Origin of the sequence: Paenibacillus sp. LjRoot153, from assembly GCF_964253085.1 — a bacterium.
Classification (GTDB): domain Bacteria; phylum Bacillota; class Bacilli; order Paenibacillales; family NBRC-103111; genus Paenibacillus_E.
The window spans coordinates 7,742,501-7,800,171 of record NZ_CAXUQH020000001.1 but is presented as its reverse complement, the minus strand read 5'-3'; the positions used below and the strand labels follow the sequence as shown (position 1 = coordinate 7,800,171).

Genomic DNA, 57,671 nt, shown 5'->3' with positions numbered 1-57,671 from the left:
AAGCTCTACAGCGGAAGCTGGAGCGACTGGATTTCGTGGGCAGATAACCCGATTGCGACGGGTGAGGAAGAATAGTCAGCGTAGCCTTGTGCAACGCGGCTTTGAGGGCAGTGACAGGTTATGAGTAAGTGACCTGTCACTGCCATTTTTGCGTTTTTGCAAGACCAGATCACCCACAGTGGGCCGCCCGGCTCACGACCTATCCACAACTCACTAGGCCATCTTCCTATTCGTCAATCTGCATGATTTTTCAGATAGAATGAACGGAATTATCGCTGAAGGAGTGATTCTATATGATTTTTCATACAGATTTTTCAGTAATATGTTCTTAAGGGAAATTCTATATGATAATTCATATAGAAATAAACGAATGGGCATAGTCACACCAAATCCGGACTTTGAATAGAGCCAATGTATTCATAGCAAGTTATCCTCCCCGATGCTCCGCTCCCCACAGCTCGAAATTTCCCCTTTTCCACCAACTTGCGACAGTATTTAATGACGGTCATCGTATGTAACTCCAATTCCTTTGCCGCGTCTATTGGGGCGGAGGGTCCGATTATGGCAAATGGCTACTCGCATCAAGTCACGTTCGGTTTTTGAAAACAATCTTTCGACCGTTCTCTTGGTTCCGCCTCCAGCCAATAGATAAGGAGACAGGATGTTCCGCAATGTAGAGAGGATAAAAGCTGGATTCTCTTTAAGCTCATCCAGAGCGATATAGAAGACCGTACAGTCTTGAGCCTGGAGAAAAAGTCCTCGGTTCAAATCCATTCTATACTTGCTGCGATCCGTGCCATGCGAGCCATAGTCCATAATCTCAAGTACAATTCGGACAGCCCCAATAATCCACATGAAATCGACAAAGTAGGATCTGCCCCGCCAGTCTTTTACTTCATATTCAGGATGCAATCCGTGGAAGTCTCCAGCAAGTGACCACCAGACTCGCTCAACGAACAAACGATTTCCGTACCCGTGGCCACGTTTCAAAGCATCCAGACGTTCCCCCTTTCTTCGCTTTAGATGACCGCCTACCCATTTATGGTGTTCAATTTCAAAACTCATTCCCCTCACCTCTCCAAATTTGGTGGAAAAAAGCATAAAACCCCGACTCCTTTTCATTTCGAAAGGAAGCGGGGCATTCTTTGCCACTAGGCTATGTTTGATATCCATAGTGTGGCATAAATTGGTAGGGGAAAGCAACAGAAAGATAGGCCTACGGACGAGTGAAATTGTAAGCTATAGGTTTTGAACGGTTTCTAAACCTAGAGAAGCGTATAAATTAGTTAGTTCTTCCTTGGAGGAGCGCTTGCCTGATTAGGCTCACCATCTTGCTTCTTCAAATGGCAGACACTATGCTAAGAATAGTTGAGTTGACGGGAGAGGAGAGTAGACACCTATGGAAATGACGTATTTAAGGACATTTCGCGAAGTGGCGAAGTGCGGAAGCTTCACGCGGGCCGCGGAAACGCTAGGCTATGCCCAGTCAAGCATCACGGCCCAAATTCAGAAGCTCGAGGAATCCTATGGGGCTGTTCTATTGGAACGTTTCGGACGGACTATGAAATTGACGATGGCTGGAGAAGCACTCTTGCAATACGCCAATGAGATCTATAGGTTGCACGAAGAGTCGAAGGAAGTCGTATCCCAGCAATCTAAAGGGACGCTTACTATCGGGACGATTGAGACGTTAGCGGCCTTCTACTTGCCACCGTATCTACAGGCGTATCGTCGCGATTACCCAGACGTCAACATTGTCATTCAACCGGGGAATGAACCCTTCATTATTGAATCGGTGAAAGAAGGCGTTCTGGATATCGGGATCATTCTCGACCCTCCATTTACGGATCCAGAGCTGGACAGCAGCATTTTGAGAGAAGAACCACTTGTCATCATTGCAAGTCCTGATCATAAATTAGCTGGACAAAGCGAAGTCCATGTGGAAGATCTAGAGAACGAATCCTTGATCCTGACTGAGGATGGCTGTACGTACAGAGCGATGCTGCTTAAGGTGTTGAAAGGAAATCAAGTGAGCTACAAGTTATCTTACGAATTCGGTAATCTGGAAGCGATCAAGCAGTGCGTAACCTACGGACTTGGTATTGCGCTGTTGCCCCGAATAACGGTTGCTGAGGAAATACGCAAAGGCCAGCTTGTTGCGATTCCTTTTGTTCATCCGGCGTGTAAGTTCTATACACAATTGATTATCGCTAAGAAAAAATGGAAATCGAAAGCCTACCTAGGTTTTTTAGAGCTGCTCGGCGGCGCTAACTATCGAAATGATTGAAGTAAAGTATCGATAACTATCGATAACTCCAGTGTATGAGGCTGTGTTACAGTAACATCAAGAAATCGAAACCCACTGGAGGTAACGCAAATGACCATTCAAACAACCAAATCTCTCGTTCTTGAGGCGCCAGCTGCATCACCGGAGCATACGCACCAGCATTATATGAATAAGCTTTCGGTGGAAACGGACGTTGCGGATGTACGTTACGACATGCAGCATGGCTACAATGACTTCCTGCTTATCGATGTTCGCAGCGCAAAAGCATATGCAGAATGCCATATTCCCGGTGCGATTAACCTTCCATCCAACCAGATCAGCATCGAAACGACGGCTTCCTTTTCCAAAGAGCAAACGATCGTCGTCTATTGCTGGGGACCAGCTTGCAATGGCGGAACGAAAGGTGCAGCTCGTCTCTCGGGTCTCGGATTCAAGGTGAAAGAGATGCTAGGAGGGATTGAGTACTGGAGGAAGGAAGGGAATGAGGTAGAAGGAACGCTTGGCCAATCAGCCCCTTTAATCGGGTAAATATAGGTAAATGAAAAAGCATCCAAGGATTGGGATGCTTTTTATTTGCGCAGATCAGCGTTCTTAGGCGTCGGCATCGCAATGAGTAAAGTAATTTCAAATAGTCAATAACTCCAGACGCAGGTATGATATTACAAGAAGCATTTCGTAGTAGGGGGGGAGATCAGGGAATGGTTGAAGGCAGCGAATGGGTTCAAGCGTATATGCATTCTCCGGAAAAACAGCAGCAGCTCTACCGCAAAACCTTACTCACAGTAATCATCGCTCAACTATTCGGCGGAGCAGGGCTCGCCGCAGGTGTGACGGTCGGAGCGCTGCTTGCGCAAGATATGCTAGGTACGGATAGCTTAGCTGGCATCCCTGCCGCGTTGTTGACGTTAGGCGCTGCTTCGTCCGCATGGATTGTTGGACGATTGTCGGGGCGTTACGGTCGGAGGGTAGGCTTAACAACCGGTTTCCTCGCCGGAGGAGTAGGGGCAATGGGCGTCGTATTCGCAGCTATTGCGAATAGCCTTCCACTTCTGTTCCTATCGATGCTGATATACGGCGCAGGAACATCGACGAATCTCCAAGCGCGTTATGCGGGAACCGACTTAGCTGGGCCTAAGCAGCGGGCAAGAGCGATCAGCTTAGCCATGGTATTCACGACGTTTGGTGCAGTCGCAGGGCCGAACTTAGTCGGAGTGATGGGGCGATTCGCGACATCCGTCGGCGCGCCCGCGCTGGCAGGGCCATTTATGCTAGCCGCTACGGCTTTTGTGCTGGCGGGCTTGGTGTTGTGGATTCGGCTCCGTCCAGATCCTTATATTGTGGCTAAAGCAATAGCCGAAGCGCAGGCAAGTAATCCAACGTCAGGGCAGGTTTCCGCGAATCCTTCATCGTTAGCTGGGCGTAACCGAGGAATTCTCATCGGGACCACGGTGATGGTGTTAACGCAGATTGTCATGGTAGCGATCATGACGATGACGCCGATTCATATGAAGCATCATGGACATGGGTTAGATGCAGTCGGTATGGTAATTGGCATCCATGTCGCAGCGATGTTCTTGCCTTCCTTGGTGACAGGTATACTTGTGGACAAAATAGGGCGTATCTTTATGTCCTGTGCATCGGGGGTTACTCTGCTATTGGCCGGACTGCTTGCCGCATGGGCGCCAGCGGATTCGATGTTCTGGCTCATTGTCGCGCTGGCATTGCTCGGGCTGGGCTGGAATTTCGGTTTGATCAGCGGTACCGCGCAGATTATTGACGCAACATCACCCGCAACACGTGCGAAGACGCAGGGAACTGTCGATGTCTTAGTCTCGTTGGCGGGAGCATCAGGCGGAGCTTTGTCAGGCATGGTTGTCGCGCATTCAAGCTTTGCTTTGCTGTCCTTGGCGGGAGGGTTTCTGTCCCTGTTGCTGATCCCCGTAGTGATCTGGTCGCGTAGAGGGAGTGGGAGTGGCCGCGGGGCTTAAGCAACGATTTCCTCAGTTATAGCATAACCCACCTGCGGTGCGGCACTTGGTGCAAACTGTTGATGGGTTTTTTCGTTGCGAATAAAGGCGACTAAACTTGGCGAGGCTGAGGGTAGCATTCTAAAGGATAAGGGGATTAGCGAATGAAATATGAACTAGGTCGATGCTTACTACAAGAACGCTTGGATGAGCATGGAATGAGTAGGGAAGAACTAGCGCGAGCCTTGCTCTATAAACCGGAGCGAATCGTTGACTATATGGAAAACAAGAGAGTCATGCCCTTACAAGTAGCTGTTTCCGTTGCAGCTACTATTGGTTGTCAGGCGAGCGACTTGTATGAGTGGATTGTGGTTGGTTCTGGCCCTGCGTAGAACAAGCTGAACCATTTTTTTTGTGTTTTAAGTAAAAATCCCACCCTCCGAAAAAGGAGAGTGGGATCTTTTTATTTGTTTTTATGAAGATGAGTTCGTAAAAATAATTTCAAAATCAGGCACGACTGAATTATCGCTGCTGTATCTCAGTTTCTCAGTTGCATCGGCTATGTACGTGAGAACGACAGGGAATGTTGATGTGTGTCCATATGTGAAATCGTACACATTGGTAGAATATCCCGTACCTTGCATAGCTAGGTAACCGTTCTGGTTACATGCGGTTACAGAGTAGAACAAGCTTCCAGTTATGTTTTGGTCAAATACAAGGCGGTGATGTTACAACATGCATGCCATTAATAATTCGGCGGATTGAACCTTCTGTGAGTACATTGCCATGTGCAACGTAGGCCAATTCCAAATTAGTTATTAGATCTTCAAAATCATCCGTGCCTAGTAAAGCGTGGCGGCCTCATTCAAAGTGGCTTTTACATCTTATAGATCAAGCTCCACGACGCCAGTGGAGACAGAGGTTAGGATTGCGGTATCGTATCGGGCAATAATCTGACGTTCGTTAGTTGTACTTGGTTATTGTTAGAATAACTATCTTTTTGAATTGTTTTCTCCGATTGGCTAATAAAGTGAATTGGCCGGTTTGGAAGATTAAGATTACCATAGGAATAGATATTTTCAGCTACATAAATGGTTGAAACATTGGGATTAGCAAGTGCATTTCCTAAACTTTCAGCACTGTTTACAAACGCAGTAAGATTTTCAACCCCATCAGAGAGGAAGTAGTTTTGTTGGGACACTCTATTAATGAATCCTGTATAACCACCTAGGCTACTCACCTTAATTGTACCTACGAAGCTGCGAAGTGCTGATTGAAGCTTCGTTTCGTCATTTCCAACATCGGAATACATATCTATTCCACTCCACCCCACATTTGGAAAAGGATTGAATGAAATTGAAAAATAAGGAGCAGATAGCTTGGTGTTGGAATTGGTAGCATAGACACCTGCGAGCCTTATATCTCGGTTGAAAACGAGTGGTTCTGTTAGATGTATATCATTGAGCAATAAAATATAAGGAACGCTAGTATCAGCGAATGCCGCTAGTAGCTGGGTTTCGTTCGTTACAGCTACACCTTGTTGTAAGTAAAGATACTTATAATTTTGACCCCTATTAACAGTGAACGGCGGGATCGGATATAAAATGTAGCCCGTTTTTTCAATAGTAAGAGTATAACTTGTATTTGCAGGGATATATGTAAAGTTGAATGTACCTTCAGCATTAGACATGACTGTTTGCACGTAACTACTACCAATTGCCTGCAGAGTGACATTCACATTAGATAACACGGGGTTGTTATTGGTCGCATCGCTTGCTCGAACAACTCCTGTTATTGTTCCTACGGGTAGAAACTCAAGTGTACCGATACTGTTAAGATTGGGAGTAACCGTAATCGCAGTTAGCGGAAGTTTTGGCTGATAGTCTGCAATAGCGATCTCTTGAATCGTATATCCTACAGGAAGATTATAAAATGTAAATTGACCGCTTTCGTTTACATAAGCTGTGTAGCTAGTCCCTGGAATTGTAGCTTGTGTATACGATATGATCTCACCGGTAGTGGATCTGGCGTAGCCCTGAACATTAGCTGTTTGATGCGTGAGGCTCACCGAGACGGGCGGGGTCCCTGCTTGCAGGACAGTCACGGATATGTCTTGCCCGTTATAGTTTTCAGCTGAAATCTGAAGAGTATGACTACCTACTGGAAGGTTATTAATTATAAAATTACCAGATGCATCTGTGTATACCGTTGTTTCGGTTCCTTTAACACGGATTTGTACGGATGCTAAACTGCCGCCAGTAGTAGAAGTGATGCTGCCTGAAATAGAACCTTTGAGTACGACGGTAGGAGAAAGCCGGATTGTTCCTGCATCATATACATTTTCAAAAACGGTGATACCCGGGATATGTATAGGTTGGAAACCTTCCTTTACTATATGTAGTTCAGTTATCCCCAAGGGTAAGTTGGGCAGGGTAAATGCCCCGTTATTATCTGTCGGGGTTGAATAAGTGGTACCAGTGACACTAACCAAAGCATCACTTAGCGGCTGATCATTGGAAGACTTCACCACACCTCGAATACTTCCCGTCAGTTGCGGACTAACTGCTTTTGCAAGATATATGATTGATAGCGTGGTTAGGTTGTCTTTCGTTATGTTAAAGGCTTGTGTAATTGGTGTGTAGGTGTCCATCGATACGGTGAGGCTTTGATTGCCAGTGGGCACATGGCTTAAGAAGAAATAGCCGCTTGCGTTTGAATACACAGTCATAGGAGTGGTGAGGTTATCGACTGAAACAAGTGCCGCCGCCAATGCGTGTTGGTCAGGTCCGTACACATAGCCAGAAACGGAACCGTAGGTAGGGATTTTTCTCAAAATCAAATTGTTTAAGTTGCGAGTGTCCCCACCCCCTAAATTAAAAACCTCTGAAGCAATCGGGGCGTAACCTTCCTTCATGACCTCAACCCTCGTTTGATAGGTAAGAGGGACATCGTTGAATTGGTATTGACCTGATGCATTTGTTTGCATGACCATGCCGGTCCCATCTAGCTTGATCTCAGCGCCATTAACCGCGGCTCCGTTCTCATCCGTGACGAAACCAGTAACTGTTCCTAGGACAGCCTTTTGATTATAGGGCTGAATTTGGTCTAATAAGTTCCGAACATCGGCTTGATCAAATATATTTTCCCCTGTAATCGTACGCATTGCTTGTGGATCTTGAATGGCTTTCACCACATCCTCAATATCAACACCTTTATTGTCTTGATCGAGTTTATAGCTGGCGAGTACCGATGTCGGCAACGTGCTAGACAGTAAACAAATACTTATAAAAATCTTTAACTTTCTCATATGTACATCTCTCCTACAGAAATCTGTTCCAGACCCATTTTCATAGTTCTTTAGATACACAAATCGTATCATAATTCGGGGAGTTTTTGTTGGTTTTTGGCGATTTTTATTAGAAACTAATGGGGAGTTGCCCCTCAATAGACTATGAGTACCAGTAATAACAAAAAGGGCTAAGAATCACCCAAATGGTGACTCTTAGCCCTTTCAATATTTACACCGTAACAGGCATCAGCTGCTCATGTTCATCGTCATTTCTTTCCGTCTTTTTACGAGACAGGAAGTAAACACTTGTTAGGATCAAGGAAGCTACCAGGTAGATACTCAAGTAGCCCACTTGGTGCCACATGTCAGCGTACTGACCACTGGAAATGACATACCGGAATCCTTGAATCGCATACGTCATAGGCAGCCAAGGATGTAAGGCTTGAGCCCAATTCGGCAGCAACTCCAGCGGATAGGTCCCCGCACTTGAAGCTAATTGAAGGATCATCAGCAGCAGAACAACGAATCGCCCTGGTTGATCCAGCCATGTGACGAACATTTGGATGATCAGCATGAAGGTTAAGCCGACGACGAAGGTAAAGACATAGAACAACGGAATGCTCTGCACCTTCAAATCTAACACATAGGTGAGAACGGTCGTTGCAATCAAAGCTTGGAAAATACTCATTAAACTAAATGTAAGAAGCTTGCTTACCAGTAATCGAAGCCCCCGTGCGCCTGGTGTGGATGTGCTTCTGGCAGCATAGATGGTCGTGAACACCAGCGAACCTGCAAATAGCGCCATGGAAATGAAGTAAGGAGCAATGCCGTTCGCGTAGATTGCAACCTTGCGGTCATCATTGGCTGTAATTTTCACGGGCTCTGCCAGCATTTTAATCGTATTGTCATCCGCTTTGACGGCTGCGGTTTGCTTTGCGGCATCGTTCAATTTCGCAGCCAGTTGTCCGCTGCCATCCACTAATTTCGGTGCACCAGCGTCAAGCGCAGTCGCTCCTTCATTTAGCTGCGCCGCGCCGCTGGCTACTTTGTGGATACCCGTGGTCATTTGCGTCATGCCGCTGGCCAGATCTCCAGCTCCAGTGCTGACTTGCGCCGCGCCGCTTTGCAGCTTGGTACCACCAGCGGATAGCTGTGGCAAGTTCGAATTGAAGGTGTGCAAGCCATCAGCCAATTGCTGCCCACCTGTTTGCAGTTGCGTTGCGCCGGCAACGAGTTGCTTGTTGCCGTCACGGAGCTTCTCGGCTCCCGTGACTAGCTTTTCCGTGCCAGAAGCAACAGACTGCCCTCCTGTGAGAAGCTTCTTCTGTGCGTCATGCAGCTTCTTGTTTCCTTCTGCGACATCCTTGCTGGCTGCAAGGAGCTTGGTTACTGTTGCATCCGAGGCGAGATCAGGATGCCCCGCGACGAATGCCTCAAGACCGGAGGCGAGCTGTGCGGAGCCGTCTTCCAGTTTATCACTAGCGCTTAGGGCTGACGTAAGACCCTCTACTAATTGTGTGCTTCCTTTGGAGGAGGAGGTTAGGCCAGAGGCCAATTGATCGGCTCCTGTTTGGGTGGCTTGTAGCCCCGAAACTAAGGAAGATGCGCCTGCTGCTGATTTTTGAGCACCTTGTTCCAGCTGTGCGCCTGCGTTTTGCAATTGGTTTACTCCGCTCGATAGTGCCGCGGCGCCTTTGCTAACTTCCAATGCGCCTGCGCTTAGGCTTCCGGCCCCTTTTTGCAACAAGCCAGCATTGTCATCCAATTGCTTGGTGCCATCCGCAAGAATAACCAAATTCGTTTTTACCTCATGAATCCCGTCACTTAAGGTTTGTGCGCCAGCCTGAAGATCGGAGGCACCTTTTCCTGCTTCGCTGAGCCCATTCGAAATGGTTTCGAATTCGGAGAGAATACTCGTTGAATAAGCTTCTGTCAGCGTTTTGGATAATTTATTTTTTAACTCCTTCGTTGCACTTTCTCCGATTTGACCTGCTACAAAGTTGTAATAACTGTTGGATTCGAAAATAATTTCTGCCTGCTTCGGTGTCGTGCTTGTAATCGATGCGGCATCTTTTGAAAAGGTAGGGGGAACCGTGATAGTGGCATAATAATGGTTATTTCTCATCCCCTGTGCAGCTTCTTCTGCACTCATAAACCCCCACGAAAAGCTGTTGTTTTCCTTCAGCTCATCGATAAACTCATTGCCTACATTTCGTGATTCGCCTTCAAAATCAGCGCCCTGATCCAAATTGACGACGGCAATAGGCAGTTTCTCCAGTTGGCCGTAGGGGTCCCAAGTTCCTTTAAGCAAGAATCCACTATATAAAATAGGAACTAAGGCGACAGCTACGAAAGTAATGATCATCATAGGGTTCCTAATAAAGCGGCGAAATTCAGCTGCAAATACGTTAAAAATGTTTTTTTTCAATTGCAATGCTCCTTTACTTGTGACAATCGTCGTTAATGATGTTCCCTTTTTCCAATCAATTATTCGAAAGATGTAAGATTCCATCTAGGGTGACTCGGCAAGGTGAATAGGATTACTGTATAATACCACTGACAAATGATAAAATATATTTAAGTTTAATTTATTATTATTAACAAATAATTAAGGATGAGTGACATTGAATATTATACAGCTCCAGTATTTCGTTGATTCGGCGGAGTCGGGCTCGTTTACAGAAACGGCCAAAAAGCACGGGATTACCGTCCCTGCCGTCAGTCAATCCATCAGTCAGCTAGAGAATGAATTAGAAGCTACCCTGTTTACCCGTTCCAAAAAAGGAATTGCTCTTACACAGGATGGGTTTAAAGCTATGCAATATGCCCGTACCATACTGACCAACGTCCGAAATATGAGAAATGAGCTCTCCAAGTCCAATCCTATCAACACGGGCAATATCGTAATCGCCACCATACCTGGCATGGTTTCATTGGTAACGGATACCACGATTACCTTTATGGGGATCTATCCTCATATTAATGTTCAACTTTTGGAGGGCGATAATACAGCGGTTATGAATCAGATTATGAAAGGGGAAGCGGATATGGGGTTCGTCTCCTTGTCGCGCGAGAGTCAGGATGATTCCTTCACATGGGAGCCTGTGATTCGCGGGGAAGCGGTCATTGTGGTGAATAAGCAATCACCTTTGCGGTTTTTAACTGCTATAACGGGCTCCGACTTACATAATGAAGTGTTAGTTATTTATAAAGATGCTTATATTGAGCGGATTGCGGCGGAGTTGATTTCCGGGGATTCGGGCAACCGGATTGCGCTAACGACCAATAACACCCAAGCCATCATGCAAATGGTTACCCGCGGTAATGCCATCACCATCGCGACGGATTACATCGTGACTACGATGCCAGAAAAATTCAAGAATGAGGTCGTTTCGATACCGATTGGAAAATATAAAAAATACCCGAACTATCTCTGGCGAATTACGAAGAAGGATGTTGAAGTGTCTGCGATCATTAAGGAGTATACGCAGCATTTGTATGCGAATTTGGAGTGAGTGGTTAGCCCCCAAAAGTAATAACCACATTTCCTTTCTTACGCCCTGTTTCCACATACTTATGTGCCTCAGCCATCTGTTCCAATGGATAGCGTCTATCAATCACGGCTTTCATCTGCCCCGTATCAAAAAGCTCTGCGAGAAACGCGAGATTCTCTTTCTTTTGCTGTAAGCCTGAAGCTGTGAACTTGGCTTTTTTGCTGCCGACCTTGGATGTCCATAGCATTTGAAGCATAATGCTTAGCGATGGAACGGTGGAGAGATAGACCCCATTTGCAGATAGTGAACCTTTACATTGTGAAAATGAACGCTTGCCGATCGCATCGAAAATAACATCGTAAGTCCTGCCGCTTTTGGTGAAATCCTCTCGGGTATAATCAATGACCTGATCAGCCCCCAGAGATTTAACTAATGCGGCATTCGTGGAACTGCACACCCCCGTCACCTCTGCTCCGAAGTACTTCGCCAGTTGTACCGCATAAGCCCCCACGGATCCGGAAGCGCCGTTGATCAATATCTTGTGTCCCCGTTGAAGTCGTGCTGTATCACGGAGGAATATCAATGCCGTTAAGCCGCCGTCACAGAGGCCAGCAGCCTCTTCATAGCTCGCATGGGCTGGAAGGATCGCTAGTGTGCCAGCTTCTGGCAGACAGACGTACTCCGCATAGGCCCCGAAAGTAGTCGGACTTATTCCAGAAACACGGTCGCCAGCCCTGAAGGACGTGACACTTTTACCCACTGCGTCAATTTCACCAGCGAACTCCACGCCTAATATCGTGTGTTTTGGCCTACGCAGACCATACATGAATCGGATGATAAAAGGGTCAGCCTTGCGAAAAGCACAATCCGAAGGTGTGACAATAGCGGCGTGCAGTTTAATCCGTACTTCATTGTCCTTAGGTTCTGGTTTTTCGACCTTTTTGAGTTGAAGCACCTCAGGTGACCCGTAGGTGGTACATACAATCGCTCTCATTGGTATCCCTCCTGGTTGGATTGTTGTTAGTCGATCTCACACCTGCTCATCCTCGATAAAGAAAACATCTTCCAACGATAATTTGAAAACACGTGCAATTCGAAATGCCAATTCCAATGAAGGGGAGTATTTGCCCTGTTCCAGGGCGACGATGGTTTGTCTGGTTACCCCGACTTTATCTGCCAACTGCTGTTGTGTCATTTCATCCTGATTAAAACGTAACTTCCGTATGTGATTGCTGATCAGACTTTTGCCCATCTTAAACTCCTTTCCGATAATGGTAGAGCTGTGTGAATACACCAGCCATTTCTGACAAGAATCCTGAGAAGATAAGAACGATGAACATCGTGGTAGGCGTCATATCCAGCACCAGCGCTCCCATGGCTAGCAGAAAGCCAAACGTAAAGACATAGTGCGAATTTCTTGTAGCTTTCAAATCAATTAATTTGTCGAGTTCATCGGAGAAGGAGGGTTCTACTTCCTTGGTCATTATGCGATAGATGATATTGAAGACAATAGCAATAATGATTTTGGCTACAATGGACACGGGAATTAAGATGAGAATGGCAGCCGCCCAAAAGCGGAGAGTTTCTGTCGTGTCCATACTCGTATCCTGAACCTTTTGAAAAACATACCAACAATAGAAACCAAAAATGAACACCGTGCTAATAAATGAGACGATATGCTTTTTCTCTTGATAGGACATCTCTTTCATGCCTCCTGTATGTTAATTTTTACCTTTAGTAAAATATTCTATACATAACGTAACTTATACTATACATGAAGTCAACTGTACAATACACCAATTAATTAAAAATGTCGTGAACACAAACATGATATAATCAGCCTAGAATGAAACAGGTCAAAGGGGATAGCCATGAGTGTAATTCGTTTGGAGAACGTTACGAAGAAATATGAGGACGCGATGATTTTTCGCGATATTTATTTTAAGGTAAGTCAAGGTGAGCGAATTGGTTTAATTGGACGGAATGGTGCTGGGAAATCGACGGTTTTTAGACTGATCATGGGAAAAGAAGAGCCCACGTCAGGCAAAGTAGAAGTGGATCCTCAGGTTAAAATAGGGTACTTCTCGCAATTTTCGGAAATGACCGGAAGCTTGTCCGTTCAGCAAGAATTGGAAATGTGTTTTGAGCAGGTTGCGCTGATTGAACGGGAGTTGCAAGAAGTTGGAGAGAAGCTCGGTACCGTCACGGATGACGGCGAGATGGATAAGCTGTTGACAAGGCAAGCTGAGCTATTTGAGCAAATGGAGCATTTGGACGGGTGGAACGTGTCCGTTGAGATTAACACGGTTCTAACGAAGCTTGGATTTAATGAGCGGTCGCGTCATCAGCCTGTCTATGAATTGTCCGGCGGCTGGAGAAACCGTGCGGCGCTTGCCAAAATGCTCATAGAGCAACCAGATGTTGTCCTGCTGGACGAGCCGACCAATTACTTGGATATCGAAGGGATAGCTTGGTTGGAGCAGTGGCTGTATCGGTTCAAAGGCGCGATGATTCTGATTTCCCATGATCGGGAATTTATCGACAAAGTGGTCACCCAAGTGATTGAGATCGAGAACTATCGCTTTCAGGAATACGAGGGGAATTACACCGACTATATCCGCAAAAAGAAAATGCGCAAAAAGGAGCTCGACCGCCAATTTGAGTGGGAAGAAGAGCTGCTCCTCATGGAGTCGGAGGCTATTGATAGCCGCGCCAGCAAGAAAATGTCCAAGGACCGTCTCTCGCGTCAGTTAGCAGATAACAAAAAACGGATCGAACCGCACCCTGTCAACGTACTGATCACGGATATTTATGAGCTGCTGCGGTTTCCGGACAAGCTGTGCGAGGTGAAAGGTATCGGTCAGACATACGAGGATCGGACCATCTTTCAGAACGTCAGTTTCGATATTCAAAAAGAAGACCGCCTAGTCATTGTAGGCCCGAACGGAAGCGGGAAATCCACGCTCATTAAGGCGCTTACGGGACAGGAGAAGCCGGAGTCCGGCGAGGTGATCTGGGAGAAAGGCGTCAGCTACGCATATTTTAACCGGATGTGGGAGGAGCTTAATCCGAAGGATACCGTTAGCCATGCGGTGAATACGTACGGCCTCGGATTGGATGCGCCGCGGAAAAAGGTGAACAAGTTCCTCGCCATGCTGCAGTTTTCAGAGATGGACCTTAGCAAGTTTATTGGCAACCTATCCGGTGGTCAGAAGGCTCGGGTAGCACTAGCGAAATGTCTTCTCTCCGGTGCCGCAGTCATCATCTTGGATGAGCCGACGAATCACCTAGATCTCATGAGTATTCAAGTCATGGAGCAGGCGTTGATTCATTTCCCTGGTGCGGTCATTACGGTAAGTCACGATCGGTTCTTTATTGATAAAATCGGCACGAAAATGCTGACGTTTGACCCTGCGACGGGGGTCACTGAGCAGAATTTATAGGGAGGAGAGGTTGGTATGGAACAGTTTACAGTTGTCCAAAGTATTTGGATTCAGGCTTCGTTGCAACGCGCATGGAAAGCGGTGACGGAAGGCGAGCAGCTTACGGAGTGGTACTCGCCAGGCTCACCATGGGACGTCCTGGAGCTTTCGCCGGGGGCTGAGGTTTACTTTCACCATTTACCGAATGAGTCCCACGCGGGGACGGAGGTTGTTACCTTGCGAGCCATCATCGAGGAAGTTGAACCTCAGCAACGCTTCGCGTTGCGTTGGGAGTTTAGTGTACCAGATTCGGAGATGATCACGACATTTCTCACTGTGGAGGAAGGTGACGGCACACGTGTGACGATCACGGAGACGGGCTATGAGACCCAAGAGCAGGCAAAGCCGACCGAAGAGGGGTATGTGATGTCGTTGGAGAATTTGAAGGCATACTTGGAGGGGCGCGCGCTGCCTTATTAGAAAGCGTGAGCCTCAGCATCTTGAGCTCGAATAAGCGCTTTTGTTTAATTAACTGGAAAAAGCGCAGTTAATTTCAGGGTTTTCCGTCGAAAACGGAAGAATGGGGAAAATTAACTGTACGTTTTCCATCTATTGCGGATAATTAGCAGTTTGACGTCAAAATAGATGGAGCTTTTCCAGTTAATGAGGTGGCAGAATTAGGTGGCCGCAGCCGCATTTACAGGTCAATTTGTCAATTCCGATAAAACCTATAGGAATTATTTAAAAAATCATTGACAGATATCGCCATGCCATTTAAGATAGGTTTACATTGAGATTCACACATGTCGTATGCATCTCAACAGATATCGAACATGATCTACTGGACAGCCAGAGATTCAACAGGAGCAGATGTAATTGCTCTTCGTTGTGTCTCTTTTTTTTATCTTCTAAACAACCACAAGGAGGGTGACAGCGAAGAAGCAAGTCGGCATGATGGCAATTGCAAGGAATTAAACCTCAAATGGAAAGGGATGTTCAAACATGGCTAACATTGGACTATCAAAATTTAAATTATTGGCAATACTCGCAGCGATTGCTGTACTTATTGTCATCTATGCGGTCACCGTATCCGCTTCGAAGAGCACAGATAATAATGGAACGACTGCTGTTGTGACAACAACGCAAGCTCCATCAGCAACACCGAAAGTGGAGACTCCACCTCAAGCTGCGGTAGCCGCAGTTGCTGAAACTAAGCCGCAAGCAGCTGCAACACCAGCTGTGGAAGTTACACAGACGCAAACTGCTGCTGCAACACCAGCAGTCCCAACTGCGCCTACAACGAATACTACAGCAACCACTGCCGTGAATACGAAAGCACCTGAAGTAAAGACGGCAGCAGTCACCACAGCGGCTGAGCCGAAAAAAGCGGAAGTCGTGGCGAAAGTGGAAGAGCCTAAACCGACGGTTGAACCGGTGAAAAAAGAAGAGCCCAAAGCTGCCGTGGCTGAGAATCCACAGCCTGCTCAAGTGAAGCCAGCAGCTACACCGGCGCCTGCCAAAGCAGCTGCAACTCCTGCGCCTGCTGCTCAAGATGAAGAGAACTGCGACATCGAAGAAGAGGGTTGCTAATTAGAGCAATAAGCTAACGAAACTAACACAGAGGAGAATACCATGACTAAATCATCGACAACTAATAAAGCATTAACGATGCTCCTGGCTGCTACGCTCGTTTTACCTTTTTTACATACGAACCAAGCAAGCGCCGCAGCTTCATCAGCCCCAATCAACAGCACTTATACCAGTTATTTCAACCAAAAATATGATAATCTCGTTGACGATAAGAACGTTTTTAAAACAACAACCTATCATGAACTTGATTATTTACTAGACTCTGAAGGTACATATGTCTTTCTATTCGGCGGTGCTTGGAGTAAAGAAACACAATCCGTTGTCGGATACATAAATGAGGTAGCCCAAGCGAAGGGAATCAAATCCGTCTATAACTTTGATACTCGGTTAGATGGTCACGACCCGGCTACAGATATCGCAGATTCCGCCAACAATCCAATCTCGAGACGTTATGTCGATTTGGTTAATAAGTATTTAACCAATCTTAGCACACAAATCGAAGGTTCGGAGAGTGTTACATACAGCAATGACGTAACGTCAGGCAAAGCGCCTAATCTTGTTACCAAAACCCTGACAGGGACAGCTCAAAAGATTCAAACTCCGTTCCTGTTCGTGTACAACAAAAACAACAAAAATGGCTCTGCCAATGCACCGATTATCTCTTCGGTAGAGGGAATCGACGCACTTTTAACTAATGGTGTTGTGGATCAAGCCAAAGTGGATGCGTATAAAGCGAAGGTCAGTGCGGCATTTGATGCGGTTCCAGCTGACCTGAAAGCAGGCTTGCAAGCCGACCAAAATAATAACAACTATATTGCCTCCTCCTATAATGAATTCGCGGGAGAAACGATCTTTGGCGAAGCGGATAAAGACATCGTGCTTGACCCCGTTACTTATGACGAGCTAAACAGTGTATTGCAAAGCGAAGGGAACTATGTTTTCCTATTCGGATGCTCATGGTGCCCTAATACACGAGCAGTTGCGAAATATGTCAACGAGTATGCGAAGAAATACAATGTAACCAAAGTGTACAACTGGGATACGAAGTTGGACGGGGGCATTGGCGGGACGCCAGATGTGCCTGTAGGAACGGATAGCAGCAATTTCCTTCAAATCAGAGCGACCGGAGCTCCATTTGCTGACCGTTACGTAGATCTAGTTAATACCTACTTAACGAATATCGAAACTCTTTATGCAAAAGCAAGCAATAATGTCAGCTACAAAGATGCAAATGGCGTGGAGCATGTTGCTAACAAGCTGCAAGTCCCTTACTTCTTTATTTACAACAAGGATCATAAAGATGCGCAAGGAAAACCAGCCCCAATTCTTGATCATGTTGAGTTAATGTACACGTGGAAGGATATTCAACCTGACTATGAACTGAATGGTAAAAAAGGTGTCAATTACAACAACTACATTCAGGCGCTAGATCGTGCCTTCTCAGAACTGCAAGGTGCGGCTGAGCAAGCGGCTCCAACAGGACTGACAGGGAAAGCTCCAAAGTCAGACACGAGCAAAGATGGTCAAATCAGCGGTACGTCTACATCTCTTGAGTACAAACGGGCAGAAGACAAAGCTTATGCACCAGTAACAGGCACTTCCCTTACAGGACTTACGCAAGGTACATATTACGTGAGGACTGCAGCTAAAGCTGGCTTCAAGCCAAGTCCAGCTACGATCATTGACTTGAATTTGGAGCAACCGGCAGCACCATCTGGGCTAGGCATTGCAGCAGCAACAACTTCGTTGAGTCTTGATGGAAAAATCACAGGCACAACTGCGCAGTTGGAATATAAACTTTCCGGAACCACCAAATACACGGCAGCCAAAGCTACAGAAACGACAGGATTATCGACAGGTACATATCAAGTTAGATATGCAGCCAAATATGGCTATAACCCAAGTCCAGCAACAGATGTTGTGATCACGTACACCAAATCTGCGTTTGTAGATGTGCCAGAGTCAGCGTGGCACCATCAAGCGATTAACTTCTTAGCAGCCAATAAGATTGCTGGCGGCACGGACGAGACTCATTTCAGTCCGAATGACAAGCTGACAAGAGGACAATTCATTACGCTCCTATTAAAAGCATACGGCATAGCGCCGGAAGAGAACGCGAAAGATAATTTCGCGGATGCAGGTAATACGTACTACACGCCTTATTTGGCGGCTGCTAAACGTCTAAACATTGCCGGTGGTGTTGGTGATAATCAATTCGCACCGAATCAAAGCATCTCTCGTGAAGAGCTGTTCACACTATTACATCGCTCGTTAGGTGTACTGAATAAGCTTCCAAAAGGGAATACAGCAGCTACATTGTCTAGTTTCACGGATGCGGGCCAAATCGCAGGATTCGCGCAAGAAGCATTTAAGTCACTTGTTGAGAGTGGGATCCTAACAGGGGATAACGCTAAGCTTAACCCGCAAAACCTATCCACAAGAGCTGAAGCCGCTCAAGTGTTATACAACTTACTTAAATAAGAGGTGAAATGGGTAGCCGCAAGGCTGCCCATTTTGCCCATTTTGGTTAAAACGATCATGGGAGGAGAACCGATTTGGACTTCATCTTGGCTTTTTCAGCGGGGCTGCTTTCATTCATATCCCCTTGCGTTCTTCCGCTCATTCCAGTGTATTTCAGCTATATTGTAGGCTCGTCCTTAACCGATCTGGTTACAAATAAAGGGAAGAGTCATGTCGTCTATAAATCCTTATTCTTTATATTAGGGTTCTCCCTTGTGTTTATAGGCTTAGGTATTTCCGTAAGCTCGATCAGCAAATTATTTACATCCAATTTATCGATTTTCAGACAGATTGGCGGCGTAGTCATCATCCTATTTGGGCTTCATATGACAGGGATATTTAAGATTAAATTTTTGTATTCTGAAAAAAGACTCCTAACTAGCCGTCCAACTGTGAAAAAAACGGGTCCGTTCCTGGTAGGTATGGCCTTCGCAGTCGGATGGACACCGTGTATCGGTCCGATGTTATCTACGATTCTTATTTACGCTGGCAGTATGGAAACCATCCAAAAGGGAGTCCTTCTGCTCACGGCCTACTCGCTAGGGATGGCGGTGCCTTTTGTGCTTTCGGCCTTTGTAGTCGAACATTTATCCCGATTGTTGAAAAAGGTTTCCAAATACTTGCCCATTTTTTCCGTTGTCAGCGGCGTCATTATGATCTTTATGGGCCTTCTCGTTTTCACGAATCGGATGGAGATGATTAATCAGTCCCTTTCCTTTTTAACGAGCTCATATAGCATTAGTGAAAAAGCAACAGTGGAATCCTCCAGCTTGCAGCCAGCGGCTTCAAATACGGAGAGTGCAGAGGGGGGGACAACACCCAATACGCTATTACTTAGCGCTCAGGAGCGGGAGAATGCGATCGATTTCACAGTAACGGACTTACATGGTCAGCGGGTAACCTTGAGCGATCTGAAAGGCAAGAACGTGTATATTAACTTTTGGGCGACTTGGTGCAAGTGGTGTATTAAAGAAATGCCGGATATGGAAAAGGTTTATCACGAGTTTAAGGATGACAATATCGTCATGCTAGCTATTGATGTTGGCGAAAGTCTGGATAAGGTCAATGCCTATTTGAAAGAACATCCGTATTCCTTCCGTGTGGTGCTTGATCCTGATAAAAAGGTCACGCAAGCGTACAAACTCCGGTCCATTCCGGTTTCCATTTTTGTAGATAAGCAGGGAAGGGTTGCCTACAACCGAGTAGGCACGTTAACGGAAGAGCAGATGAGGACCGTTATTAAGGGACTGCTGGTCGAGTAGGAAATTCGCGAAATAAGAACACTTGATCCCACCTTGTTGTGCGTGTTACAATTTTAGGAAATAGACAAGAAACGGTGGGATTGCACGATGAGAATTCACTTAGAAGGCATCACGATGTTATCAAAGGATGTTGCACGACTAGCACGTTTTTATCGGGAAGTGCTAGGTTTTCGAATTGTGGTGGAAGAAGCGGATTATGTTGAATTCGACAATAGTGGCGTTCGTCTAGCCATTTTCACGACTCCTCTCATGGCGGATAATACGAATGGTCATCCTTCATTTTTGGAAGAGCGCAAAGGGCAAGCCTTTGAGTTTAATTTTCAATGTGACTCACCGGAAGAAGTGAGCGCTCTTTATGAGGAGTACGTCTCCAAAGGGGCTACGGCGATTATGGAGCCAAAGGTGAAGTCATGGGGACACGTAACGGCCTTCTTCGCTGATCCGGATGGGAATATTCATTCACTTTTTGCTGTTAATCCGGAATCAACGTAATGCTACAAAAGCATCAGGATGGTTTCGAATGTAGGCCGCAATGCCTTTATTAGTGATCTCTGCAGCTTCTAGTAAGGCCGCATAGAGCGGTCTGACCTCCGACATCAGTTCGGGATCTTGCTCGAGATCCGTTGTAGAAATATCAAAGTTGTTGGTGATATTTCTCGGGTGATTTCGTTGCCGGAGGAGCGACTCCATACGCTCGACAAGAGGTAAAGTGGAGTTGTCTTCGAAAAAGCGCAGCGAGCTTTGAATACCGGCCCATTTTGCTGGCTGAGCTAGGAAATAGGCACTCCACCAATAGAAATCAGTCTGCGATTTGATGGCATGGGTATGGTAGACGCGGAAGGCGAACAAGGCTTGTTGGCCTGGTGAAAGCTCTTGAAATAGCCCAGAGGTGAAATCTTCACCTCGCGTTTGAATCTCTTTATAAGCTTGGATGATTGGCTGGAAGCAGGCCGCTATAAGTGCTTCGTCGCCTAAAGTATGGAACATGTCTTGCCTCATTTTCACTAGCATAGACGTATCACTCCTTCTCTTTTAGTATACAGGAGGATTATGAGGAAATAACCCCTCTCTAAATCGAAGGGGGTTCATGTGCAACATGCTAATTTAAGCGTTTAAAGGTTTTGAAATTCTGCCAATCCCAGCACGAATGATCATTTCCGCGAAGAGCAAATTCGGCAACCAACAGATCCAAGCAATGACGCCGAACGTATCATTCGTATCCGTAAGTCCCCAGAACACGCCTGCTAACGGCGTCATGATACGAAGGGAAATTGCTGCGCAGGACAGCGCGTAATTTCGCAACATCCATTGACCGTGTGTGCGTGGGTTGCGATCAGCAATTATGCTTTTGAGGCTTTGGTAAAGCGTGTACAACCACATGAGAGATAGTGCCCCAAAGCCGAGCTGAGCACTCCAGCCACCGCTAGTATAATAAGCCATGTAGAGGCCGGTCACACCTGCTGCCGTAATCATCGTTGCATAGGCATAGCCAATCGCGCGATGGACATTCGGTGTTCGGAGGCGAATCCTCTTGATAAATTGCAACCAACCAATGCCGAGCGCAATGCCGCCAGAAACCGCGTGGAACCATAGCACAGTATACCAGAGATCAGGCATGGCACCTTTCTCGGTAACAAAACCTTGATCTTTGATATCATCTGGGTTGCCATACAGTAACAAGGCATAAGCCGCGATCCCAACGGCTAGGAAAGCTAGGATACCAAAAACCCAATTTCGTCGTCTTCTTCGGTTTCTCTTCACTTTGCATCCCTCACAGCTCATCGAATTCTTGTTGATTCGATCTTACCACTCAGGAAGTTATTTCCAGAAGCGACCAAGGTCGGAGCGGGTGCTCCTCCTTAAGTCGGGGATTGGGATCAGCCAAGCTTCTAGGCTAACTCCAACTCCAAAACCACCGGACAATGATCGCTTCCCAAGATATCACACGCAATAGATGCTTCGATAATCTTAGGTGCTAATCGCGCTGATGCGAGGAAATAGTCAATCCGCCAGCCCACATTCCGAGCACGAACGCCAGGCATATTGGACCACCACGAGTACACATCTGTTCTTTCCGGATATAGGTGTCGGAACGTATCGATGAAGCCAGCAGTCAGCAAATCCGTCATTTTGCCACGCTCTTCGAGGGTAAAGCCGGAGTTGTTGTGGTTGCCTTTAGCATTTTTCAAGTCGATCTCGTGATGGGCGACATTCAAATCACCGCAAACCAACACAGGTTTAACCGCATCCAAACCGACTAAATAATCGCGAAACCGATCCTCCCACTCTAACCGATAGGGCAATCTGGATAGATCACGCTTCGCATTCGGTGTATAAACGGTCACGAGATAGAAATTCTCGAACTCTAAGGTCAAGATGCGACCTTCAGGCTCGGAATCTTCCTCTATACCGTAACGGACAGAAATTGGCTCCACTTTCGAGAAAACGGCCGTACCGGAATACCCCTTTTTCTCGGCATAGTTCCAATATTGCTTATAACCCTCGCCGAGGTCGAGGTCGATTTGCCCCTCCTGCAGCTTCGTTTCCTGCAAGCAGAATAGATCCGCATCCATCTCTTTAAAATAATCCGTAAACCCTTTATTCACGCAGGCCCTTAAGCCATTCACATTCCAAGATACCAGTTTCATTATCGGTTCTCCTTGCTCTCTGCTTATGATTTTTATGATCTAAAAATCAGTGTACCATATGTTCGCGTCAGGGTCGTCTTAATCCAATAATCCCCCAATATAAGAAAATACCACACCCTTTTATCAGGATTATTGATTTAATATCCCTCTCGGCAGGTGCTATACTTTATATATCCAACTAAACGTATAGGTTTAATTCAATGTCACTGAAAGCGAGGATCCCCCCATGACCAAAATATATAATAACTTAACAGAACTCATCGGAAATACACCGTTGCTGGAGCTCTGGAATTTTAATAAAAGGCAAGAACTTGAAGCTCGCATTGTCGCGAAGCTGGAGTATTTTAACCCGGCGGGCAGCGTGAAGGATCGCATTGGCTATGCCATGCTGAAGGACGCAGAACGCAAGGGGAAAATCAATCAGGATACCGTCATTATCGAGCCGACGAGTGGGAATACGGGCATCGGTCTCGCTTTTGCAGCAGCTGCTTTGGGCTATCGGTTGATCATTATTTTACCGGATTCGTTCAGCGAGGAGCGCCGCAAAATTGTAAGAGCCCTAGGCGCAGAGCTTGTGCTCACACCAGCTGCGGAAGGCATGCAAGGTGCCATTCGCAAAGCCAAGGAATTAGCTGCTGGGCTGCCCAATTCCTATATCCCGCAGCAGTTCAGCAATCCAGCCAACCCTGAGATTCATCGTACGACCACTGCAGAAGAAATTTGGCGAGATACGGGCGGGAAGGTTGATATTTTCGTGGCTGGCGTAGGTTCAGGAGGCACCATTACTGGTGTAGGGGAGATTCTAAAACAGCGACATTCCGATGTTCAAATTGTTGCCGTTGAACCTGCGGATTCCCCTGTGCTATCAGGAGGTACACGTGGTGTGCACCAGATTCAAGGGATCGGCGCTGGTTTTGTGCCGGATAACTTCAACCGGGCCATCGTGGACGAAATTCTCACCGTTAGCAATGAAGAGGCGATGGAGACGGCCCGCCAATTGGCCAAAAGTGAAGGGCTTCTTGTCGGCATTTCGTCTGGAGCTGCAGCCTTTGCAGCCGTTCAACTGGCGAAGCGACCTGAGAATAAAGGGAAGACGATCGTTGTCATCCTACCGGACACCGGGGAGCGATATTTGTCATCGGCGCTTTTTGCAGAGCTCGAATAAGGAAAATAAGATAATCTATTAAACCGTGAATGGTAGCGAATCGCACCATTCACGGTTTTTTTGCATGTCGAAATCTAGCGAAATTGATTCCGCGAAATACGACAAATATGTGTAAAAAGAGACTATGGGGCCATTCCCATAGTCTCTTTCAGTTCGGGCAGAAGCCCGGCGTCTTGGCGCAGAGGAGCTTTGCATATTTCGGATCGAGCTTAGCCAGTTCCGTGAAATAACTGCTTACGGCATGATTTCCGGCGAATGATCCGGTTGGAAAGTCGAGCTCAACGGCTTTTTTCACATGAATATAGTGGTAGAGGTCACCCGTACGAGGCGATTTATAAACGAGAGGCGGCAGCGAAGGAACCATATCGTTGCGATTATACACGCGATAATGGGGGCCAGTTTTGCGATTAAATTGACCCGCGAATGTTGTATTACCGACTCTGGGTGAACCGAAAGTGTAGACGGAAGGGTCTCTAAACTTGGTGTTTGTTGCCAAATCTGCCGCACATAAAGTGGCGAGCGAGCCTCCCAAACTATGACCTGTGAGGTAGAGTTGTTTGTGAGGGGATAGTTTACTCATAGCCGTTACAATTTGCTTGCGGGCGGATTGGTAAATGTCCAGGAACCCCTGGTGTACGAGGCCGCCATCTTTGGCATAGGGGAAATCAGTTTGTCTGGCAATGGCATCTGAGATCCAGTCCGATGTGGTGGACGTGCCCCGAAATACAATCACAATTTGACTATCGGATTCTGCAATAAAGCCAAATAGCTCACGCCCGCCAAAGGCGGAATTCGCTGTGAACGAAGTCACAATCCGATAGGCAGCGGGTAAAATAACGCTTTCCGTTCCTTGTTCTAGTTGGGTATAGCTTTGACCGCACATCGCTGCGAGGCGAAGGGCAGTTCGCGTATCCATAGAGTTGTTGAACATGATGCCATGCCTCCACAGCCAGGATAAGATATACCTATTCATATGAAAATATTGGATACATGTCCTCCGACAACTGCCTATTTGTGGAGGATTTCAGGTATAATAGGCAAGTGTTGCAACCATTAAGTGCGTGAAGCCATGTTGGTTGTCAACGATACGAAAGGTGGAATAGACACATGTTAAGAAGGTTTTTTTCATACTATCGGCCCTATAAGCACTTATTTATTTTGGATTTTACTTGTGCGGTGGTGGCTGGGTTGTTGGAGCTAGGTTTCCCGCTAGCTGTCAATCAGGTTATTGATAAATTGCTGCCTGCAGGGAATTGGGCTTGGATTATATGGGCGTGTGTAGGATTGTTGGCCGTCTATGCGCTGAATACACTGCTGAACTTTGTTGTCACCTATTGGGGTCATATGCTGGGGATTAACATTGAAACGGATATGCGGAAGAAAATGTTCAATCATCTGCAGAAGCTGAGCTTCCGGTTCTATGACAATAACAAAACGGGACAGATAATGTCGCGCATGGCGAATGATTTGCTTGAAATCGGCGAGGTTGCGCATCATGGTCCGGAGGATCTGTTTATTGCCGTGATGACACTCATTGGCGCGCTTCTGCTTATGCTGCAAATTAATGTGAAGCTTGCGCTGCTAACGTTCGTTATTGTGCCGTTCTTGCTGTGGATTGCGGTGTACTTTAATCAGAAAATGACCAAGACCTTCCGCCGCATGATGGGCGATCTCGCGGATATTAATGCAAGAGTGGAAGATAACATCGGCGGTATTCGTGTGGTACAAGCGTTCGCGAACGAATCTCATGAGAAGAAATTGTTCGAAGTGAACAATGGCCGATTCCGATTGACGAAGTTGGCTTCTTATAAAATCATGGCGTGGAACATTTCCTTAAGCTACATCTTAATGCGTTCCGTTACGGTATTCGTGCTGATCTGTGGCACATGGTTTGTGATCGATAAGCAAATTACCTATGGCGAGTTCATTGCCTTTGTTCTATTAACGAATGTATTCTTAGGCCCGATTCAGAAAATCAATAACGTCATTGAAAGCTATCCGAAGGGGATTGCTGGCTTCAAACGCTACGTAGAGGTCATCGACACCGAGCCGGAGGTTGCCAATCACCCGAATGCGATCCAGGTAGACCACCTCGATGGCCAAATCAAATTCAACAATGTGTCCTTCGGTTACGGGGATGAGGCTCGTGTTTTGAATAACATCTCCCTGTCCATTCGCGCAGGGGAGACCGTTGCTTTCGTCGGTCCATCAGGCGCAGGCAAAACGACGATCTGTTCCTTGCTGCCGCGCTTCTACGATGTCAGCGAGGGCAGCATCGCCATTGACGGGCTCGATATCCGTAATATCGAGCTGGAATCGCTGCGCCGCCAAATCGGCATTGTGCAGCAAGATGTGTTCCTGTTCTCCGGCACGATGCGGGAGAACATTGCGTACGGCAAGCTAGGCGCGACGGATGAGGAGATCTGGGACGCTGCGCGGCGCGCGCAGCTGCAAGGCTATATCCAGTCCCAACCGAAGGGACTGGATACGGTGATCGGAGAGCGCGGCGTCAAGCTCTCCGGCGGGCAGAAGCAGCGCCTCGCGATCGCGCGCATGTTCTTGAAGAATCCGCCGATTCTCATCTTAGATGAGGCGACATCGGCGCTGGATACCGAGACCGAAGCGGCGATCCAGCAATCCTTGGCGGAGCTGTCGAAGGGACGCACGACACTCGTCATTGCGCATCGACTCGCGACGATCAAGAACGCGGACCGGATCGTCGTTGTGACGGAAGACGGCATCACCGAGCAAGGCGCGCACGAGGAACTCATCGCCGTCGGGGGTGTCTACAGCCGCCTGCATCAGGCGCAGTTCAGTTCTTAAGAAGCTTTCACCTTCCTGTTCGCACGGGGAGGTGGGGCTTTTTCTTTTTTTTCAATGGAATAGACTAGTCCTGTCCAAAACCTTCGTGATAAACTATGACCATACAATTATTTTACCTAAGGTAAATTATAAAAGAGGTGGCACGGATTGAAGTCAATAGGACGATGGCTATTGCTGGGTGCGATTACGCTGATCGGTATTTTCCTGCTGAGTAATATTAGGCAAATGTTCTTGTCCGTCCAGCCCGATCAGATCAAAGTGACGGTCAATTCCAGCATTAGTATGCAGAAGGTAAGTGAGATGCTGCCCGGCAGTAAGATTTTGAATGAGAAAAGTGGTCTACTGGAAGTCCCTTACGGCAAGTTTTGGGAGTACCAAGGCACGGCCATGACGATCAAAGGTGTCCTGCGATCCTCGGTCGTTCTGCTAGAGAAGCCTATCATTTCGTGGCGCTATTATGGCTACACCGTCAAGGATCAGCTTAAAGGCTTTTTGCATGGTGATTTTGGGAAATACCGAGATCCCTATACGCGTAAGGAAGTGCCGATGACGACAGCGATTCCTAAAATGCTGCTCAAAACCTGCACCTATTTCATCCCAGGCTTGCTGCTCGCAATCTTACTCAGTATGCTATTAGCTCTATGGGCTTCCATATCAAGGCGAATCGGCGTCGTGCTGGATGGTATTCATGCGCTGCTTGTTGGATTACCGGACTTTTTCCTGATCGTGCTGATTCAATTGGCGGCGATTTACGCGACTAAGCTCCTCGGTCACTATGTGTTGCTGATTGTTCAAGTGGGAGACAGAACGCCATTCCTCATTCCCTTTCTGACGATTGCGTTGATACCGTCGGTGACGATTTATGGGACACTTCGCGTCGCAATTGCACGGGAACTGGGGCAGGATTACGTTGTAACTGCACTGGCTAAAGGATTGACTCGGCGCGAGGTACTCTTCTCGCATGTGCTCCGGAATGTAATGGAGGATGTGTTGGCTATTTTGCCAAGAGCTACGACATTAGCCCTTGCAAGTATGGCAGTTGCGGAGGCGATTTGTGGCATTGGCGGCTTGGGGGGCTTCATCATTCTGCCAATCTACCAGGGGACCACTTCGATGTCTGCGATCTGTGTGGTGCTTGGTGTGGTTGCCATGGCTTTTCATATCCTGTATGCACTGCTGCGGAAGAGGTTCGTGGTACGTGCGGAGGAAGTGGCTAGACCATGAGAAAACGTCCTTCTACCGCCTTTTATCTATCCATCGCAATTTTGGCGCTATTCCTGCTGGTGATGGTGTTCGGGTCCTGGTTGAAGCCGCATGGCATTTCGCCAGAGGACAAAATCAACATGATCCAATACCAAGAAGACGGAAAAACCAGATATGCAATCCCGCCGTACGCACCCAATAGCACTTTCCTGCTTGGAACCGATCACCGTGGATTCGACATGCTCAGCTTACTATTGAATGGGTTAAAATACACATTAGGCACTGCGCTTGGTCTGACCTTACTTCGTTTTGCCGTAGCGTTACCCTGGGGATTGTGGAGCGGGACGACGGGGAGAGGGCGAGGTTTTCTCCGATCCTTACAATGGGCGGTTGCCGCAGTGCCGGCATTTATTTTCCTCTATCCGCCGCTAGCGGGGATGTATTACGGGTTAAGGCTCGATCTTGGGGCCGAAGCGGATCCGCACAACAAGCTGTTGTTCAGCATTACTTTCATTATCTTAATTACACTGATTGGCATCTTCCCGCTGGCACATCAGATCGCAGATCGGACACGCTATTATAGTGGCAAAATGTTTATTGAAGCATCCCGCCTCATGGGTGGTTCGTTCTGGCATCGGACGCTTCGGCATATTTTCCCGTCGATGCGGAATGAAATGATGTTCATCTTCTTAAGCGAGTTTATGCAGGTACTGTTCTTGCTGGGGCAGCTAGCCGTATTCAATATTGTGCTCGGCGGTACAGAGACGATCGGCGACGAGGAAGCCGGCTTTCAGATTACCATCAGCACATCTGGGGAATGGTTATCGTTGATCGCCTACGGCGCACGTTATATCCGGCTGCACCCGTGGATCATACTCAGCGCAGGCACAAGCTTCGCAGCGTTGTTCCTATCGCTGCAATTTTTCTTGAATCAGCTCAAACGCCGCTATGGCGAGGAACGTCAGCTGATGTAATAGAGTCGAGCGTCCATCCGATGGGTGGGGCTCGGCTTTTTTGTTGGTTGTGCAGGAGGAGGAGGAGGGCTGCGCCAAAAGTACAGCTAAATTCACACATTTACGCCGAACGTGTGGGATATTGAGGAAATAGATGGAGTTTTTCCATTTAGATCAGAAAAGTGGTTATAAACGAGACAAGAATTTAAAATCTACTCATACAACATAATAAATGTTAACATGGTACATATTATGTGTTAAAATTCAACTATAAGGAGGCGAGCTAACCATGGATGACAAACAAGACAAAACGAAGCGACTCTCGGTATATTTGCCTGAGAAAGTGAAAGCAGAGTTAGAGCAGATGGCGGATGCCACGGGCCTATCGATGACACAGCTGATTGTTATGGCGACGCAGGGGCTGCTTGCGAATTATGCCTCACAAGGTGGCGCGATTTTTGCGGATCTGCTGTCAGCGAGGCATCGCATCCTGCACGAAGTGAAGGAGAAGCAGACGCTTTTGGACCAGGAAAAGCTGAGCATGCAAGCCTACTACGGCGCACGGGCAGAGGAGTATGAACGGATTTATCACCGCGAGGATGCGGAGTATCAACAAGAATTGGCGCTTCTGTCTGATATCCTGAAGAAGCAAGTGGAGGGACGCCGTGTGTTGGAAATCGCTTGCGGCACAGGATATTGGACACACATTGCCGCAGAAACGGCGACGCAGCTTGTTGGCGTAGACATCCGCCCAGAGGTGCTGCGCATCGCGGAGTCGAAGTCATGGCCGAAGGGGAATGCGGCCTTCAAGGAAGGAGATGCGTATGAGCTCTCCGAGATAAGAGGGGAGTTCGATTACGGGCTGGCGAACTTCTGGTTCTCGCATATTCCGCGGAATCGGATCGACAGCTTTTTACAAGGCTTCCATGAACGATTAGGCAGCGGAGCGCAGGTTTTTATCGCAGATAATGTGTATGTGCCTGGCAGAGGCGGCGAGCTCATTACCCACGAGGATAGCGAAGACACCTACAAAAGACGCGAATTAGCCGACGGCTCGAAGCATGAAATACTTAAGAACTATTTTACCTACGAAGAGTTGAATGACATTTTTCGACCCTTGTCACAGCATTTGCGCATCTTTGTGGGAGGCAGCTTCTGGTATGTGAGCTATACAATCAAATAGCCCAGCGTGTGCGTGACCCAATCGCAAAGAATTCGTCCTCGACGGATCTTAGTGCCCTGACGTAAACTTTAGTCCGAGCACACCGACCAAAATTAAGACCATAAACAAGATTCGGGTCAAACTGACCGGTTCATCGAGGAAAAGCGTACCTATGATAATCGCACCGACAGCACCGATGCCGGTCCAGGCTGCATAGGCTGTTCCAATCGGAAGAGTTTTCGTTGCTGCAGCTAAGAAATAGAAGCTAACGATCATACCTAGAATTGTAACAATGGACGGGACAAGTCGCGTGAAGCCATTGGAAAATTTCAATGAGATGGCCCATACTACCTCAAATACACCTGCAATGACTAGAAATAACCATGCCATAATGAAAACACTCCTTCATGTGGGGAATTTACGATGTCAGTGGCACAAAATAAACAGAGAAAAGCCCGGGAATATCGCACTGTTGCGATAGACTCCCGGGCTTTTCTCCCTCCGTGACCACAGCATATCTGCTGTGTGTTTTCCCTTGGACCAGCCAGCGGTGATGCGCCGCGGAACCCTAGAAAACGACATGACGTTATTATAGGCTCGCTAACATGCCATGTCAAGTTATATGTTTTAGCTAACTAGTTAGTTTATATCCTTATTCCTCTAGCGCTATGTTGTTCAATGCCAGATGTGCACGGAACATATCCATGGCATCGGGCTGTTCTTGTTCGGGTACCCACGTTGCGGAATCCCATATCTTTGATAGCTTAAGGGCACGACTGCAGTGCACGAAGCATTCCTGCACCTCAACGCCGACAGCGGCAATAGGTGATTTCCCATTAAGCTGCATAGTCGCAAGGAGCTCTTCATCTCTCGTCAGCCAAGCGCGTCCATTGACGCGGAGCACTGTCTCGACCCCAGGGATGATGAAGAGGAGGCCCACTTGCGGGTTGGTCAGTAGATTATGTATGGAATCTATTCGGCGGTTTCCGAGTCTTTCTGGATAAATGAAGCGGTGCTTATCGAGAACGCGAACGAAGCCTGGGCTATCGCCGCGGGGGGATACATCACACAGTCCATTCGCACCCGATGTAGATAAGAAGAATAAAGGTGATTTGGCGATAAACGCTTGGGCGTGCTCGTCGATTTGGTTGATAACTTTATTTTGAACTGCAGGATGAGGCTCTCCAATATGATCTCTAATTTCATCAATGGATCGAATGATGCCGGGAAATGGGGGTGACGTACTGTCTTGTATATTATCCATGCGTTTTTTCCTTCCTCGGGGCTGATGCGCCCTTGGTTATATGTAGTAGTATACGCAGATAGCCTTGTTCAAATGAATGAAGCCCTACAAACCGCTCTTACGAGCAAAGCTTGCAGGGCTTCATTCTGTGCCGAGAATATTACTTGGATTCAGCAGTTAGTTGATTGTAGATATCATCCCATAGAACACGTCTGGCTGATACGTACCGCTTCGCATAATAGGATTCGCTCAACTTATTCTTAACAACACCTTGATTAGTAGCGGAGTGAACGAATTCACCATTACCGAGGTACATCCCTACGTGAGAGATGCCGCTGCCATCTGTGTTGAAAAATACAAGATCGCCCTTACGAAGATCACTTTTGTCAACCCAGTAGCCTTCACCGTTTTGTGATTTGGAGCTGTGTGGAAGGTCGATGCCGAACTCGTCGAACAAGTAGGACGTGAAACCAGAGCAATCGAATCCTTTGGTTGTCGTTCCTGCCCATCTGTAAGGAGTTCCAACAAGCTCGTCTACCGCTTTATCCATATCGGATGCTGCGAAAACGCTTCCTACACTTACGCTCAAAAACAAAACAAGACTAAAAATAAGACCAACAACTTTCTTCAACTGCTTGTCTCCTTCCGGTGCCTACGAGGTTAGCTGGAGGGTTCGGTTGAAGGTTCCCTATGATCCCTGTCTTGCAAGATCAATTCACCCGGAGTGGTTCCCCCGTTTCCCCATAAACTGAGGAATTCGGCATGAAAAATTTGGTTTTTTGATGCTAGTCCTTTTAATTCGTCATAAAAAATGAAATTCCTCTTTTTTTATAAGAAATAAGGCTGAAAAATAGGCGAATCGTTCGGAAAATAGACAAAAAAAAGCCCCTTTCTCAAAGAGAAGGGGAGAACGCTTGTCTATTCGCTGTTTTGCTGGATATTAATTGGATATTTTGGCCGAAAGAAGCTGATATTGGGACGAAATGCCCCAAATTTGGATGAAAATGTGGAAGAGAGGATACAACTGATAAATAATCAGGGCTACTAGTCCTGCCCATAGGTAAGTGGCCGTGACTGTGACCCCTGCCAAAAGTCCTGTGAACAGTAATAGGATGATGGCAAGTCCGATAATCGGCAGCGAATATCGAAAGAAAGAGAAGATGGTAGATAGGATACCCAGCTTAGCCGCGATGGCGAATTGCACATACATAAACAGCAGCTGCAGGAGAAAACCATAGACCATTAAACTAAGTATCCAAGGTAGAAGCTTGAGAACAATCTGCTCGTAGGAGCCGTTATGCCCTAGAATATAAGCGGCTTTCGGAATAAGCCAGATGAGTGGGAAAAGCGTTAGCGCGATACGGATCAGGTAGACGAGCAGGAAAGGGAGCATGAGTTCCTTCATCCCGCGAAAGAAACGATAACCGGCATTCTGATGAGCGTGTGTGAGTGAGTAGTAGACACCGCCATTTAAGAGAGGCGTCAGCAGCATGCGAGCACATAAAAGTACAGCAAGCCACATTAGATAAGGATAGCTGAGATCTGTTTTAATTAATTGAAACTGGCTCTCTGCTAGGAAAATCTGCAATGCCTGCTTGGGTTGCTCAGCGCCGGGGAACCGATGCATGAGAGGGACAAGAATACCTTGTACAAGCTTATACAGGAGAATACCCCAGCCCATTTGATATAGGAATAAGATGATCGTGGCAAAGGGCTGAGCCATAGCTGCCCTGAAGCCTGATTTGATATAGGTGGCCAACGAGGGTCCCTCCTCAGAGTTTGTCATGAGACGTAAGCCAAGTCCTACCAGGCGACTGAGCCGAATATGGCTTGCAGGAACTGAATAATGCCGAGATTCCACCGAATTTGCCACTTCGTATTTAATTGCGTTTGATAAAAGTTGTTGATGTGCTTATTTTCGAGAATGAGCGTGTACTTGGGATCTATGCGCACCCAGTCGACAGGGGAGGCATGCGTTAATTTGAATTCAATGCTGCCTTCCTTGCCATCCCATGTTTTATCTAACGTTGTACCATCTGTGAAATGGAACTGAATCGGTACTTCCGGTGAGTTACCCCCATGCTTCATGAGGCGAACTGTGCTTTCGTAAGTCTCGGATCCCTTGATGCCCTGAGGCTTTATATGAACACTTTCGACGGAGTAATCCATCATCATATCGCCATAGACATACTGATTAAAGAAGTCATTCCAATTTGTTTTGCTGACATCCTCCACGACCTGTTGGAAATCCTTCGTAGACGGATGCTTGAACTGCCACTTTTGGAAATAGGATTTCATGATACGATCCATCGTCTTGGTGCCGACTTGCTGCTCAATCGCTTTCAGCACGAGCTTGCCACGCGTGTACACATTTTCAGCATATTCATCATGTCCTGTGTAAGCCCATGCATTCTTCTGCAGTCCATTTGGTGAGGTGATATAACTGGATTCGACAGGCAAATTAGGTGCTTCGCCGTACTCGGCTTCCATAACTTTATCCTCTGCATAAGAGGTGAAGCCTTCATCGAGCCATGCTTCTTCGAATTCATTGCTGGCAACGAGGCCATAGAAGAATTGGTGACCGATCTCATGGACGACGACGCGTTCCAGTTCTAAGTCTGGATCTTTGTCGCTAGCTCCCCAAGCGGTGACTAAGGTTGGATATTCCATGCCGCCAGCGCCATTCCCGCCAGGAGGGGGTACTACAATAGAAAGGGTAGAATATGGATACGTTCCGTACCACTGACTGTAACGGGAGAGTGCTTTTTTGGCAGCATACATGTAACGATCCTTTAAATCTTGATGATTAGGATCCAGATACAGCTTGATTTTGACGCCTGGAATTTGTGGTGTTGAGAAGGGCTCTTCCACATAGACGAAATGAGGAGAGGCCGACCAAGCGAAGTCATGTACATCCTCGGCATAGAATTGGTATGTCTTCGTGCCCTTGTCCGTCACAGCAGGCTTAACAGGAAATCCAGTAGCTGCCACAATGTAATTCGCGGGCACCTGGATTTTCACATCGTACATGCCGAAATCTGCATAAAACTCGGAATTTCCGTGGTATTGGTGGAGATCCCAGCCAGGCTCAGCCCGTCCCCTAGTTCCCTTGCGCTCATAGGCGGCAACCTTCGGGAACCACTGTCCAGCCATAACGAAGTCATCGACATACCCCATTCTGGCAAAAGCTGCAGGCAGCTTAACAAGGAACTCGGTTCTGATGGTTACACGTTCGCCAGGCCCGACAGGCTTGGATAACGGTATTTTGAGTAGCGTGTGGTCATCCTTATTACCGTCATCCGGCTGAACGAATGACATCCGCTTGGTGAGGTCATCACCCGAATCCGATTTCACGGAGAGTAGTTCCATACTGCCGCTACTCTCATCTTTCGCTTCATCTTCCCGCAGCTTTCCACCAGATTCGCGCATAAATGTCGTTTTCTTCGAAGCGAACGCATTGGGATAGAGGTGGAGATACATGTCTTGTACAGGAACTGAGCCAGGATTTTCCCATGTGAGTGTTTGTTGTCCTTGGAGCTGTTGGGTTTCTGGTGTGTAGGCAACATTCATGTGATATTCGGCAATACGATAACTAAGTGGTGTTGAGGTTTCTAATGGTTTGCCATTATCTGCAGGCTGCATGTCCGGTGTCTGAACAATGGGAACATCTTTAGAGACGACAGGAACAGTCCCTCTTGGTGTGGAGGGGAGCAAGGTGTTCGTTATTAACACTGCGCCGGCAGCAAGGAGCATGACAGCAAACCACTGTACCTTGCGGCTATTGAATAGAGCATTCATATCCATGAGATTCACCCCGCCTAAACAAGCATCTACAGCATGTATATGTAGACAACCTAGGGAATATTTCTGCGAGGTGAAAGAAATGTGAGAAAACCACGATCGAGGCAACTCAAGGATGAGCGACCGCGTTCAAGAGGAAGGTTTTATCGCCAATTAGAAAGACGTTTTCGGCAACCGAAAACTTATACTTTCTAATGTGGAGAGAAATATCCATGGGGGCTTGCCGCCACTTGTTCTACTGGGAGACTTTCGCTACAATGAAAGCATGTCGTCATTTTAACTTAATGTAGAGTGGAAGGTGCCCTTATGGAAGCGGATAAGAAGAAGCTAGCCTTAAATATAGTAAGCTCGAAAGTGAATCACAAAGGCTTCGGTGCAGGAGCCATTGATCTTAGTAACGTCTCCGGTATCATTATTGATGGGGATGAAGCGTATCTGGATGAAGGAACACTGCATGCCAAGAGTAAGATCGAGAAAGGGATTAAGTTCTCCACGAACAAGGAGGATGTCCCGAATGGCCGTAAAGCATGGATCGTGTGGGTAGCGGTTGATCGGACAGAAGAGGGCGCCTACTATGCGGGGATGTCCGCTTGCGAAATGCTAGTCGATACCGAAGCACGCCGCGGATGGAAGATTCTTGCGGAGCACGTAAACAAAATGGACGGTGCGATGAAACGTAAATTCATCCTAGAGGGCTTGTCTGACAGTGAGCGAACAGCCCTTCGAAACTGCCTGATTGCGCACAACGAAGACTGGTGGAATCGCTCGGATCAAAGCCTTAAGGACGCACTCTCCTAAGCTTTAGGCGGCGAATATGGAGAATATGAACATTATGTGTCATCCATTGTTCCGTTATGTCGAAGCGGGTATACTAGACCCTAGTGTATGTTACCTCATATACTAGGACAGCAAAAAGGCAGGACTAAGACGCGCTTAGTACTGCCTTTTTGTGTTTTCATTTAGAGGGATATTAGTCGTTCCACCAACGTTTAAGATCGTTCCACCAAGAGCCGTTATCGCCTTTGGAACCGGCCTTTTGACCGCCTGCTGCATCTGGATTTGCAGGCTTGCCAGTACAGTACGTCGTAGGCTCAGTACCAGCAAGGAAAGCCTCCATTTTGGAATTGGGACAGTCCTCATTAGACAATTTGCCGCTCACAGGATCAATGTATACAGTTGATACACCTTCAGGGATCGGGAACAGCTTCGGCGGAATCGCATCCAAGGTCTGTTCGGTGAAATCCGCGAAGATCGGTGAGGCGAGATGTGATTCCACCGTTGTGATGTTACGGCTCTTGTCATAACCGACCCAGACTGCGGTGGAAAGCTCCGGTGTGAATCCGACGAGCCAAGCGTCCGTATCGGTTGTGCCTGTTTTGCCGGCAATCGGCCGCTTAATCGTACTGGCTACACGATTACCAGTTCCACCCTCTTCGAACACGCTCTCCATTAAATTGGTCATCACATACGCAACTGCAGGTGGTATCACTTGCTCCTCCGCAGGAGCCGCTTCATATAAGATGCGCCCATTGGCATCCTCGATTCGCAAAATGGCGGTTGTTTCATGGTGCACGCCTTGATTCGCAATAGAGGCAAAGGCCGAAGCCATCTCCAGCGGACTCACTGGGAAGGAACCTAGCGCTAAGGAAGGCAGCGGCTTCATGGGTGAAGCAACCCCGAGCTTACGCGCGAAGTCGATGACCTTCTGTGGACCCACCTCAAGAATCGTATGCACCGCATAGATGTTATCCGATTTCGAAATCGCTTGACGCATATCAATATTCCCATTTGTATACTGGTCATTAAAATTCCTTGGTGTATATTGCTGGCGCCCTTCATCGTAGGTAAATACGGTCGGTTCACTCTTGACCATGGTGACAGGGGTGAAGCCATTCATTAGCGCGACCATATACACGAATGGTTTAAAAGAAGACCCTGGCTGTCGCGTATTCGACAGCACGCGGTTGAACTGATTTTCCGTATAGTCGCGTCCGCCAACCATGGCTTTGATCTCACCCGTACGAGGGTCTACCGCGACCAAAGCAGCCTGCAGCTCGGGCTTGCCTTCAAGCTGCTTCGTGATGACATTCTCAGCAATTTGCTGGGCATTCTTATCCAGCGTGGTATAGATGCGAATGCCGCCTTCATCGAACTGTTCTTCCGTGAGGCCGAGCTTTTCCGTCGCTAGGTTACGTACATAATCCCTGAAATAAGGGGCAGCGGAAGGCTTCTTTTTCGTTAACGGCAGAATCGTCAGCTTTTCCCTGCCTGCGGCGTCAGCAGCGCTTTGGGTAATAAAGCCGCTGTTCACCATCGTTTGGAGAACGACCTTTTGCCGATCCATCGCATTTTGCAAATCATAATAGGGGGAATAGTAACGCGGTCCTTTCGGCACCCCAGCGATCATAGCGCTCTCTGCTAAGGTTAACTCGCTAGCATGCTTGCCGAAGAAAAGCTCAGACGCCGTCTCAATCCCGTAGGTCGAATGCCCATAATAAATTTGATTCAAATAATCAGTGAGGATATCATCTTTGCTGAGCTGCATTTCCATTTGAATGGCATACACGGTTTCCTTGATTTTGCGCGTCCACGTACGATCATGAGTTAAGTAAAGATTCCGAGCTAGCTGTTGCGTGATCGTACCGGCTCCTTGCACCTTCGCCATCGCTTGAACATTCACAATGGCTGCGCGTGCTACCGCTTTAACGTCCACGCCGAAATGATCGTAGAAATGCTGATCCTCCACGGCGAGCGTTGCATGTATTAAGTAAGGTGAGATGTCATTTAATGAAACCACCTGCCGATTTTGCCCTGAATAAAAGGTATCAATCACCTCGCCATGTACATCATACATCTGGGAGGTTTGCATCGTTTTGGTGACGGGAAGTGTTTGGGAGCGCAAATAAACTAGAAAGGCAGCGGCCCCGATGAGCATCAATAGGCTGCAGGTAAAGAAGAACGAAAAGGTCTTCTTGATTCGTCTCATCCACCGCATGGAAGCAGGAATCTCATCTTTCCGTCTGGCCGATTGTGTTTCTGGTGTTTGTTGGCGCGGCTTCTCATTCGTATTCTCATTGTCGGACATGCTTCGCTTGCCTCCTTTCTCCTTGCCCAAAGGCGCTATTAACCAGTATGGAAAAGCATGGCAGTCCGTATTCAACGAATTGTAAATATTTTTTGTTAATTGGCCAAAAGATTGAGGAAAATATTGCATTTTGGGGGTAATGAACTATAATACAATTTGTGCGTGTGAGAGGACTGGGAAATACAGCTCAAACTCGTATGACTTTTCCAACTGGTGGAACACTGTTAGTGATAACGAATGTCTGGAATTATTCATCCAAATAGAGAAGCGAAAGAAGGGTTACATATGGAATTATGGTACACAGAGAAACAAACCGATAGCTTCGGTATTACAGCGAAAGTCACGGAGACTTACGTCAGAGAGCAAACGGATTTCCAAGATCTTTCCATGATTGAAACCGAAGAGTGGGGCACAATGCTTACACTAGACGGCATGGTTATGACAACAGTGAGAGACGAGTTCGTTTATCACGAAATGGTTGCTCACCCAGCGCTCGTTACTCACCCGAACCCAGAGTACGTACTTGTTGTAGGCGGCGGCGATGGCGGTGTGATTCGTGAAATTATGAAACACCCGAAAGTGAAGAAGGCCGTTCTTGTTGATATCGATGGCAAAGTTATCGAGTACTCCAAGAAGTACCTGCCAACGATCGCTGGCGAATTGGACAACCCGCGTGTAGAAGTTATCGTTAACGATGGTTACATGCACATCCACGATCACAAAAACACTTACGATGTCATCATGGTTGATTCTACAGAACCTGTAGGCCCAGCTGTTGAGCTGTTCTCCAAAGGCTTCTATCAAGGCATCTTTGATGCGTTAAAAGAAGACGGAATCTTCGTTGCTCAAACCGATAATCCATGGTTCAAAGCTGATTTGATTCAAACGGTAAATCGCGACGTGAAGGAAATTTTCCCTATCGTTCGTGTATACAGTGCGAATATCCCTACGTACCCAAGTGGTCTGTGGACATTCACAATGGGCAGCAAAAAGCACGATCCTCTTCAAGTAGAAGAATCAGCAATCCCTGAATTCCCGACGAAATACTACACACCACGTTTGCACAAAGCTGCGTTCGTGTTGCCTAGATTCGTTGAAGATTTGATTAAATAAACTTCTTTCCGAAAATAGCCATATTTCAATAGTTACGGAACGTAGCTCCTCTATTTCTCTGATTTCCGGTAATGACAGCGGATTTCGAACGAATAAGGGAATGACGTTCCGTAATTTCGTTTGAACCACCAAATCCGATTGAATAAGGGATTGTCGTTCTGTAAAGAGGGAACCGCTCCATGGTTGCTCATCTGTACTGAATCGATGGTCCCCTTTTTAATAAAAACAAATTTCAATCACTGCCATACTGTTGTCAGTAGCACCTAGCTATACTGTAAACATAAGGACAGGAAATGAATCGCACCAGCACCAAGCGCAAGTGCAAGCGCGAGCGAGCCTGTACCACCACACCCTAGGAGGTTTTATATATGTTTACAACGATTGAGAGCTTTATCCAAGAATACCAAATGGAATCTGCCACAACGCAGCAACTGCTGGATACATTAACTGATGATTCCCTAAACCAAATTCAAACTGACGGTTACCGTCCACTTGGTTATATTGCGTGGCATCTGGTTCACGCGGAACGCGGTATGCTGTACGGAACGGGGCTGAAATTCGAATCGCCGTCTGCTGTAAGTGCGCCACCAACAGAGGCAGCAGTCATTGCAGAAGCGTATCGGACAACAACGCAGAACATACTTAACGCGATCCGTACGCAATGGACGGACGAGAATCTGCAGGATGTGGTTACGATGTTCGGCATGCCATGGACGATCGGCACAACACTATACAGCTTCTTGAAGCATGAGATTCACCATCGTGGTCAGTTGACGATTCTGATGCGTCAGGCGGGATTACCAGTTATCGGCGCCTATGGACCAGCCAAAGAGCAATGGGCAGCTATCGGAAGGCCAGTTCCAACGTTATAAGAATAAACACATGAGCCCCTAGTCCGTTTTCTTACGGATCAGGAGGCTTTTTTTTATCTTTTGCCAATCACAAACTCGTCCCCAAGCGTCCCAATCACCTTCCATGCATTGAATTTACTTATCCTTTCATATAAACTATTAGCTAACATGCCTGCGTTGTGACACGAGTTGTCATTCGTAGCAACAGAAGAAGAGGGGATTATCGAATCATGACGGACAAGCAGCGGGTGCGGATTCGAATCGAGAGTCGAAGCGGGAGTGAGACCACGGTGCAGAAGGCGCGCGGGGATCTTTATCGCAAAGGCGATCATACCTATATCCGCTATGAAGAAGAGCCGAATGAGCTTGGACGGACCGTGACGATCATTAAGCTCGAAGATAATCAGATCCGTATTATTCGCCAAGGGGATGTACAAGCGGAGCAAACCTTCGTTCCTGGAGAGAAGCGGACGGGCTTTTATCACACACCACAGCTCCGAATGGAACTGGAAATTGAGACGCACAAGCTGACCTCGGAGGCCATCCATGGGATCGGAATTACGAGGTGGAGCTATGATCTATATGCATCAGGCACACATGCAGGAGCCTATCGAATCAAGTTGTTAATTCAGGAGGAGTAAGACAAATGGACGTTCTTAACGAAGTGAAAGCGAAAGTGAAGCAAGCAATTAAAGAGGCTGTTCTAGCGGCAGGTATCGTCTCCGAGGAGCAGCTGCCAGAAATCATTCTAGAAGTGCCGAAAGAGAAGACGCATGGTGATTTCGCGACGAATGTAGCGATGCAGCTGACGCGTATTGCGAAGCAGAATCCGAGACAAATTGCCGAGCAAATCATCGCCAACCTGAACAAGGATGCAGCGAGTATTGCGCAAGCGGAAATTGCGGGCCCGGGCTTTATCAATTTTAAAATGAATCAAGTCTACCTCTACCCGGTGATTGCTGATGTGGCGAAGCTTGGTAACCGCTATGGAGAATCGAACGTGGGTCAAGGGCTTAAAGTGCAAGTGGAGTTCGTTAGTGCGAACCCAACGGGCTCCTTACATCTTGGACATGCCCGTGGCGCAGCCGTAGGCGACGTGCTATGTAACGTACTGGATCTTGCTGGCTACAACGTATCTCGTGAATACTACATCAATGATGCGGGTAATCAAGTCGTCAATTTGGCAAAATCCATTGAAGCACGTTATCTACAAGCGCTTGGTCAAGAAGCGGAAATGCCAGAGGATGGCTATTTTGGTGAAGATATTAAAGGTTTTGCAACGGAACTTGCAGCTACAGAAGGCGACCGTCTACTGAGCTTGTCGGATGAAGAGCGTCGTGCTTATTTCCGTACGTATGGACTTGAGAAAGAGCTCGATAAAATCAAACGCGACTTAGGCCGCTTTGGTGTTCATTTTGACCATTGGTTCTCCGAGACGTCCATCTATGAAGACAACCTTATCCCGCCAGTGCTTCAAGAATTACGGGATAATGGACATATCTATGAAGAAGAGGGCGCAACGTGGTTGAATACGACGCCGCTTGGGGATGACAAGAACCGTGTTCTGATTAAGAACGACGGATCCTTCACCTACCTTACGCCAGATATCGCTTATCACCGTAATAAATTCGGACGCGGCTACGACCGCTTAATTAATATTTGGGGCGCTGATCACCATGGCTATATTCCGCGGATGAAGGCGGCTATGACAGCTCTTGGCTTTGAAGCAGACCGTCTTGTCGTGCTGATCGCCCAAATGGTGAGCCTATTCCAGAATGGTGAAAAGGTCAAAATGTCCAAACGTACCGGCAAAGCCGTTACGATGGAAGACTTGATGGACGAAGTCGGCGTGGACCCGATTCGTTATTTCTTCGCTATGCGGAGCATGGACTCGCATTTGGATTTTGACATGGACTTGGCGGTTTCACAGTCCAATGAGAACCCTGTGTTCTATGTGCAATATGCCCATGCACGGATTTGCAGCATCTTCCGCCAGGCGGAAGAGCAGAATGTCGCGGTGCTCCCGCTGGAACAGGTGGACCTATCCCAACTTGCATCGGAAGCCGAGTTCGACTTGCTGCGCAAGATCGGCGAGCTTCCGGAAGAGATCGCCATTGCGGCTGAGCAGTACGCGCCGCACCGCTTGATACGCTATGTCTACGAACTGGCAAGCCAGTTCCATAGCTACTATAGAGGCCACTACGTCATCACCGATGACGCAGCCTTAACCCAAGCGCGCCTCGCGCTGCTCGGCGCGCTGCGCACGACCCTAGCCAACACGCTTCGCATGGTTGGCGTATCTGCCCCTGAGCGGATGTAACACCCGCTCAGCCAGAAGAAGCTCCCCTTGACCACTGGTCAAAAGGGGGGCTTCTTCTTTTTTTTTAGCGAAGAAGGGAGACCCTCTGCGCTTGAACTGGCTAGGCGCCGCGGCAGCGCCAGCTACTCTTGCCCCGCCGCGCGGATCGCCCGCTGGGCGTTCAATTGCCCGGGCTGCCACCGGGCGTTCGGGCGCTTACTCAGCGGAAACGCGCAGCGGCGCAGCGCGTTTTTGATTTGCTGCGGCGACATGGGGCGCATGGAAAGCATTAAGGCGATAACGCCGCTTACATGAGCCGTTGCCATCGACGTGCCGCTGAGCTCGTTATATTTGCCGCCTATCCAAGCCGAATACACGCGCTCACCAGGCGCATAGATGTCGATTTGTATTCCCCGATTGCTGAAGGGAGCAATCCGCCCTGTCCGTGTTGTGGCTCCTACGGAGACAACATGGGGAAACCGAGCAGGGTAATCAATGGTTTTCTTCCGGCCATCATTACCTGAGGAGGCCACAATAACCTTCCCTCTGTAGTAAGCGTTTAAAACCGCTTGCTCCAGCGCAGGATTGTACGTCTTCATACCGAAGCTCATATTAATAATATCGAGGTCGTTCTGGACGCACCAATCGATACCGGCGATGATATCGGATACATAGGCGCTTCCATTTTGGTCAAAAGCTTTAACAGGATGAATGATGGCCCGGGGCGCTACACCAATAATACCGGAATTACGGCCTGTTGCCGCTATGGTTCCCGCAATGTGTGTGCCATGTCCGTTATCATCGTGGGGCATTAGTCTGCGATTTAATAAGTTGATGCCATGCGAGATCGAGTTTTGCAAATCAGGATGCTTATAATCGATGCCGGTATCGATGACGCCGATGTGAATGTTTTTTCCGACAGATTTGCTCCAGATCTCTGGAGCACCTATTTGATCAACCCCCCAAGGTATGGTGCGTGTACGTGAGTTGGATAAAATTTTAGCTCGTTTCGGTACGGCCTTTCTACCTTTAACTTTATTTATAATTAATTTCGTATCCGCTTCGATACGTGTCGTGCTGGAAAAGCTTCTGAGTTTTGTATCTGGACACAATGTACAGGAAAAGGCGTGGATAATGTCTAGAGGCAGAACCAGGGATAGTCTGGGGAGTTCAGACGTCAGGCGTAGTAGCTCTGATTTGCAGGCAAAGTAATCCGTCTTTGAGGTGAAATGGATAAGGTGCTTTCTAGCTGGTTGTTTAGTAAGACCTAGATCTTCATGAAGCAGATGAAGAAAGGTGGCTGTATCCATCGTGCCATCCCCCCGTTACAACATATAATCATATCTCCCCTATCCTATGTACAGGTCATCGTACTTGACCGTGTCATCGCCTTTATAGAGGTTGTCAAAAAGTCCAATTTTGATCACGAAGTAGTCCAAGATGCGTATTCGACATCGAATATTGAATTCAGCCGGAAATTCCGGTGCTCACGTAGCTTCCACTACGCTCCGCTCCTCATTTCCTAGCTTCTTTCAATCTTCTCGGTGCTGAAAACCAGACTTTTAACACGCACTTATAGAAATAAATGGGTGCAGGGCCGTGTCAGATGCGTAGGTTCAACATAGGATACATAGAGAGGCGCGGGCAGGAGTGTCTCTTTCTCAGGTAGTGGAAACGACTGCTGTTCATCAGCAAGCGGTTCCTTTGGGTACAGTCGCAGGCGAAGGGGGACCTTCGCTTGTATTCCTTTTTATGGGATGTTGACATGATAAACGCATCCGTCCAAGCCGGCCGGATTAGACGTTTATTTCAGGGTAGTTGCAATTTTAGAAAAAATAGGTTTTACTTAATGAAGATATTGGTTATGGTAGATAACGTAGTCAAGAAATGATCGAAAAGGATGTGCCTTAGATGAGCAGCGAATACACACTCAAAATCACCACAGAGCAAGCACGCGAAATGCCCATGGTGGATTTGGCGTTCGAATTGCTGAAGTCGGCGAATACGCCGTTTTACTATCGAGAACTTATGGCTGAAATTGCTAAAATAAAAGGGCTTTCTGAAGATAATGTCATGAATGTGATTGCCCAACTATATACGGAAATCAACATCGATGGTCGTTTTGCTTGTGTAGGTACGAACCTATGGGGCTTGAAGCGTTGGTATCCAGTTGAGAAGTCCGACGATGCAGTTGGTAATGCAAAGCGTCCTAGAATCATCAACGACGAAGATGATGATCTGGATGAAGACGTCTATGCGGAAGAAGAAGATACATACGCAGAAGAAGACGAGTACGATGCATTTGGTACCGAAACCGAAGAGGAAGAAGAAGCGGAAGAGGATACTGAATTCTTCGAAGATGAAGAAATCGAAGAGGATCTTGGCGAAGCGGGTATTGAAGAGAGCGATGATACTGAGGATGACGTAGATGATTTGGATTCCGATGAGGATGAAGAAGATTTGGATGAAGACGACGAAGACGACGACAAATAACTTGTCTTGACAGTCCCTATACGTTCAGAGTAAACTATTGCATGGGCTTTAAAAGAATCTTAACAATTCGCGCATGCGTTCAAAAAGTGCCCCGTCACTACGGGTGTCACTTTTTTTGTTTTTTTGCGCTTTTTTTTTTGTGATTTGTTCATGAAAACACTTATTTAGCAGAAGCTAATGCTATTACACCTTTGTTCTGGCGACACCCAAGAGCTTATGCTGATGAAGCCAGTTTTCTAGCACCTTTTTACACTTATCTTCATGTTATAACGATGCCAGTAGCCTGGCGAAAATCTAAAGCGGATGCTTACAACTATAAGGAGGCGTACATAGTGACAAAATACATTTTCGTTACGGGAGGCGTAGTTTCATCCCTTGGCAAAGGAATTACCGCAGCTTCCTTAGGAAGACTGCTCAAGAACAGAGGTTTGAAAGTTACGATCCAGAAGTTCGATCCTTACATTAACGTGGACCCAGGAACCATGAGTCCTTACCAGCATGGGGAAGTTTTCGTAACCGATGATGGTGCAGAAACGGATTTGGATTTGGGTCATTATGAGCGTTTTATCGACATTAACTTGTCCAAAAGCTCGAACGTGACATCAGGGAAAGTGTATTCCTCTGTTATTACCAAAGAGCGCAGAGGCGAATACCTAGGCGGAACTGTACAGGTTATCCCTCACATTACGAATGAAATTAAAGAACGTGTTATTCGCGCAGGTCGTGAAGCTGGGTCCGATGTGGTTATCACTGAAATCGGTGGTACTGTCGGGGATATCGAGAGCTTGCCATTCCTGGAAGCGATTCGTCAAATGAAAAATGATATCGGCCGCGAGAATGTTATGTACATTCACGTTACGTTGATTCCTTATATCAAAGCTGCGGGTGAAGTCAAAACAAAACCAACGCAGCATAGCGTTAAAGAACTACGCGGCCTTGGTATTCAACCGCATGTGATTGTTTGTCGTACGGAACATTCTTTGACAGAAGATATGAAGCGTAAGCTCGCTTTGTTCTGTGATATCGATCCAGCTGCTGTTATTGAATGTAAAGATGCGGAGACGTTGTATGAAGTGCCGATGATGCTTCGTGAGCAAGGTCTTGATGATTATGTCGTGAATCACTTGAAGCTTTCAACGAATCAACCCGATATGACAGAATGGGAAAGTCTTGTTCGCAAGGTGAAATCCTTAACGAAGAAGACCGAGATCGCCATCGTAGGGAAGTACGTAGCCCTTCACGATGCTTACCTTAGTATTGTTGAAGCACTTGGACATGCTGGTATCGACAATGACTCCGAGATCGATATCCGTTGGGTCAATGCAGAAGATATCTACGATCACAATGTGCATTCACTGCTTTCTGGTGTGCAAGGTATCCTTGTACCAGGTGGATTTGGTGATCGCGGGATTGAAGGAAAAGTAGCAGCAATCCGTTATGCGCGTGAGAAAGAAATTCCGTTCTTCGGTATTTGTTTAGGGATGCAGGTCGCTGTTATCGAATATGCACGTTCTGTTTGTGGATTGGATGGCGCGAATAGCTCCGAGATTAATCCAACAACAGCGTATCCTGTTATTGATCTACTGCCAGAGCAGAAGGATATTGAGAATCTAGGCGGAACTATGCGTTTAGGTCTATACCCTTGTAAGTTGACACCGGGTTCACTTGCTGCGACTACGTATAATGATGAGCTAGTTTACGAAAGACATCGTCACCGGTATGAATTTAATAATGAATACCGCGAATTGGTTGAATCTGCTGGTCTGCGCATTTCTGGTACATCACCAGATGGTCGTCTGGTTGAGATGGTTGAGCTCCCTGGTCACCCTTGGTTCTTGGCTGTACAATTCCATCCGGAATTTACGTCCCGTCCGAACCGTCCACAGCCACTTTTCCGTGAATTCGTGAAAGCTGCACAATTGATTGCTCGTTAAAATTTTACGTTGCTGATGCAGGTAACTCTCTCCTGTTAATCAACTTTTATGTAAAACTTTTCAAAAAAAATGCTCTCCTCGGAAGGAAAACGAAAATGAATAGCGAATACCTTGACTCATAGGATTGGAACTTGTTATTCGTTTTCGGGAGGGGACTTGTCTGATGAAGAAAAAAGTATTGGTAGTGGATGATCAAAATGGAATTCGCGTACTCCTCATGGAAGTGTTCAGTAACGAAGGGTACGATACCTATCAAGCCTCCAATGGCAAGTTGGCCTTGGAAATCGTAAGAAATGTTTCGCCTGATCTCATACTGCTAGATATGAAGATTCCTGGTATGGACGGACTTGATATTTTGAAGCATGTGAAAGAAATCGATGTTTCTATCAAAGTCATCATGATGACGGCATATGGTGAGCTGGATATGATCAAAGAAGCGACGGATTTAGGTGCGATCATGCATTTTACGAAGCCATTTGATATTGATGAGCTGCGTCTGGCTGTTAATATGCAATTGAATAATGAATCCAGCAGTGGTTTCGCAGTAGGATCCTAGTTATAGGGTCTTTTTTTGTTTGTAGAAAAGTGAAGGCTTGGTTATCATTTGAAAAGTTATGTGCTATAATAACTCAGGTATGAACAGAGAGCGGTATGCGCATCTACTACAGAGGTTCTAGGAGGAAGAGAAACATGGCATTGGTTTCAATGAATGAATTTTTACCTAAGGCAAAAGCAGGGAAATACGCGGTTGGTCAATTTAACATGAACAATCTTGAGTTTGCTCAAGCGATTGTGGAAGCAGCAATCGAACTGAACTCCCCGTTCATTTACGGTGTTAGCGAAGGCGCACTGAAATATATGGGCATCGAGTTTACAGTAGCTATTGCAGAAGCAGCAGCTAAGAAATCCGGACTTCCGATCGCGTTGCACTTAGACCACGGTAGTTCGTTTGAAGTAGCAATGAAATGTATCCGTGCAGGATTCAGCTCCGTTATGTTTGATGGTTCCCACTATTCTTTCGAAGAAAACATTCGTTTGACGAAAGAAGTTGTTAAAGCTGCTCGTGCAATGGGCGTATCCGTTGAGGGTGAGCTTGGAACAATCGGTGGCGTTGAGGATGACATTTCCGTTGATGAAGAGCATGCTAACCTTGCAAAACCAGAAGAAGCGATCCGTTTCTACGAAGAAACAGGCGTGGATTGTTTGGCAATCGCAGTAGGTACTGCACATGGTATGTACGCAGGCGAGCCGAACATTCACTTTGATATTATTGAAGCAGTATCCAAAGCGATCCCAGTTCCAGTTGTATTGCACGGTGGATCCGGCGTTCCAGACGAAATGATCCGTAAATCAATTGCAGCAGGCGTTGGCAAGATCAACGTGAATACAGAGAACCAAGTGGCATGCACAGAAAGCATCCGCGCAGCTCTGAACAAAGATGCTAAAATTTATGATCCTCGTAAATATCTAACCCCAGCTCGTAGCGCTATGATCGAAGTAGTAAAATCCAAAATTCAATTGTTCGGAAGCAGCAACCAAGCTTAATTCCAAATTGTATAGACAGGATAGGAAATGCAGTAATACACAGATGGATGGTCGACAATCGTTGCCGTCTGTCTGTGTCATTGCGGGCGTTTCCTTCTTCTATTTGTTGTATTTTACCTCGCGCTTATCATATACTTCCTTATTTTGTGGATTTTCGTCGAATCATTGTGAGATTTAGTAGGATTTGTTGATTGCACGTTGTTGATTGAACGTTAGTGAGAAGGCACCTGGTTTAGGGGGAGAAGTATGTTGGAGAAATTGATGGTGGTTGGTGGACGCCCACTACGGGGAACAGTTCAGATTAGTGGAGCAAAGAATAGTGCGATAGCACTTATTCCGGCCGCAGTACTTGCAGAAACACCAGTAACGTTGGATAATCTTCCACATTTAAGCGATGTGGCTATATATACAGAAATTTTGACTGACCTAGGAGCAACGATCGATTGGAACGAGGATCGGATGACCATTGATCCGAGCCAGATGAAGTCTTTGGCAATGCCGAACGGCAAAGTGAAGAAGCTGCGCGCTTCGTATTATTTGATGGGTGCACTTCTAGGTAGATTTGGCGAGGCGACGATTGGTCTTCCAGGTGGGTGTAATTTCGAGCCGCGTCCGATTGATCTTCATATTAAAGGATTTGAAGCGCTAGGCGCTGTGGTGAGTAACGAAAACGGAGCCCTTCATATTCGTGCCAAAGAACTGCGCGGCGCTAAGATTTATTTAGACATGGCGAGTGTTGGCGCTACGATTAATATTATGTTAGCTGCTTCACGTGCTAAGGGATTGACTACAATTGAAAATGCGGCGAAAGAGCCTGAAATTATAGATGTAGCAACACTTTTGAATTCGATGGGTGCGAAAATCAAGGGAGCTGGTACGGATACGATCCGTATTGAAGGGGTTTCTGAACTTCATGGCTGCCGCCACTCCATTATCCCTGACCGTATTCAAGCGGGGACGTACATGATTGCTGCAGCGGCGACGCGCGGTGATGTTACGGTAGATAATGTGATTCCGAAGCATCTGGAAGCATTGACAGCGAAGTTGCAAGAGATGGGCGTTCATGTCTACGAAATGGATGAATCCATTCGCATTGTCGGTCAACCTATCTATGAAAGCGTAGATGTGAAAGCATTAATTTACCCCGGGTTTGCAACGGATCTGCAGTCTCCAATGGCTAGTCTGTTGTGCCAAGCCAAAGGTGTTAGTATTCTAACGGACCATGTATACAGCAATCGCTTTAAGCATATTCCAGAGCTAGTACGCATGGGTGCGAAAATGAAGGTTGAAGGCCGTTCTGCCATCATTGAAGGCTCACAGTTGAGTTCGGCCAAAGTAAGAGCGACAGATCTTCGTGCGGGGGCTTCTCTAGTTATTGCAGGTTTGAGCGTTATGACAGGCGGAATTACTGAAGTGTCGGGTGTAGAGTTCATTGATCGCGGATACGAGAATTTAGTATTCAATCTATCTTCCCTAGGAGCCGAAGTTTGGCGTGAGAACGAGGAATAAAGTACCAGACAACAGGCAATGCTAGAATCCAATTGAAAATTTAATAGTTTGGTGGTTGAAACATGAGCATGCAGCTTGCTGAGCTTGAAGTACTCAAGCTTACTGAATTATATAAACTAGCTAAGAAACATCAGATTCCCTATTACGGTACGCTGAAGAAAAGAGAACTCATTTTTGCCATTTTACGTGCACAAGCAGCAGAGAGTGGATTCCTGTTCATGCAAGGTGTCCTGGAAATTTTGCAAGAGGGATTCGGATTCTTACGTCCAATCAACTACTTGCCCAGTTCAGAGGATATCTATATTTCAGCTTCTCAAATTCGCAAGTTTGATCTGCGTTCAGGGGATATCGTCTCTGGTAAATGCCGTCCTCCCAAAGAGAATGAGCGCTATTATGGACTTCTCCAGGTCGAAGCTGTAAATGGCGAGAAGCCTGAAACAGCTGCGGAGCGTTTGCACTTCCCAGCGTTGACGCCTCTTTATCCAGATACGCGGATTACGTTAGAGACGGAGCCGAACAAGATTTCCATGCGGATCATGGACTTGCTTGCACCTGTAGGTCTCGGACAGCGTGGACTCGTCGTTGCACCTCCCAAAGCAGGTAAAACCTTGTTACTCAAAGAAATTGCGAATAGTATTTCAACGAATTACCCGGAGATTGAACTGTTTGTACTGTTGATTGACGAGCGTCCTGAGGAAGTTACGGATATGCAGCGTTCTGTCAAAGGTGAAGTCGTGGCTTCAACATTTGATGAGCTTCCAGAGAATCATATTAAAGTGGCAGAACTTGTCTTAGAACGCGCTATGCGTCTAGTTGAACATAAAAAAGATGTCGTTATTCTGCTCGATAGTATTACGCGCTTAGCAAGAGCGTACAACCTCGTAGTTCCGCCTTCAGGCCGGACGTTGTCCGGTGGTGTTGACCCCGCTGCATTCCATCGTCCTAAGCGTTTTTTCGGAGCTGCTCGTAACATTGAAGAAGGCGGCAGTTTAACCATTCTTGCTACAGCACTCGTTGAAACAGGCTCGCGTATGGATGACGTCATTTATGAAGAATTTAAAGGGACAGGTAATCTTGAGCTTCATCTCGATCGCAAAATGGCGGAGCGCCGTATCTTCCCTGCTATTGATATTCGTCGTTCAGGGACTCGCCGCGAAGAAGCATTGCTCGGCAAAGATGAGCTTGAGAAAGTATGGGCACTTCGTAAAAGCATGAATGATTCACATGAATATACCGAAGCCTTTATTAAGAAGCTTGCGGATACGAAGACGAATCAAGAGTTTTTGGACTCGTTGGCATCCCCAGGGGCGGGAGCGTCATCATCAGGACAGCATAAAGGCAAAGTCAAAAACTCAGCATCTTAAGCTTTAGTTAAACGACACCTAGTAAGAAAGTTGGTGTGGTCGTTTACTTTAACGTACAAAGAGGAGTACCGTTATGAACTTGGTTTATTCAGATTCACAAGGAAATGTATTTGATCATCCTGATTATTTCGCGCTTGGTCGAAATGCAGAAATGATCACCGAAATATTAGATGAAGAACTGATCCCTCTGCCTGAAGGCTCGACACTCGTTAGTCTGCCTTTCACGCGGCCAGTTGGGATTGATGCTGCAACAGGTGATATGAAGCTGGTAGAGGGTGATTATCACGCGGTTGGAGCGTTGCTTCCACAAGGCTTCACACGACTGCTTCTCCCAGGGTATGTGAAATCCGATAAGACGAAGGCATTGCCTTTGTTCGGTTATACCGCTGTCGTGTGGAAAGAAGACGGCTTCTACGTAGCCGCGCGCCTGACAGATAACCCGTACTTCTGGAACCCGATTCATTGTGATCCAGACGAGCTCGAGGTTGAAGTCAAACGGTTAGTCGCCAAGTACCCGGAGAATCGCTTGTATGCGCATTTGTCGAACTGTGCACTAGGCTACGAATGCTTGACAGCTTCGAACACGTTCTTGCAACGCTGGGAAGGGGCAGTCCCTGTTTCCTATTCCTGTAACGCCGGTTGCTTCGGCTGCATCTCCGAACAACCAGATGAGAGCGGCTTTGTAGCTCCGCAAACGCGGATGAACTTCAAGCCGAAGGTCGAAGAAATTACGGAGATCATGTTGGAACATCTGCGTACACCGGAGAGCATTATCTCCTTCGGGCAAGGCTGTGAAGGGGAACCGAGCACGCAGGCTGTCATCATTATTGATGCCATCAAACGAGTGCGCGAGCAAACGAAGATGGGCTACATCAATATCAATACGAATGCGGGCCTTACGGACCATATTCGCGGTATTGTGGATGCGGGACTTGATCTTATGCGAGTAAGTACGATTAGCGCCTTGGATGACCACTACAACGCCTACTACAAGCCTAGAGCCTACACGCTCAAGAATGTAGAAAAATCCCTTCGTTATGCAACCGACAAAGGGGTTATCACATCGATTAACTATCTCGTATTCCCTGGTGTTACCGATCGGGAAGAAGAGATCGAAGCGATGATCGAATTTGTACGTAGAACGGGATTGAAATTGATTCAATTGCGCAACCTGAATATTGACCCTGAGAGCTATCTAAGTATTATCCCTAAGGCTCAGGGAGAGTTGCTAGGCATGAAGCAAATGATCGAGATTTTTGAGCAGGAATTGCCGGATGTTGTTATCGGTTCGTACTCCCACACGCCGAAATTCTACACAAGTGATCGTACGCTCACGACCGTACTTTAAGGCAGATTGGTGGAAGTATTACCCGATCGATTTCCCGTTGCATCTAGACTTGCGAATATGCTACAATGCAATAGTACGTCCATTAACTCTGTTTCAGCAAATGATTCAGGGCGGAAAGAGGTGAACCAAATGAAAGCAGGAATTCATCCTACTTATCATGCAACCACAGTGACTTGCGCTTGTGGTAACGTGTTCGAAACGGGTTCAATCAAGCCAAATCTTCGTGTTGAGATTTGCTCCAATTGCCATCCTTTCTACACAGGTAAACAAAAGTTTATCGATGTAGGCGGCCGTGTCGACAAGTTCAAAAAGAAATACGGAATCTAATTGGCATCATTTGCTTGATTGCCAATCAGCATAAGACAACCTCCCTTGGTCATCCTAAGTTTAGGCTTAGAGTCCAATGGGAGGTGTTTTTATGTTCAAGGGTCTAGTTAAGCTTACAGGAGCTGCTATCCTTATAGCGAGTTTAGTAGGTTGTGGCATGTGGACGGGGAACAACAAGGAAACGAAAGATGACTCTACGTATAAAGTTCAGAATTATAAGCAAGACGGTATGTTGGGTATCACAAGTGTTAACCCGAATAATCCGATGAATCCGACCTATCATCATTATGATGATGATGCAAATCTCATGAAGGCAGTGCTTGCTCAACTGCCAGGCATAGAGAAGACCAATATCGCGATTAACGGGCCTTCGGCTAATGTGAAAATTAAACCTCAAGCCTCTTTGACAGCGGCCCAAGTTGAAGAACTGCGGTCGCAGGCGCAAATGGCATTAGAGACGAATATGCCGCGGTATAAAATACAGGTAAGAATGGATCGCTAGTTTATTATTAATACCGCCCCGGCGGCAGGTAGTTTTTTCCCTCAGGTTGCTATTTGGCAGTGAATCAGCTATACTATTTTTACTGTGCTAGACGGGGAGGTAGCGGTGCCCTGTAACTCGCAATCCGCTGTAGCGAGGTTGAATTCCTGTTAGCGGTACTGTGATGTGAGGTCTGGCTCTTACACGTGGTGTTGAGAGTTGGGTCCTTCGCAATGGATGCTCATGAACCCGGTCAGGTCTGGAAGGAAGCAGCCGTAAGTGAGATGTTTCATGTGCCGAGGGGCTGCCTGATTTGAGCCAACGATAAGAGTTCGCTTGTATCACTTTATCAATAACAGGTGCACGGTGTAATTATACCGAAACCGAATAAGTAATAACACATAACCGAAACGCCAGCAAGTAGGGCGTTTTTTATTTTGCGTTTAGCAGGAAAAATATTACTTTATAGAGAATCTTTACACAATACATACATGGACTGAATGCCGCTCGAAAATGTTCGATGAGAAAACCTCTATCGAGGCTATTCAAAGATGTGCGACCGCTATTCTACCCCACAAAGTGACGATAATCTTCGAAGCTAAATCCGATTACTTTGTGGGGACCCCGAGAGATGAAGGTTTATCGCCAAATAGAAAGATGTTTTCGGGATACGAAAACTTATACTTTCTATTGTGGTAAGAGAAAGTGAAGGAGCTGTTGACATGCCCATTCATTCGCCTCAGATGTACTCGGTATCGATGAACGAACTGCGAAAATTGTTCAATCACAGCATACAATCCGGTATGGTAATGGTTGATGACGATGAGAAGTTGTTACTTGTCTCTGATCAGCTCTTGAAAGTTTCAGGTTACTCAGCAGATGAAATTACTGGTGTTCCCTGCCCTCAATTTTTAAAAATGAGGGCCACTTTGCGTGAGTTATACGAATTTCATTTTAGAGATGAAGCGGATGTGGGGGAGTGGCCCCATGGTTTTCTAATAGGGAAAAATGGCGAAATGATTTACTTTCAATTTTCGATGCTCAAGCTTCAATGTGAGGGTAAAAGTATATATTTATTATCGTTAAAAAATAAAGAAGAAGGAACAACGTTAAACTTGCTGCAGCGCTTTTCTGATGCCTTTTTGAAAGATATCAATTTAGGCGTTTTATTAATTAATATGGATTATCGACTTGCTGACATTAGTGATCGCGCTTGCCAAATGCTGGCCATGGAGAAAGAGTATATCCGCAACAAGTCGTTGGATGAGATTTTTGCCACAGTTCCCAGCCAGCACCAGCTCGTGCAGCGAACGATTCTGAATGGAGCGATTGTCCGCAATCATGCCGTTTCCTGGACGAACAATCAAGAAAGGTTTGATTTGCTGCTTGATTCTAACGTTTTGAAGGATAGTCAAGGGAATATTGTGGGTGCTTACATTATTTTCAAAGATGTCACCAATATGCGATCACTGGAACAAATGGTACAGCGAAGCGATCGTCTTGCGATGATCGGGCAAATTGCTGCAGGAACAGCGCATGAAATCCGTAATCCATTAACATCAATCAAAGGCTTCTTACAGATGCTCCGTCGTACATTCGGTGACCGTGGCATGGACAAGGAACAGAACTTTACAGATGTCATGCTGGGTGAGATTGATCGGATTAATGCACTAGTGAATGAGTTTCTGATGTTGAGCAAGCCCAAGCATGTGACCTATGAGCGTATTTATGTGACGGAAGTCCTGCGTGGCATCGTACCGATTATTCAGAATGAGGCGATCCTCTATAACGTTCAACTTCACTATGAGGCTTCCACCCACCTCCCTGAGGTGACGGCAGATAATGAGCTATTGAAGCAAGTTTTCTTGAATATATGCAAAAATGGGATTGAAGCTATGTCCGATGGCGGGGTGTTGACGATTTCGGAGCGCGTAGACACGATAGAGCGAAATGTGTGTGTGGATATTCATGACACGGGTACTGGGATTCCGATGTTCGTCATTGATAAAATCTTCGATCCCTTCTTCACGACAAAGGATACGGGCACGGGACTAGGGCTGTCCGTATGCCAGCGTATCATTCATGATATGGGAGGGACGATTCGTGTAGCTTCCAAAGGCTTTGGGACGACATTTACCATCACGATTCCCTATATGTGATCCTCTATTTCATCCCTTGGAGCGTTATAGTATAATGGATACAGTCAATCCACGCAGGGATTATTGGAGAGGAACACTATGGCACACATTGCTTTGTATCGTACATGGAGGTCGCAGACGTTTCGTGATGTTGTCGGACAGCGGCATATCACACAAACACTGCAGAATTCTTTGCGGGAAAATCGCCTAACCCATGCTTATTTGTTTAACGGACCCCGCGGGACGGGTAAAACAAGTACGGCCAAAATTTTAGCCAAAGCCATCAACTGTTTAAACGGCCCCTCGGAAGAGCCATGCAACCAGTGCTCTGCCTGTGAGCGTATCACGGAAGGCGCAGTCATGGACGTTGTAGAGATCGATGCGGCATCCAACCGCGGTGTGGAAGAGATTCGTGATATCCGAGATAAAGTCAAATACGCACCGACCGAAGTTAGGCAGAAAGTGTACATTATTGACGAAGTGCATATGCTGACGACGGAAGCGTTTAATGCCTTATTGAAGACACTGGAAGAGCCGCCGGCGCATGTTATGTTTATTTTAGCAACAACAGAGCCTCATAAGATTCCCGCAACCATTATTTCTCGGTGTCAGCGCTTCGATTTCCGTCGTGTTTCCATGGAGGATGAGGTAGGGCGTCTACAGTATGTTTGTGATCAAGAGCACATTTTAATTGATAAAGAAGCTCTTCACTATATAGCAAGATTATCCGACGGCGGTATGCGGGATGCGTTAAGTCTGTTGGATCAGGCTGCGTCGTTTGCAACTGGAGAAATACAGCTCGCTGATATTTTGTCGATCACAGGCGGTATTGCTTCCGATCAATTTAAGAGACTTGTCACGTATATCAAGGAACAGAATTTGGGGGCTGCCCTAGAGTTAATTGATACCTTCATGCAAGAGGGGAAGAGCGCTGACAAATGTATCGAGAATTTGATTCACTATTTCCGCGATTTGTTGATGGTGCGCATGGTGCCGAATTCGCCTGTGATCGCTGAACGCGTATTTGATATGGCAGAGCTTAAGGAGATTGCGAGTCACTTCACGCCAAGTGAGATGATGAGTATGATTGAAACGCTGAACCATTATCAGAGTGAGATGAAATATTCGGTACAACCACAAACCTTATTAGAAATCGCTATTATGAAAATAAGCGGTGGCCATCGAGGAACAGACAGCTCGGTGGAAGTGGGGGCGCGCCAGCCACAGGGTGATCTTTTTGCTCAAATGACCCAAAGAATGAAACAACTTGAAGATCAGCTAGCTCTACTGGTAAAATCGGGAGTGAGTGTTGCTTCGGGTGAAAGTGCTAAGCAAGCGCCTGCGGCGAAAGTAGCCGTGGCCTCGGCACCTTCTAAGAAGTCAGGTCTTAAGCTTGACCCTTACTTGAAGGCTTCTGAGAGTCCAGAGACGAAGACTGCGCTGATGAAGTGGAGTCAAGTGTTAGGTGATGTCAAAGAGAAGAAAATAACCGTTCATGCCTGGTTTGTTAATGGTGATTTGGTGGCTATGCTAGATGATGTTGTTCTTGTCGCATTCAAGAACGATATGCACCGTAATACAACGGAGAAGCCTGAGAATAAAGTCATTATTGAACAAGTGCTTTCTTCTGTGTTTAGTAAACCAATGCGTTTGTTGACCTTAATGCGTAAGGAATGGGATGATGCGAAGAGTGATGCAACGCACGCCCCGGTTGAAGAGATGGAATTAGTGGCTGAGGATGGTCGCGGAAACGCGGTCAAAGAAGAATGGATATCTGAAGCCATCCAATTGTTCGGTGAAGATCTAGTAACGATTAAAGAAGACTAACGATAAGGGAGCGATCTATAATGAATAACATGAACCAAATGATGAAGCAAGTGAAGAAAATGCAAGAGCAAATGATGAAGGCACAAGAAGAACTAGGCACGAAAATGATTGAAGGAACAGCTGGCGGCGGTGTGGTAACGTGTATCATCAACGGACACAAGAAAGTACAAAGCATCACAATCAAACCAGAAGCGGTGGATCCAGACGATGTTGAAATGCTGCAAGATCTTGTGTTGACTGCAGTTAACGACGCAATGTCCAAAGCCGAAGAGATCGCTAACAAAGATATGGGCAAATTCACAGGCGGTATGAATATCCCTGGATTGTTCTAAGACAACCAAGAATCAACGACTCTGTATCATGAAGGAGTACTTCCTTTGTACTACCCCGAACCGATAGCCAAGTTAATCGATGCCTTCTCCCGCTTGCCGGGAGTAGGTCCCAAGACAGCGGGGCGCTTAGCCTTTCACGTTCTTCGAATGAAAGAAGAAGACGTGATTGATTTCGCTAAATCGCTTGTTAATGTAA

52 protein-coding genes, 1 other RNA gene and 2 riboswitches (2 of these 55 running past the window's edge) are annotated in these 57,671 nt (G+C 46.8%); of the genes, 36 read left to right on the top strand and 17 right to left on the bottom strand.

Annotation, left to right across the window (positions count from 1 at the left end; all coding sequences use genetic code 11):
• Positions 1 to 75 carry the end of a sulfurtransferase gene (locus ACSQ8P_RS33935; protein WP_436239153.1) on the top strand. The gene continues 765 nt to the left of window position 1, outside the view, so 75 of the gene's 840 nt are visible here — the last part of the coding sequence; its start codon lies off the left edge, out of view; it ends in the stop codon at positions 73 to 75.
• A 420-nt stretch (positions 76 to 495) separates the two neighbouring features.
• Here the strand turns inward: ACSQ8P_RS33935 and ACSQ8P_RS33930 are convergent, their stop codons facing one another.
• Complete coding sequence (locus ACSQ8P_RS33930) at positions 496 to 1,065, bottom strand: hypothetical protein (RefSeq protein WP_436239152.1); 570 nt, start codon at positions 1,063 to 1,065, stop codon at positions 496 to 498.
• A 334-nt stretch (positions 1,066 to 1,399) separates the two neighbouring features.
• Here ACSQ8P_RS33930 and ACSQ8P_RS33925 point away from each other — a divergent pair, with 334 nt between their 5' ends.
• From ACSQ8P_RS33925 to ACSQ8P_RS33910, 4 genes are all read left to right on the top strand, one after another.
• Positions 1,400 to 2,287, top strand: coding sequence for a LysR family transcriptional regulator (locus ACSQ8P_RS33925; protein ID WP_436239151.1), 888 nt, complete (start codon positions 1,400 to 1,402; stop codon positions 2,285 to 2,287).
• 90 nt (positions 2,288 to 2,377) lie between these two features.
• Positions 2,378 to 2,815 carry a rhodanese-like domain-containing protein gene (locus ACSQ8P_RS33920; RefSeq protein WP_436239150.1) on the top strand — a complete coding sequence of 146 codons (438 nt, stop codon included), beginning with the start codon at positions 2,378 to 2,380 and terminating at the stop codon, positions 2,813 to 2,815.
• A 170-nt stretch (positions 2,816 to 2,985) separates the two neighbouring features.
• Positions 2,986 to 4,275, top strand: coding sequence for an MFS transporter (locus ACSQ8P_RS33915; RefSeq protein ID WP_436239149.1), 1,290 nt, complete (start codon positions 2,986 to 2,988; stop codon positions 4,273 to 4,275).
• A 143-nt stretch (positions 4,276 to 4,418) separates the two neighbouring features.
• Positions 4,419 to 4,646 carry a helix-turn-helix domain-containing protein gene (locus ACSQ8P_RS33910; RefSeq protein ID WP_436239148.1) on the top strand — a complete coding sequence of 76 codons (228 nt, stop codon included), beginning with the start codon at positions 4,419 to 4,421 and terminating at the stop codon, positions 4,644 to 4,646.
• Positions 4,647 to 5,176: 530 nt separating this feature from the next.
• On the opposite strand, the gene ACSQ8P_RS33905 is transcribed toward ACSQ8P_RS33910, so the two are convergent.
• Positions 5,177 to 7,561, bottom strand: coding sequence for a beta-sandwich domain-containing protein (locus ACSQ8P_RS33905; protein WP_436239147.1), 2,385 nt, complete (start codon positions 7,559 to 7,561; stop codon positions 5,177 to 5,179).
• A gap of 211 nt (positions 7,562 to 7,772) precedes the next feature.
• Positions 7,773 to 9,971, bottom strand: a complete 2,199-nt coding sequence (locus tag ACSQ8P_RS33900) for a YhgE/Pip family protein (RefSeq protein ID WP_436239146.1) — start codon at positions 9,969 to 9,971, stop codon at positions 7,773 to 7,775.
• Between the two features lie 196 nt (positions 9,972 to 10,167).
• Between ACSQ8P_RS33900 and ACSQ8P_RS33895 the strand changes: the two genes are divergently transcribed.
• The gene (locus tag ACSQ8P_RS33895) at positions 10,168 to 11,058 is read left to right on the top strand and encodes a LysR family transcriptional regulator (RefSeq protein ID WP_436239145.1); all 891 of its coding nucleotides are present in this window, start codon (positions 10,168 to 10,170) and stop codon (positions 11,056 to 11,058) included.
• A 4-nt stretch (positions 11,059 to 11,062) separates the two neighbouring features.
• Here ACSQ8P_RS33895 and ACSQ8P_RS33890 read toward each other — a convergent pair whose 3' ends face one another.
• The 3 genes from ACSQ8P_RS33890 to ACSQ8P_RS33880 are packed head-to-tail and all read right to left on the bottom strand — an operon-like array spanning position 11,063 to position 12,737.
• Positions 11,063 to 12,031 carry an NAD(P)-dependent alcohol dehydrogenase gene (locus ACSQ8P_RS33890; RefSeq protein WP_436239144.1) on the bottom strand — a complete coding sequence of 323 codons (969 nt, stop codon included), beginning with the start codon at positions 12,029 to 12,031 and terminating at the stop codon, positions 11,063 to 11,065.
• A 36-nt stretch (positions 12,032 to 12,067) separates the two neighbouring features.
• The gene (locus tag ACSQ8P_RS33885) at positions 12,068 to 12,289 is read right to left on the bottom strand and encodes a helix-turn-helix transcriptional regulator (protein ID WP_436239143.1); all 222 of its coding nucleotides are present in this window, start codon (positions 12,287 to 12,289) and stop codon (positions 12,068 to 12,070) included.
• Between the two features lies 1 nt (position 12,290).
• Positions 12,291 to 12,737, bottom strand: coding sequence for a hypothetical protein (locus tag ACSQ8P_RS33880; RefSeq protein WP_436239142.1), 447 nt, complete (start codon positions 12,735 to 12,737; stop codon positions 12,291 to 12,293).
• 171 nt (positions 12,738 to 12,908) lie between these two features.
• Here ACSQ8P_RS33880 and ACSQ8P_RS33875 point away from each other — a divergent pair, with 171 nt between their 5' ends.
• The 6 genes from ACSQ8P_RS33875 to ACSQ8P_RS33850 all read left to right on the top strand — a co-directional run bounded on the left by ACSQ8P_RS33875 (position 12,909) and on the right by ACSQ8P_RS33850 (position 20,323).
• Positions 12,909 to 14,480 (top strand): ABC-F family ATP-binding cassette domain-containing protein, encoded by a 1,572-nt coding sequence (locus tag ACSQ8P_RS33875; protein ID WP_436239141.1) that lies wholly within the window; start codon positions 12,909 to 12,911, stop codon positions 14,478 to 14,480.
• Between the two features lie 15 nt (positions 14,481 to 14,495).
• A complete protein-coding gene (locus ACSQ8P_RS33870; RefSeq protein ID WP_436239140.1) occupies positions 14,496 to 14,939 on the top strand; it encodes an SRPBCC family protein in 444 nt (147 codons plus the stop codon).
• Between the two features lie 522 nt (positions 14,940 to 15,461).
• Positions 15,462 to 16,049, top strand: coding sequence for a hypothetical protein (locus tag ACSQ8P_RS33865; RefSeq protein WP_436239139.1), 588 nt, complete (start codon positions 15,462 to 15,464; stop codon positions 16,047 to 16,049).
• Positions 16,050 to 16,091: 42 nt separating this feature from the next.
• Positions 16,092 to 18,530 carry an S-layer homology domain-containing protein gene (locus ACSQ8P_RS33860; RefSeq protein ID WP_436239138.1) on the top strand — a complete coding sequence of 813 codons (2,439 nt, stop codon included), beginning with the start codon at positions 16,092 to 16,094 and terminating at the stop codon, positions 18,528 to 18,530.
• A 74-nt stretch (positions 18,531 to 18,604) separates the two neighbouring features.
• Positions 18,605 to 19,831 (top strand): redoxin domain-containing protein, encoded by a 1,227-nt coding sequence (locus ACSQ8P_RS33855; RefSeq protein ID WP_436239137.1) that lies wholly within the window; start codon positions 18,605 to 18,607, stop codon positions 19,829 to 19,831.
• A gap of 87 nt (positions 19,832 to 19,918) precedes the next feature.
• Complete coding sequence (locus tag ACSQ8P_RS33850) at positions 19,919 to 20,323, top strand: VOC family protein (protein WP_436239136.1); 405 nt, start codon at positions 19,919 to 19,921, stop codon at positions 20,321 to 20,323.
• On the opposite strand, the gene ACSQ8P_RS33845 is transcribed toward ACSQ8P_RS33850, so the two are convergent.
• The 3 genes from ACSQ8P_RS33845 to ACSQ8P_RS33835 form a co-directional block, all read right to left on the bottom strand.
• Positions 20,315 to 20,842 (bottom strand): hypothetical protein, encoded by a 528-nt coding sequence (locus ACSQ8P_RS33845; RefSeq protein WP_436239135.1) that lies wholly within the window; start codon positions 20,840 to 20,842, stop codon positions 20,315 to 20,317. The genes ACSQ8P_RS33850 and ACSQ8P_RS33845 overlap by 9 nt on opposite strands.
• Positions 20,843 to 20,935: 93 nt before the next feature.
• Positions 20,936 to 21,592, bottom strand: coding sequence for a DUF2306 domain-containing protein (locus ACSQ8P_RS33840; RefSeq protein WP_436239134.1), 657 nt, complete (start codon positions 21,590 to 21,592; stop codon positions 20,936 to 20,938).
• 128 nt (positions 21,593 to 21,720) lie between these two features.
• Positions 21,721 to 22,479: an exodeoxyribonuclease III gene (locus ACSQ8P_RS33835; protein WP_436239133.1), complete on the bottom strand. Its 759-nt coding sequence runs from the start codon at positions 22,477 to 22,479 to the stop codon at positions 21,721 to 21,723.
• Between the two features lie 226 nt (positions 22,480 to 22,705).
• Between ACSQ8P_RS33835 and cysK the strand changes: the two genes are divergently transcribed.
• On the top strand, positions 22,706 to 23,644 hold the full coding sequence (gene cysK / locus ACSQ8P_RS33830) for a cysteine synthase A (protein WP_436239132.1): 939 nt from the start codon (positions 22,706 to 22,708) through the stop codon (positions 23,642 to 23,644).
• 148 nt (positions 23,645 to 23,792) lie between these two features.
• Here the strand turns inward: cysK and ACSQ8P_RS33825 are convergent, their stop codons facing one another.
• The gene (locus ACSQ8P_RS33825) at positions 23,793 to 24,575 is read right to left on the bottom strand and encodes a lipase family protein (RefSeq protein WP_436239131.1); all 783 of its coding nucleotides are present in this window, start codon (positions 24,573 to 24,575) and stop codon (positions 23,793 to 23,795) included.
• A gap of 176 nt (positions 24,576 to 24,751) precedes the next feature.
• Between ACSQ8P_RS33825 and ACSQ8P_RS33820 the strand changes: the two genes are divergently transcribed.
• The 4 genes from ACSQ8P_RS33820 (at position 24,752) to ACSQ8P_RS33805 (ending at position 29,806) form a co-directional block, all read left to right on the top strand.
• Positions 24,752 to 26,467: an ABC transporter ATP-binding protein gene (locus ACSQ8P_RS33820; RefSeq protein WP_436239130.1), complete on the top strand. Its 1,716-nt coding sequence runs from the start codon at positions 24,752 to 24,754 to the stop codon at positions 26,465 to 26,467.
• A gap of 147 nt (positions 26,468 to 26,614) precedes the next feature.
• Positions 26,615 to 27,691, top strand: coding sequence for an ABC transporter permease subunit (locus tag ACSQ8P_RS33815; RefSeq protein ID WP_436239129.1), 1,077 nt, complete (start codon positions 26,615 to 26,617; stop codon positions 27,689 to 27,691).
• Complete coding sequence (locus tag ACSQ8P_RS33810; RefSeq protein WP_436239128.1) at positions 27,688 to 28,644, top strand: ABC transporter permease subunit; 957 nt, start codon at positions 27,688 to 27,690, stop codon at positions 28,642 to 28,644. The genes ACSQ8P_RS33815 and ACSQ8P_RS33810 overlap by 4 nt, the downstream gene beginning before the upstream one ends.
• Before the next feature lie 268 nt (positions 28,645 to 28,912).
• Positions 28,913 to 29,806, top strand: a complete 894-nt coding sequence (locus ACSQ8P_RS33805) for a methyltransferase domain-containing protein (protein ID WP_436239127.1) — start codon at positions 28,913 to 28,915, stop codon at positions 29,804 to 29,806.
• A gap of 48 nt (positions 29,807 to 29,854) precedes the next feature.
• Here the strand turns inward: ACSQ8P_RS33805 and sugE are convergent, their stop codons facing one another.
• The 5 genes from sugE to ACSQ8P_RS33780 form a co-directional block, all read right to left on the bottom strand.
• Positions 29,855 to 30,175 carry a quaternary ammonium compound efflux SMR transporter SugE gene (gene sugE, locus ACSQ8P_RS33800; protein ID WP_436239126.1) on the bottom strand — a complete coding sequence of 107 codons (321 nt, stop codon included), beginning with the start codon at positions 30,173 to 30,175 and terminating at the stop codon, positions 29,855 to 29,857.
• Between the two features lie 90 nt (positions 30,176 to 30,265).
• Positions 30,266 to 30,368: riboswitch (guanidine-I (ykkC/yxkD leader) on the bottom strand.
• A gap of 69 nt (positions 30,369 to 30,437) precedes the next feature.
• Entirely contained in the window at positions 30,438 to 31,049 is a 612-nt protein-coding gene (locus ACSQ8P_RS33795; RefSeq protein ID WP_436239125.1) for an MSMEG_1061 family FMN-dependent PPOX-type flavoprotein, read from the bottom strand.
• A 139-nt stretch (positions 31,050 to 31,188) separates the two neighbouring features.
• The gene (locus ACSQ8P_RS33790) at positions 31,189 to 31,659 is read right to left on the bottom strand and encodes a C40 family peptidase (RefSeq protein WP_436239124.1); all 471 of its coding nucleotides are present in this window, start codon (positions 31,657 to 31,659) and stop codon (positions 31,189 to 31,191) included.
• Between the two features lie 3 nt (positions 31,660 to 31,662).
• Positions 31,663 to 31,801: riboswitch (cyclic di-AMP (ydaO/yuaA leader) on the bottom strand.
• A 167-nt stretch (positions 31,802 to 31,968) separates the two neighbouring features.
• Positions 31,969 to 32,787 carry a hypothetical protein gene (locus tag ACSQ8P_RS33785; RefSeq protein ID WP_436239123.1) on the bottom strand — a complete coding sequence of 273 codons (819 nt, stop codon included), beginning with the start codon at positions 32,785 to 32,787 and terminating at the stop codon, positions 31,969 to 31,971.
• Between the two features lie 44 nt (positions 32,788 to 32,831).
• Positions 32,832 to 34,832 (bottom strand): M1 family metallopeptidase, encoded by a 2,001-nt coding sequence (locus ACSQ8P_RS33780; protein WP_436239122.1) that lies wholly within the window; start codon positions 34,830 to 34,832, stop codon positions 32,832 to 32,834.
• A gap of 303 nt (positions 34,833 to 35,135) precedes the next feature.
• Here ACSQ8P_RS33780 and ACSQ8P_RS33775 point away from each other — a divergent pair, with 303 nt between their 5' ends.
• Positions 35,136 to 35,627 (top strand): YwhD family protein, encoded by a 492-nt coding sequence (locus ACSQ8P_RS33775; protein ID WP_056621992.1) that lies wholly within the window; start codon positions 35,136 to 35,138, stop codon positions 35,625 to 35,627.
• A 172-nt stretch (positions 35,628 to 35,799) separates the two neighbouring features.
• Here ACSQ8P_RS33775 and ACSQ8P_RS33770 read toward each other — a convergent pair whose 3' ends face one another.
• Positions 35,800 to 37,914, bottom strand: coding sequence for a transglycosylase domain-containing protein (locus tag ACSQ8P_RS33770; RefSeq protein WP_436239121.1), 2,115 nt, complete (start codon positions 37,912 to 37,914; stop codon positions 35,800 to 35,802).
• A gap of 285 nt (positions 37,915 to 38,199) precedes the next feature.
• On the opposite strand from ACSQ8P_RS33770, the gene speE reads away from it, so the two are divergent.
• From speE to argS, 4 genes are all read left to right on the top strand, one after another.
• On the top strand, positions 38,200 to 39,027 hold the full coding sequence (speE, locus tag ACSQ8P_RS33765; RefSeq protein ID WP_173120834.1) for a polyamine aminopropyltransferase: 828 nt from the start codon (positions 38,200 to 38,202) through the stop codon (positions 39,025 to 39,027).
• 368 nt (positions 39,028 to 39,395) lie between these two features.
• On the top strand, positions 39,396 to 39,899 hold the full coding sequence (locus ACSQ8P_RS33760; RefSeq protein WP_436239120.1) for a DinB family protein: 504 nt from the start codon (positions 39,396 to 39,398) through the stop codon (positions 39,897 to 39,899).
• Positions 39,900 to 40,108: 209 nt separating this feature from the next.
• Positions 40,109 to 40,519 (top strand): DUF1934 domain-containing protein, encoded by a 411-nt coding sequence (locus tag ACSQ8P_RS33755; RefSeq protein ID WP_436239119.1) that lies wholly within the window; start codon positions 40,109 to 40,111, stop codon positions 40,517 to 40,519.
• 5 nt (positions 40,520 to 40,524) lie between these two features.
• The gene (argS, locus tag ACSQ8P_RS33750) at positions 40,525 to 42,198 is read left to right on the top strand and encodes an arginine--tRNA ligase (RefSeq protein WP_436239118.1); all 1,674 of its coding nucleotides are present in this window, start codon (positions 40,525 to 40,527) and stop codon (positions 42,196 to 42,198) included.
• A 122-nt stretch (positions 42,199 to 42,320) separates the two neighbouring features.
• Here the strand turns inward: argS and ACSQ8P_RS33745 are convergent, their stop codons facing one another.
• On the bottom strand, positions 42,321 to 43,487 hold the full coding sequence (locus tag ACSQ8P_RS33745) for a S8 family peptidase (protein ID WP_436239117.1): 1,167 nt from the start codon (positions 43,485 to 43,487) through the stop codon (positions 42,321 to 42,323).
• 601 nt (positions 43,488 to 44,088) lie between these two features.
• Between ACSQ8P_RS33745 and rpoE the strand changes: the two genes are divergently transcribed.
• From rpoE to recR, 14 genes are all read left to right on the top strand, one after another.
• Positions 44,089 to 44,670: a DNA-directed RNA polymerase subunit delta gene (gene rpoE, locus ACSQ8P_RS33740; RefSeq protein WP_436239116.1), complete on the top strand. Its 582-nt coding sequence runs from the start codon at positions 44,089 to 44,091 to the stop codon at positions 44,668 to 44,670.
• A 332-nt stretch (positions 44,671 to 45,002) separates the two neighbouring features.
• Entirely contained in the window at positions 45,003 to 46,604 is a 1,602-nt protein-coding gene (locus tag ACSQ8P_RS33735) for a CTP synthase (protein ID WP_056621971.1), read from the top strand.
• Positions 46,605 to 46,767: 163 nt separating this feature from the next.
• Positions 46,768 to 47,160, top strand: a complete 393-nt coding sequence (locus tag ACSQ8P_RS33730) for a response regulator (protein WP_056621969.1) — start codon at positions 46,768 to 46,770, stop codon at positions 47,158 to 47,160.
• Positions 47,161 to 47,294: 134 nt separating this feature from the next.
• Positions 47,295 to 48,149 (top strand): class II fructose-1,6-bisphosphate aldolase, encoded by an 855-nt coding sequence (gene fba / locus ACSQ8P_RS33725; RefSeq protein WP_056621967.1) that lies wholly within the window; start codon positions 47,295 to 47,297, stop codon positions 48,147 to 48,149.
• A gap of 249 nt (positions 48,150 to 48,398) precedes the next feature.
• Positions 48,399 to 49,658 carry a UDP-N-acetylglucosamine 1-carboxyvinyltransferase gene (locus ACSQ8P_RS33720; protein ID WP_436239670.1) on the top strand — a complete coding sequence of 420 codons (1,260 nt, stop codon included), beginning with the start codon at positions 48,399 to 48,401 and terminating at the stop codon, positions 49,656 to 49,658.
• Positions 49,659 to 49,720: 62 nt separating this feature from the next.
• The gene (gene rho, locus ACSQ8P_RS33715) at positions 49,721 to 51,022 is read left to right on the top strand and encodes a transcription termination factor Rho (RefSeq protein WP_436239115.1); all 1,302 of its coding nucleotides are present in this window, start codon (positions 49,721 to 49,723) and stop codon (positions 51,020 to 51,022) included.
• Between the two features lie 73 nt (positions 51,023 to 51,095).
• Positions 51,096 to 52,370 (top strand): radical SAM protein, encoded by a 1,275-nt coding sequence (locus ACSQ8P_RS33710; protein ID WP_436239114.1) that lies wholly within the window; start codon positions 51,096 to 51,098, stop codon positions 52,368 to 52,370.
• A 129-nt stretch (positions 52,371 to 52,499) separates the two neighbouring features.
• Positions 52,500 to 52,697: a 50S ribosomal protein L31 gene (gene rpmE, locus ACSQ8P_RS33705; RefSeq protein ID WP_056621960.1), complete on the top strand. Its 198-nt coding sequence runs from the start codon at positions 52,500 to 52,502 to the stop codon at positions 52,695 to 52,697.
• 91 nt (positions 52,698 to 52,788) lie between these two features.
• Positions 52,789 to 53,199, top strand: a complete 411-nt coding sequence (locus ACSQ8P_RS33700) for a hypothetical protein (RefSeq protein ID WP_436239113.1) — start codon at positions 52,789 to 52,791, stop codon at positions 53,197 to 53,199.
• 82 nt (positions 53,200 to 53,281) lie between these two features.
• Positions 53,282 to 53,545: signal recognition particle sRNA large type (gene ffs, locus ACSQ8P_RS33695), an RNA gene on the top strand.
• 355 nt (positions 53,546 to 53,900) lie between these two features.
• Entirely contained in the window at positions 53,901 to 55,337 is a 1,437-nt protein-coding gene (locus ACSQ8P_RS33690; RefSeq protein WP_436239112.1) for an ATP-binding protein, read from the top strand.
• A 78-nt stretch (positions 55,338 to 55,415) separates the two neighbouring features.
• Positions 55,416 to 57,143 carry a DNA polymerase III subunit gamma/tau gene (gene dnaX / locus ACSQ8P_RS33685; RefSeq protein WP_436239111.1) on the top strand — a complete coding sequence of 576 codons (1,728 nt, stop codon included), beginning with the start codon at positions 55,416 to 55,418 and terminating at the stop codon, positions 57,141 to 57,143.
• 20 nt (positions 57,144 to 57,163) lie between these two features.
• Complete coding sequence (locus tag ACSQ8P_RS33680) at positions 57,164 to 57,475, top strand: YbaB/EbfC family nucleoid-associated protein (RefSeq protein ID WP_028555044.1); 312 nt, start codon at positions 57,164 to 57,166, stop codon at positions 57,473 to 57,475.
• Positions 57,476 to 57,520: 45 nt separating this feature from the next.
• Positions 57,521 to 57,671, top strand: the start of a protein-coding gene (gene recR, locus ACSQ8P_RS33675) for a recombination mediator RecR (RefSeq protein WP_056621953.1). It continues 446 nt past the right edge of the window; 151 of the gene's 597 nt are visible here — the first part of the coding sequence; it begins with the start codon at positions 57,521 to 57,523; its stop codon lies off the right edge, out of view.

What these genes read in the sequence shown, in the direction of transcription:
- ACSQ8P_RS33905 (WP_436239147.1), bottom strand. Translation starts at nt 7,561, where the DNA reads ATGAGAAAGTTAAAGATTTTTATAAGTATTTGTTTACTGTCTAGCACG.
- ACSQ8P_RS33775 (WP_056621992.1), top strand. Translation starts at nt 35,136, where the DNA reads ATGGAAGCGGATAAGAAGAAGCTAGCCTTAAATATAGTAAGCTCGAAA.
- ACSQ8P_RS33850 (WP_436239136.1), top strand. Translation starts at nt 19,919, where the DNA reads ATGAGAATTCACTTAGAAGGCATCACGATGTTATCAAAGGATGTTGCA.
- rpmE (WP_056621960.1), top strand. Translation starts at nt 52,500, where the DNA reads ATGAAAGCAGGAATTCATCCTACTTATCATGCAACCACAGTGACTTGC.
- dnaX (WP_436239111.1), top strand. Translation starts at nt 55,416, where the DNA reads ATGGCACACATTGCTTTGTATCGTACATGGAGGTCGCAGACGTTTCGT.
- ACSQ8P_RS33700 (WP_436239113.1), top strand. Translation starts at nt 52,789, where the DNA reads ATGTTCAAGGGTCTAGTTAAGCTTACAGGAGCTGCTATCCTTATAGCG.
- ACSQ8P_RS33870 (WP_436239140.1), top strand. Translation starts at nt 14,496, where the DNA reads ATGGAACAGTTTACAGTTGTCCAAAGTATTTGGATTCAGGCTTCGTTG.
- ACSQ8P_RS33910 (WP_436239148.1), top strand. Translation starts at nt 4,419, where the DNA reads ATGAAATATGAACTAGGTCGATGCTTACTACAAGAACGCTTGGATGAG.
- ACSQ8P_RS33875 (WP_436239141.1), top strand. Translation starts at nt 12,909, where the DNA reads ATGAGTGTAATTCGTTTGGAGAACGTTACGAAGAAATATGAGGACGCG.
- ACSQ8P_RS33690 (WP_436239112.1), top strand. Translation starts at nt 53,901, where the DNA reads ATGCCCATTCATTCGCCTCAGATGTACTCGGTATCGATGAACGAACTG.
- ACSQ8P_RS33885 (WP_436239143.1), bottom strand. Translation starts at nt 12,289, where the DNA reads ATGGGCAAAAGTCTGATCAGCAATCACATACGGAAGTTACGTTTTAAT.
- ACSQ8P_RS33730 (WP_056621969.1), top strand. Translation starts at nt 46,768, where the DNA reads ATGAAGAAAAAAGTATTGGTAGTGGATGATCAAAATGGAATTCGCGTA.
- ACSQ8P_RS33710 (WP_436239114.1), top strand. Translation starts at nt 51,096, where the DNA reads ATGAACTTGGTTTATTCAGATTCACAAGGAAATGTATTTGATCATCCT.
- ACSQ8P_RS33835 (WP_436239133.1), bottom strand. Translation starts at nt 22,479, where the DNA reads ATGAAACTGGTATCTTGGAATGTGAATGGCTTAAGGGCCTGCGTGAAT.
- ACSQ8P_RS33915 (WP_436239149.1), top strand. Translation starts at nt 2,986, where the DNA reads ATGGTTGAAGGCAGCGAATGGGTTCAAGCGTATATGCATTCTCCGGAA.
- ACSQ8P_RS33760 (WP_436239120.1), top strand. Translation starts at nt 39,396, where the DNA reads ATGTTTACAACGATTGAGAGCTTTATCCAAGAATACCAAATGGAATCT.
- ACSQ8P_RS33825 (WP_436239131.1), bottom strand. Translation starts at nt 24,575, where the DNA reads ATGTTCAACAACTCTATGGATACGCGAACTGCCCTTCGCCTCGCAGCG.
- fba (WP_056621967.1), top strand. Translation starts at nt 47,295, where the DNA reads ATGGCATTGGTTTCAATGAATGAATTTTTACCTAAGGCAAAAGCAGGG.
- ACSQ8P_RS33780 (WP_436239122.1), bottom strand. Translation starts at nt 34,832, where the DNA reads ATGGATATGAATGCTCTATTCAATAGCCGCAAGGTACAGTGGTTTGCT.
- speE (WP_173120834.1), top strand. Translation starts at nt 38,200, where the DNA reads ATGGAATTATGGTACACAGAGAAACAAACCGATAGCTTCGGTATTACA.
- ACSQ8P_RS33805 (WP_436239127.1), top strand. Translation starts at nt 28,913, where the DNA reads ATGGATGACAAACAAGACAAAACGAAGCGACTCTCGGTATATTTGCCT.
- ACSQ8P_RS33890 (WP_436239144.1), bottom strand. Translation starts at nt 12,031, where the DNA reads ATGAGAGCGATTGTATGTACCACCTACGGGTCACCTGAGGTGCTTCAA.
- rho (WP_436239115.1), top strand. Translation starts at nt 49,721, where the DNA reads ATGAGCATGCAGCTTGCTGAGCTTGAAGTACTCAAGCTTACTGAATTA.
- ACSQ8P_RS33865 (WP_436239139.1), top strand. Translation starts at nt 15,462, where the DNA reads ATGGCTAACATTGGACTATCAAAATTTAAATTATTGGCAATACTCGCA.
- ACSQ8P_RS33920 (WP_436239150.1), top strand. Translation starts at nt 2,378, where the DNA reads ATGACCATTCAAACAACCAAATCTCTCGTTCTTGAGGCGCCAGCTGCA.
- ACSQ8P_RS33820 (WP_436239130.1), top strand. Translation starts at nt 24,752, where the DNA reads ATGTTAAGAAGGTTTTTTTCATACTATCGGCCCTATAAGCACTTATTT.
- ACSQ8P_RS33755 (WP_436239119.1), top strand. Translation starts at nt 40,109, where the DNA reads ATGACGGACAAGCAGCGGGTGCGGATTCGAATCGAGAGTCGAAGCGGG.
- ACSQ8P_RS33880 (WP_436239142.1), bottom strand. Translation starts at nt 12,737, where the DNA reads ATGTCCTATCAAGAGAAAAAGCATATCGTCTCATTTATTAGCACGGTG.
- ACSQ8P_RS33845 (WP_436239135.1), bottom strand. Translation starts at nt 20,842, where the DNA reads ATGCTAGTGAAAATGAGGCAAGACATGTTCCATACTTTAGGCGACGAA.
- ACSQ8P_RS33810 (WP_436239128.1), top strand. Translation starts at nt 27,688, where the DNA reads ATGAGAAAACGTCCTTCTACCGCCTTTTATCTATCCATCGCAATTTTG.
- sugE (WP_436239126.1), bottom strand. Translation starts at nt 30,175, where the DNA reads ATGGCATGGTTATTTCTAGTCATTGCAGGTGTATTTGAGGTAGTATGG.
- ACSQ8P_RS33930 (WP_436239152.1), bottom strand. Translation starts at nt 1,065, where the DNA reads ATGAGTTTTGAAATTGAACACCATAAATGGGTAGGCGGTCATCTAAAG.
- ACSQ8P_RS33770 (WP_436239121.1), bottom strand. Translation starts at nt 37,914, where the DNA reads ATGTCCGACAATGAGAATACGAATGAGAAGCCGCGCCAACAAACACCA.
- cysK (WP_436239132.1), top strand. Translation starts at nt 22,706, where the DNA reads ATGACCAAAATATATAATAACTTAACAGAACTCATCGGAAATACACCG.
- ACSQ8P_RS33680 (WP_028555044.1), top strand. Translation starts at nt 57,164, where the DNA reads ATGAATAACATGAACCAAATGATGAAGCAAGTGAAGAAAATGCAAGAG.
- rpoE (WP_436239116.1), top strand. Translation starts at nt 44,089, where the DNA reads ATGAGCAGCGAATACACACTCAAAATCACCACAGAGCAAGCACGCGAA.
- ACSQ8P_RS33795 (WP_436239125.1), bottom strand. Translation starts at nt 31,049, where the DNA reads ATGGATAATATACAAGACAGTACGTCACCCCCATTTCCCGGCATCATT.
- ACSQ8P_RS33860 (WP_436239138.1), top strand. Translation starts at nt 16,092, where the DNA reads ATGACTAAATCATCGACAACTAATAAAGCATTAACGATGCTCCTGGCT.
- ACSQ8P_RS33925 (WP_436239151.1), top strand. Translation starts at nt 1,400, where the DNA reads ATGGAAATGACGTATTTAAGGACATTTCGCGAAGTGGCGAAGTGCGGA.
- argS (WP_436239118.1), top strand. Translation starts at nt 40,525, where the DNA reads ATGGACGTTCTTAACGAAGTGAAAGCGAAAGTGAAGCAAGCAATTAAA.
- ACSQ8P_RS33745 (WP_436239117.1), bottom strand. Translation starts at nt 43,487, where the DNA reads ATGGATACAGCCACCTTTCTTCATCTGCTTCATGAAGATCTAGGTCTT.